49 protein-coding genes and 1 riboswitch (2 of these 50 cut by a window edge) are annotated in these 56,501 nt (G+C 67.5%); of the genes, 28 read left to right on the top strand and 21 right to left on the bottom strand.

All coding sequences use genetic code 11. The features are described 5' to 3' along the window. Both FHD67_RS10640 and FHD67_RS10635 read right to left on the bottom strand, forming a co-directional pair. A protein-coding gene (locus FHD67_RS10640; RefSeq protein ID WP_046000827.1) for a hypothetical protein crosses the window boundary here: on the bottom strand, positions 1–136 show its beginning. It extends 563 nt beyond the left edge of the window; the window shows 136 of its 699 coding nt (coding positions 1–136); the start codon lies at positions 134–136; its stop codon lies off the left edge, out of view. Then, complete coding sequence (locus tag FHD67_RS10635; protein ID WP_052715225.1) at positions 133–1,302, bottom strand: DUF6361 family protein; 1,170 nt, start codon at positions 1,300–1,302, stop codon at positions 133–135. The genes FHD67_RS10640 and FHD67_RS10635 overlap by 4 nt, the downstream gene beginning before the upstream one ends. A 477-nt stretch (positions 1,303–1,779) precedes the next feature. Between FHD67_RS10635 and FHD67_RS10630 the strand changes: the two genes are divergently transcribed. The 4 genes from FHD67_RS10630 to FHD67_RS10615 all read left to right on the top strand — a co-directional run bounded on the left by FHD67_RS10630 (position 1,780) and on the right by FHD67_RS10615 (position 8,408). Beyond that, the gene (locus FHD67_RS10630) at positions 1,780–3,600 is read left to right on the top strand and encodes a sensor histidine kinase (protein WP_218062298.1); all 1,821 of its coding nucleotides are present in this window, start codon (positions 1,780–1,782) and stop codon (positions 3,598–3,600) included. Next, positions 3,597–4,952, top strand: a complete 1,356-nt coding sequence (locus FHD67_RS10625) for a sigma-54-dependent transcriptional regulator (RefSeq protein WP_139598682.1) — start codon at positions 3,597–3,599, stop codon at positions 4,950–4,952. Before FHD67_RS10630 ends, FHD67_RS10625 begins: the two co-directional genes overlap by 4 nt. 193 nt (positions 4,953–5,145) lie before the next feature. Next, positions 5,146–6,120 carry a TAXI family TRAP transporter solute-binding subunit gene (locus FHD67_RS10620; protein WP_045982785.1) on the top strand — a complete coding sequence of 325 codons (975 nt, stop codon included), beginning with the start codon at positions 5,146–5,148 and terminating at the stop codon, positions 6,118–6,120. 107 nt (positions 6,121–6,227) lie between these two features. Next, on the top strand, positions 6,228–8,408 hold the full coding sequence (locus tag FHD67_RS10615) for a TRAP transporter permease (protein WP_139598681.1): 2,181 nt from the start codon (positions 6,228–6,230) through the stop codon (positions 8,406–8,408). A gap of 75 nt (positions 8,409–8,483) precedes the next feature. Here FHD67_RS10615 and ampC read toward each other — a convergent pair whose 3' ends face one another. Then, positions 8,484–9,644: a class C beta-lactamase gene (gene ampC, locus FHD67_RS10610; RefSeq protein WP_139598680.1), complete on the bottom strand. Its 1,161-nt coding sequence runs from the start codon at positions 9,642–9,644 to the stop codon at positions 8,484–8,486. Between the two features lie 130 nt (positions 9,645–9,774). Here ampC and FHD67_RS10605 point away from each other — a divergent pair, with 130 nt between their 5' ends. Further along, positions 9,775–10,662 (top strand): LysR family transcriptional regulator, encoded by an 888-nt coding sequence (locus FHD67_RS10605; protein WP_139598679.1) that lies wholly within the window; start codon positions 9,775–9,777, stop codon positions 10,660–10,662. A gap of 51 nt (positions 10,663–10,713) precedes the next feature. Here the strand turns inward: FHD67_RS10605 and FHD67_RS10600 are convergent, their stop codons facing one another. Next, complete coding sequence (locus tag FHD67_RS10600; RefSeq protein ID WP_176695101.1) at positions 10,714–11,334, bottom strand: GNAT family N-acetyltransferase; 621 nt, start codon at positions 11,332–11,334, stop codon at positions 10,714–10,716. A 304-nt stretch (positions 11,335–11,638) separates the two neighbouring features. Here FHD67_RS10600 and FHD67_RS10595 point away from each other — a divergent pair, with 304 nt between their 5' ends. The 4 genes from FHD67_RS10595 to FHD67_RS10580 all read left to right on the top strand — a co-directional run bounded on the left by FHD67_RS10595 (position 11,639) and on the right by FHD67_RS10580 (position 15,149). After that, the gene (locus FHD67_RS10595) at positions 11,639–11,926 is read left to right on the top strand and encodes a VOC family protein (RefSeq protein ID WP_339819622.1); all 288 of its coding nucleotides are present in this window, start codon (positions 11,639–11,641) and stop codon (positions 11,924–11,926) included. Between the two features lie 645 nt (positions 11,927–12,571). Continuing rightward, on the top strand, positions 12,572–14,011 hold the full coding sequence (locus FHD67_RS10590) for a cytochrome ubiquinol oxidase subunit I (RefSeq protein WP_045982780.1): 1,440 nt from the start codon (positions 12,572–12,574) through the stop codon (positions 14,009–14,011). A 2-nt stretch (positions 14,012–14,013) separates the two neighbouring features. Next, a complete protein-coding gene (gene cydB, locus FHD67_RS10585; RefSeq protein WP_139598677.1) occupies positions 14,014–15,045 on the top strand; it encodes a cytochrome d ubiquinol oxidase subunit II in 1,032 nt (343 codons plus the stop codon). Further along, a complete protein-coding gene (locus FHD67_RS10580) occupies positions 15,045–15,149 on the top strand; it encodes a DUF2474 family protein (protein WP_139598676.1) in 105 nt (34 codons plus the stop codon). The genes cydB and FHD67_RS10580 overlap by 1 nt, the downstream gene beginning before the upstream one ends. Here the strand turns inward: FHD67_RS10580 and FHD67_RS10575 are convergent. Genes FHD67_RS10575 through FHD67_RS10565 form a run of 3 tightly spaced genes read right to left on the bottom strand, consistent with a single transcriptional unit; the run spans position 15,146 to position 18,307 of the window. Then, complete coding sequence (locus FHD67_RS10575) at positions 15,146–15,832, bottom strand: thiamine ABC transporter ATP-binding protein (RefSeq protein ID WP_139598675.1); 687 nt, start codon at positions 15,830–15,832, stop codon at positions 15,146–15,148. The two genes, FHD67_RS10580 and FHD67_RS10575, sit on opposite strands and share 4 nt — an antisense overlap. Next, on the bottom strand, positions 15,822–17,357 hold the full coding sequence (locus FHD67_RS10570) for an ABC transporter permease family protein (RefSeq protein WP_046000449.1): 1,536 nt from the start codon (positions 17,355–17,357) through the stop codon (positions 15,822–15,824). The genes FHD67_RS10575 and FHD67_RS10570 overlap by 11 nt, the downstream gene beginning before the upstream one ends. After that, positions 17,336–18,307: a thiamine ABC transporter substrate-binding protein gene (locus tag FHD67_RS10565; protein WP_139598674.1), complete on the bottom strand. Its 972-nt coding sequence runs from the start codon at positions 18,305–18,307 to the stop codon at positions 17,336–17,338. The genes FHD67_RS10570 and FHD67_RS10565 overlap by 22 nt, the downstream gene beginning before the upstream one ends. A 30-nt stretch (positions 18,308–18,337) precedes the next feature. Further along, a riboswitch (TPP riboswitch) is annotated at positions 18,338–18,437 on the bottom strand. 46 nt (positions 18,438–18,483) lie between these two features. Here FHD67_RS10565 and mutS point away from each other — a divergent pair. Both mutS and aroC read left to right on the top strand, forming a co-directional pair. Further along, positions 18,484–21,117, top strand: coding sequence for a DNA mismatch repair protein MutS (mutS, locus tag FHD67_RS10560; protein ID WP_139598673.1), 2,634 nt, complete (start codon positions 18,484–18,486; stop codon positions 21,115–21,117). After that, positions 21,114–22,214: a chorismate synthase gene (aroC, locus tag FHD67_RS10555; RefSeq protein WP_046000447.1), complete on the top strand. Its 1,101-nt coding sequence runs from the start codon at positions 21,114–21,116 to the stop codon at positions 22,212–22,214. The genes mutS and aroC overlap by 4 nt, the downstream gene beginning before the upstream one ends. Here aroC and FHD67_RS10550 read toward each other — a convergent pair. The 8 genes from FHD67_RS10550 to FHD67_RS10515 all read right to left on the bottom strand — a co-directional run bounded on the left by FHD67_RS10550 (position 22,202) and on the right by FHD67_RS10515 (position 31,073). After that, complete coding sequence (locus FHD67_RS10550) at positions 22,202–23,080, bottom strand: ribokinase (RefSeq protein WP_046000446.1); 879 nt, start codon at positions 23,078–23,080, stop codon at positions 22,202–22,204. The two genes, aroC and FHD67_RS10550, sit on opposite strands and share 13 nt — an antisense overlap. A gap of 113 nt (positions 23,081–23,193) precedes the next feature. Beyond that, positions 23,194–23,985, bottom strand: coding sequence for a cytochrome c1 (locus tag FHD67_RS10545; RefSeq protein WP_046000445.1), 792 nt, complete (start codon positions 23,983–23,985; stop codon positions 23,194–23,196). A 14-nt stretch (positions 23,986–23,999) separates the two neighbouring features. Further along, positions 24,000–25,340, bottom strand: coding sequence for a cytochrome b (gene petB, locus FHD67_RS10540; RefSeq protein WP_045982685.1), 1,341 nt, complete (start codon positions 25,338–25,340; stop codon positions 24,000–24,002). Positions 25,341–25,351: 11 nt separating this feature from the next. Then, positions 25,352–25,915, bottom strand: a complete 564-nt coding sequence (gene petA, locus FHD67_RS10535) for a ubiquinol-cytochrome c reductase iron-sulfur subunit (RefSeq protein ID WP_045982684.1) — start codon at positions 25,913–25,915, stop codon at positions 25,352–25,354. A 178-nt stretch (positions 25,916–26,093) separates the two neighbouring features. Beyond that, on the bottom strand, positions 26,094–26,852 hold the full coding sequence (radC, locus tag FHD67_RS10530; RefSeq protein ID WP_139598672.1) for a RadC family protein: 759 nt from the start codon (positions 26,850–26,852) through the stop codon (positions 26,094–26,096). A gap of 42 nt (positions 26,853–26,894) precedes the next feature. Further along, the gene (gene dnaJ, locus FHD67_RS10525; protein ID WP_139598671.1) at positions 26,895–28,058 is read right to left on the bottom strand and encodes a molecular chaperone DnaJ; all 1,164 of its coding nucleotides are present in this window, start codon (positions 28,056–28,058) and stop codon (positions 26,895–26,897) included. Positions 28,059–28,141: 83 nt separating this feature from the next. Beyond that, positions 28,142–30,058: a molecular chaperone DnaK gene (gene dnaK / locus FHD67_RS10520; RefSeq protein ID WP_045982681.1), complete on the bottom strand. Its 1,917-nt coding sequence runs from the start codon at positions 30,056–30,058 to the stop codon at positions 28,142–28,144. Positions 30,059–30,251: 193 nt separating this feature from the next. Continuing rightward, the gene (locus tag FHD67_RS10515) at positions 30,252–31,073 is read right to left on the bottom strand and encodes an ABC transporter permease (protein WP_045982680.1); all 822 of its coding nucleotides are present in this window, start codon (positions 31,071–31,073) and stop codon (positions 30,252–30,254) included. A 123-nt stretch (positions 31,074–31,196) separates the two neighbouring features. Between FHD67_RS10515 and cysQ the strand changes: the two genes are divergently transcribed. The 8 genes from cysQ (at position 31,197) to FHD67_RS10475 (ending at position 40,090) form a co-directional block, all read left to right on the top strand. After that, positions 31,197–31,994 carry a 3'(2'),5'-bisphosphate nucleotidase CysQ gene (cysQ, locus tag FHD67_RS10510; protein WP_045982679.1) on the top strand — a complete coding sequence of 266 codons (798 nt, stop codon included), beginning with the start codon at positions 31,197–31,199 and terminating at the stop codon, positions 31,992–31,994. A 2-nt stretch (positions 31,995–31,996) separates the two neighbouring features. After that, positions 31,997–32,797 carry a 3-deoxy-manno-octulosonate cytidylyltransferase gene (locus FHD67_RS10505; RefSeq protein WP_127897482.1) on the top strand — a complete coding sequence of 267 codons (801 nt, stop codon included), beginning with the start codon at positions 31,997–31,999 and terminating at the stop codon, positions 32,795–32,797. 176 nt (positions 32,798–32,973) lie between these two features. After that, positions 32,974–33,870: a UTP--glucose-1-phosphate uridylyltransferase gene (locus FHD67_RS10500; RefSeq protein WP_045982677.1), complete on the top strand. Its 897-nt coding sequence runs from the start codon at positions 32,974–32,976 to the stop codon at positions 33,868–33,870. Between the two features lie 3 nt (positions 33,871–33,873). Beyond that, positions 33,874–34,860: a UDP-glucose 4-epimerase GalE gene (gene galE, locus FHD67_RS10495; RefSeq protein WP_046000441.1), complete on the top strand. Its 987-nt coding sequence runs from the start codon at positions 33,874–33,876 to the stop codon at positions 34,858–34,860. Beyond that, complete coding sequence (locus FHD67_RS10490; protein ID WP_232303316.1) at positions 34,857–35,879, top strand: glycosyltransferase family 2 protein; 1,023 nt, start codon at positions 34,857–34,859, stop codon at positions 35,877–35,879. The genes galE and FHD67_RS10490 overlap by 4 nt, the downstream gene beginning before the upstream one ends. A 103-nt stretch (positions 35,880–35,982) precedes the next feature. Next, positions 35,983–37,002: a glycosyltransferase family 2 protein gene (locus tag FHD67_RS10485; RefSeq protein WP_045982691.1), complete on the top strand. Its 1,020-nt coding sequence runs from the start codon at positions 35,983–35,985 to the stop codon at positions 37,000–37,002. Further along, positions 36,999–38,702, top strand: coding sequence for a DUF5927 domain-containing protein (locus FHD67_RS10480; RefSeq protein WP_139598670.1), 1,704 nt, complete (start codon positions 36,999–37,001; stop codon positions 38,700–38,702). The genes FHD67_RS10485 and FHD67_RS10480 overlap by 4 nt, the downstream gene beginning before the upstream one ends. Beyond that, the gene (locus tag FHD67_RS10475; protein ID WP_139598669.1) at positions 38,699–40,090 is read left to right on the top strand and encodes a hypothetical protein; all 1,392 of its coding nucleotides are present in this window, start codon (positions 38,699–38,701) and stop codon (positions 40,088–40,090) included. The genes FHD67_RS10480 and FHD67_RS10475 overlap by 4 nt, the downstream gene beginning before the upstream one ends. Positions 40,091–40,118: 28 nt before the next feature. Here the strand turns inward: FHD67_RS10475 and FHD67_RS10470 are convergent, their stop codons facing one another. Next, positions 40,119–41,507 (bottom strand): phosphohexomutase domain-containing protein, encoded by a 1,389-nt coding sequence (locus FHD67_RS10470; RefSeq protein ID WP_139598668.1) that lies wholly within the window; start codon positions 41,505–41,507, stop codon positions 40,119–40,121. 149 nt (positions 41,508–41,656) lie between these two features. On the opposite strand from FHD67_RS10470, the gene FHD67_RS10465 reads away from it, so the two are divergent. From FHD67_RS10465 to FHD67_RS10440, 6 genes are all read left to right on the top strand, one after another. Further along, on the top strand, positions 41,657–42,058 hold the full coding sequence (locus FHD67_RS10465) for a ketosteroid isomerase-related protein (protein WP_139598667.1): 402 nt from the start codon (positions 41,657–41,659) through the stop codon (positions 42,056–42,058). Beyond that, complete coding sequence (locus FHD67_RS10460) at positions 42,055–42,639, top strand: GNAT family N-acetyltransferase (RefSeq protein WP_139598666.1); 585 nt, start codon at positions 42,055–42,057, stop codon at positions 42,637–42,639. The genes FHD67_RS10465 and FHD67_RS10460 overlap by 4 nt, the downstream gene beginning before the upstream one ends. Next, complete coding sequence (locus FHD67_RS10455) at positions 42,636–43,487, top strand: carbon-nitrogen hydrolase family protein (RefSeq protein WP_127897475.1); 852 nt, start codon at positions 42,636–42,638, stop codon at positions 43,485–43,487. The genes FHD67_RS10460 and FHD67_RS10455 overlap by 4 nt, the downstream gene beginning before the upstream one ends. Positions 43,488–43,562: 75 nt before the next feature. Continuing rightward, positions 43,563–43,982: an alternative ribosome rescue aminoacyl-tRNA hydrolase ArfB gene (arfB, locus tag FHD67_RS10450; protein WP_046000435.1), complete on the top strand. Its 420-nt coding sequence runs from the start codon at positions 43,563–43,565 to the stop codon at positions 43,980–43,982. Further along, positions 43,979–44,434 (top strand): NUDIX hydrolase, encoded by a 456-nt coding sequence (locus FHD67_RS10445; protein WP_045982667.1) that lies wholly within the window; start codon positions 43,979–43,981, stop codon positions 44,432–44,434. Before arfB ends, FHD67_RS10445 begins: the two co-directional genes overlap by 4 nt. A gap of 6 nt (positions 44,435–44,440) precedes the next feature. Beyond that, positions 44,441–45,871, top strand: a complete 1,431-nt coding sequence (locus FHD67_RS10440; protein WP_139598665.1) for an inorganic phosphate transporter — start codon at positions 44,441–44,443, stop codon at positions 45,869–45,871. Here FHD67_RS10440 and pncB read toward each other — a convergent pair. Continuing rightward, positions 45,868–47,160 (bottom strand): nicotinate phosphoribosyltransferase, encoded by a 1,293-nt coding sequence (gene pncB / locus FHD67_RS10435; protein WP_046000433.1) that lies wholly within the window; start codon positions 47,158–47,160, stop codon positions 45,868–45,870. The genes FHD67_RS10440 and pncB overlap by 4 nt on opposite strands. Positions 47,161–47,219: 59 nt before the next feature. Next, entirely contained in the window at positions 47,220–47,816 is a 597-nt protein-coding gene (gene pncA, locus FHD67_RS10430; RefSeq protein ID WP_139598664.1) for a bifunctional nicotinamidase/pyrazinamidase, read from the bottom strand. A gap of 128 nt (positions 47,817–47,944) precedes the next feature. Between pncA and FHD67_RS10425 the strand changes: the two genes are divergently transcribed. Together FHD67_RS10425 and trhO are read left to right on the top strand one after the other, a co-directional pair. After that, the gene (locus tag FHD67_RS10425) at positions 47,945–49,540 is read left to right on the top strand and encodes an SLC13 family permease (protein ID WP_218062297.1); all 1,596 of its coding nucleotides are present in this window, start codon (positions 47,945–47,947) and stop codon (positions 49,538–49,540) included. 53 nt (positions 49,541–49,593) lie between these two features. Next, positions 49,594–50,484, top strand: coding sequence for an oxygen-dependent tRNA uridine(34) hydroxylase TrhO (gene trhO, locus FHD67_RS10420; protein ID WP_046000430.1), 891 nt, complete (start codon positions 49,594–49,596; stop codon positions 50,482–50,484). A 37-nt stretch (positions 50,485–50,521) separates the two neighbouring features. Here trhO and FHD67_RS10415 read toward each other — a convergent pair whose 3' ends face one another. Beyond that, on the bottom strand, positions 50,522–52,798 hold the full coding sequence (locus FHD67_RS10415; RefSeq protein WP_139598663.1) for an NADP-dependent malic enzyme: 2,277 nt from the start codon (positions 52,796–52,798) through the stop codon (positions 50,522–50,524). Positions 52,799–52,891: 93 nt separating this feature from the next. Further along, positions 52,892–53,617 carry a proteasome-type protease gene (locus FHD67_RS10410; protein ID WP_045982660.1) on the bottom strand — a complete coding sequence of 242 codons (726 nt, stop codon included), beginning with the start codon at positions 53,615–53,617 and terminating at the stop codon, positions 52,892–52,894. A 153-nt stretch (positions 53,618–53,770) separates the two neighbouring features. On the opposite strand from FHD67_RS10410, the gene FHD67_RS10405 reads away from it, so the two are divergent. After that, positions 53,771–55,744, top strand: coding sequence for a bifunctional 2',3'-cyclic-nucleotide 2'-phosphodiesterase/3'-nucleotidase (locus FHD67_RS10405; RefSeq protein WP_046000821.1), 1,974 nt, complete (start codon positions 53,771–53,773; stop codon positions 55,742–55,744). A 33-nt stretch (positions 55,745–55,777) separates the two neighbouring features. Here FHD67_RS10405 and FHD67_RS10400 read toward each other — a convergent pair whose 3' ends face one another. Beyond that, positions 55,778–56,501, bottom strand: the 3' portion of a protein-coding gene (locus FHD67_RS10400) for a transglutaminase family protein (protein ID WP_046000428.1). It continues 83 nt past the right edge of the window; only the last 724 of its 807 coding nucleotides appear in the window; the start codon falls outside the window, past its right edge — the gene reads right to left on this strand; the stop codon is at positions 55,778–55,780.

Below are 56,501 nucleotides of genomic sequence, written 5' to 3'. Positions count from 1 at the left end.
TGAGGAGCGCGCCACCCAGTACGATTGGATCGGCTGAATAGGCGGCAAACAGTGCGAATCGCGTACGCGTGAGCTTTGGCGGTCGCAGCAGTTCGAGAAACGCCTGCCCTGGGAAATCTTCTGGTGTCTTCTTCATTCGCCCACGAGATCGCTGAGTAACATCTGCACCCGGTCCCATCGATAGTGGAGCGGCTCGCCGCGCGGGTGATGATCATTGTCCCAGTCGGCCCGCAGGTCGAGGCCGAACTGATTGCGCGACAGCCGCGCACGGCGGCCCTTCCGATGAATTTCTGCATCACGGTACACTGCCTCGAGCCGCATTGGATCGCTATGCCCGGCTCGGATCCACGACAATGTATTTCCCAGCGCTACTGAGACGACAGGCGAGAATTCACTCTTGTCCTGCATGTCATCAAGAAAAGCCGTCCAGTCGAGCCGCTCTGCCTGCGCCCCCCATTGCTTCAGAACCTTCGGCAGCGCGTCGCGTTGGGTCGAGGAGCGCTTGCTACCGTCTAGCGTGTCGCATAGCGTCTGGCCCTGCGCAGCATAGACAGCACGGCCAATTGCAGCCAGCGCGGCAGCTCGCCCCGCGCGTTCGAGCGCTGGCCGCTCGCTTTTGACGAGGTCGCGGATCTGGGGGCTCCATGCGGTCCGGCTCGATGACACGTCTTGCCCGACCAAGAGCGAGAAGATCGACGGTGCCCCCGGGTTCTTTGGCGAAGTGAGGCTCCGCAGCCGCTTCGCCAGGAACTTCTTCTCTTTTGGGGTGAGATCGAAGCTGAGCGTGCCTTCCCCCTCCTGATACCATTCTCCGGGGGGTTCGGGGCACGCAAAAGGCCAAGACATACCGTTCAGCAACGTACCCTCGTCGTCCTTCAGCGGGCCGCTGGCTTTACCAGAGATGATGCGTTCGACCTGATAGCGGCTGAGCGGCCCTGATCCGTCCTGCTCACGCACGATGCCCCAGCGTTGCAGCGCCCCCCAATATACCTGGCTGGGACGCTGCTCGACAGGTGAGGGGTAGTTTCGGATGCCGATGACGCCGAACGGCTCATTCTTCAGCCGCCCAGTAAGCAGATATTCGCGGTGCTTCACACTGTCTTGGGTCTGCTGTCCCTTTGACGGCTTCCCTTGTTCATCTTTGTAGAGCCAAGGCACGAACAGGACGTAGCGCAGCCGGGTGTGCAGGACCGAGGTGCCAGGAAAAAAGCGGTCGGCATAGCGTTGATGGATGATCAAGAAGCCAATTTCGTCACGGACACCTTTTTGATCTGCGTTCATGAACTTGCGCGCCTCGCGCATGGCGTCTGCACGCCCAACCGGCTCGCCAGCTCCGACACGGTCCCCTCGCCTTTCAGCGCCTCAAGTGCCACCTTCGCCTCGAACTCAGGGGCGTGCCGCTTTCGTCTCGACATCGTCGATCTCCTTCGTGATGAAGATCTGCAGACAGCAAAAACAGAGCTTACGTCAGTGCCCAGCTTTCAGGGGGCACCTCAGAAGTCCAGGTCCGCACCGCCGTTATAAACGGCGACGCTGCGCTCGGCATACCCATAACCGAGGCCGTAGGATAAGTCCGTCCGGGAAAAGGGACTCCGACCATAAGCCGATTTGTGTAACAGGGTCGATGGACACTTTCTTCCATATCCTGCGGAACAAGCGGCGAGCAGAGCATTGCTATAGGTCCCTGAGCGGTTGAACCATCAGCTGATTTCATGGTGTGATGGCGGTCGGGACAAGGGGGGCGGGTATCCGATGCGACGGGAGGATGGGCCGCGCTCTGTGATCGGCAGGTCGGGCAATGCACGGCGCATCTGGGTCGTGCTGGTGGTCATGACGCTTTGTCTTGCCGTGGCCATCGGCGGAAACGTCCTTCTGGCGCGATACTATATCGTCGCGACGGTGCCGCAGGGAGAGAACATCCTGCGGCTTGCCGTGTCGGGCCTTCGCGGAGAGCTGGCGCGATACGAGCGGCTGCCCGACCTCATGGACCGGAATCCCGTTCTGGTGCGCGCGCTGGCGCCGGATGCGGATCCGGTGCGGTTGGCCGCGGCGAACCTCTATCTGCGTCATCTGGCACGGCTGATGGGGCTGTCGGATGCCTATGTCATGGCACCTGACGGCATGACCGTGGCCGCCAGCAACTTCGATCAGGCGTTCAGCTTCGTGGGCGAACGGTTCGACTATCGCCCTTATTTCACCGATGCGCTGGCTGGGGGGCAGGGGCGGTTCTCGGCGCTTGGGACGACCTCGGGCAAGCGGGGGTATTACTTTGGCCGGGCGCTCAGGGACCGGGGGCGGATCGTCGGCGTGCTGGTGCTGAAGGTCGACATGGATGCGATCGAGGACAGCTGGCGTGCCGCCGAATACGAGATGATCGTGACCGACGGCGAGGGGATCGTCTTTCTGGCCAGCCGCCGCGACTGGCAGTTCCGCTCGATCGCGCCGCTGACGCCCCGGACGCGGGCGCGCATCGCCGCCACCCGGCGCTATGATGACGAACCGTTGCTGATGCTGCCCCTGCGCGTGGCGGGCGAGGCCGCAGGTCATGACATCCGACGGCTGGAGCTGCCCGAGACGCGGCGCGAGTTCCTGACCGTCTCCGAGGCCATGCCCGAGGCCGACTGGACCGTGCATGTGCTGCTGGACACAGCGCCCGCCCGGCGGCAGGCGCTGATCGGGACGCTGGCGGCGCTGATGATCCTGGGCGTGGGGGTGGCGCTGCTGACCGCCTGGGCGCAGCGCCGGGCACGCCTGCGCGAACGCCTGTCGATCCAAGCCGAGGCCCAGGCCCAGCTGGAAGGGCGCGTTGCCGCCCGCACGGCCGAGTTGGCGCAACTGAACGCCCGCCTTGGCGCCGAGGTCACGGAACGTCGCGCCACCGAGGCCGAGCTGCGCCGCACGCAGCGCCATCTGGTGCAATCGGCCAAGCTGGCCGCCCTGGGGCAGATGTCGGCGGCCCTATCGCATGAGCTGAACCAGCCTTTGGGCGCGGTGCGCAACTTTGCCGCCAATGCAGTGACCTATCTGGACCGCGACCGGGCCGCCGATGCCCGTCTGAACCTGACGCGCATCCTGTCGCTGACCGATCGCATGACCGAGATCGGCCGCACCCTGCGCAACTTTGCCCGCAAGCCCAATGCCCAGCTGTCCGACGTGGACCTGCATGACGTGCTGCGCGACGCGCTGGAGGTGATCGCCTGGCGCATCGACCGCCAGCCCGTCGCGCTGGTCGTGGACATGCCGCCGGGGCCGTTGCGGGTGCGGGCGGGGCCGGTGCGGTTCCAGCAGGTGGTGGTGAACCTGGTCGCCAATGCGCTGGACGCGCTGGACGGCCGGGCCGACAGCGCGATCCGCATTGAGGGGCGGCGGACGGACGGGCGCGTCCTGCTGACCGTCAGCGACAATGGTCCCGGCATCGCACAGGGGGTGGAGGATCGCATCTTCGATCCGTTCTTCTCGACAAAGGGGGTGGGCAGCGGGCTGGGGCTGGGGCTGTCGATCTCTTTCAATATCATCAAGGATTTCGGAGGCGAATTGCGCATCCTTCCCTGCGACCGCGGTGCGGCCTTCCGCATCGACCTGCCCGAGATCGCGCCATGATCGCGGGCCGCATCCTGCTGGTCGATGACGAGCCCGACATGCGCCTGTCCACCGCCCAGGCTCTGGAGCTGGAGGGGTTCGAGGTCGAGGAGGCCTCCGATGCGCAATCCGCGCTGGACCGCGTGGGGTTCGGTTTCGGCGGCATTGTGGTGACCGACATCCGCATGCCGGGCATGGACGGCCTGACCCTGATGAGCCGCATCCGCGAGATCGACGTGGACATCCCGGTGATCCTGGTGACCGGGCATGGCGACATCCAGCTGGCCGTGCGGGCGATGCGCGAGGGGGCCTATGATTTCGTCGAAAAGCCATTCGACAGCACGCAGTTGGCCGAGATCGCGTCCCGCGCGATGGATTACCGCCGGGTCGTGCTGGAGAACCGCGTGCTGCGGGCGGCGGCGGGGCAGGCCGACGACCTGGAGACGCGGCTGGTCGGGCGGTCCAACGTGATGATCGACCTGCGCCGCCGCCTGCGCACGATCGGCCCGACCGAGGCCGACGTGCTGATCGTCGGAGAGACCGGCACCGGCAAGGAGGTCGTGGCGCGTGCCCTGCACGACCTGTCGCCGCGCGCGGGGCGGCCCTTCATCGCCATCGACTGCGCCGCGCTGCCCGCGTCGCTGATCGAATCGGAACTGTTCGGCCATGAGGCGGGCGCCTTTCCCGGCGCCCTGCGCCCGCGTTACGGCAAGTTCGAACATGCCCGCGGTGGCACCATCCTGCTGGACGAGATCGGCTCGATGCCCCTGGACGTGCAGGGCAAGCTGCTGCGCGTGGTCCAGGACCGGGTGATGTTCCCCCTGGGCGCGGATGAGGGGCGGGCGCTGGACGTGCGCTTCATCGCGACCTCGCGCCAGCCGCTGGAGGAGGAGGTCGCGGCGGGGCGGTTCCGCGCCGATCTGCTGTACCGGCTGAACGTGGTGACGCTGACCATGCCGCCGCTGTCCGCGCGGCGCGAGGACATCCAGCTTCTGTTCATCAAGCTGGTGCAGGAGGCAGCCGCCCGCCACCGCCGTGCCGCCGTGGCCGTGCCCCCCGCCCTGCTGGCCGAGATCGCCGAACGCGCCTGGCCCGGCAATGTCCGCGAATTGCGCAACGCCGCCGACCGCCACGCCCTGGGCATCGCCCTACAGCCGGCCGAGGATCGCAGCCCCGAACAGCAGCGCCTGGCCCACCGGGTCGCGGCCTTTGAACGCGACGTGATCGTGGCGACCCTGGCCGCGCATGGCGGGCGGCTGAAGCCGGTCTATGAATCGCTTGGCCTGTCGCGGAAGTCGCTTTACGAAAAGATGCAGAAATACATGATCGACAAGACGCATTACGTCGATGCGGGCGACGATCCCGACCTGTGATGGGGGGATTTCCACCCACGCGATGACGCCGATGTTACCGAATCCACCCATCGCCGCGACTTGGCGGCGCTTTTCCCGCGCGCCCGGCGCATGGCGGCATTGCGTGCACGGCATGGCACGGCCTAGCTGAAGGGGCTTTGTTGGGCCGCCACGCGCAAGACGTGCGGCCCCGGAAAAATCTGGGAGGATTTTCATGCGTTTCATGACCGTCGCCGCGACCGTCGCGGCCACCTTCAGCCTGTCGCCCGCCTTTGCCCAGGATGACCGCGCCGACTGGCCCAGCAGCCTGACCATCGGTACCGCCAGCCAGGGCGGCACCTATTTCATCTATGGCACCGGTCTGGCCGGACTGATCAGCCAGAACCTGGACCTGAACGCCTCGGGCGAGGTCACCGGCGGCCCGGTGCAGAACGCTACCCTGGTCGAGACCGGCGACCACCAGATCGGCCTGGTCACCATGGGCCCCGCCTACGAGGCCTGGACCGGCAACAGCGAACTGGCGCCGGGGGTCGAGCACAAGGCCCTGCGCGCCCTGTTCCCCATGTATCAGACCCCGTTCGAGGCCGTGGCGCTGCAGTCGTCGGGCATCGCGGACGTCACCGACATGGCGGGCAAGCGCGTCTCGGTCGGACCGGCGGGCGGCACCGCCGCCACCTATTGGCCGCGCTTCTTCGAGGTGCTGGGCGTCGACGCGACCATCAGCTATGCCGGGGCCAACGACGCCACGAGCCAGGTCAAGGACGGCCTGATCGACGCCTTCGCCTTTGCGGCCGGCGTGCCGATCAGCGCCTTTGCCCAGATCGCGGCCGAGAACCCGGTCAACATCTTCGGCTTCACCGAAGAGCAGCGCGCGCAGATCCTCGAGGCGATGCCCGAAGTGGCCGCCTTCGAGGTGCCCGGCGGCATGTATCAGGGCTTCCCCGAGGGGCATGGCACGGTCGCCATGTGGAACTTTGCCGTCGCCCATCAGGACATGCCCGAAAGCCTGGCCTATGAGATCACCAAGCTGGTGATGGAAGGCAACGAGGCGATGATGCAGATCCACGCCACCGCCGCCGAGACCCTGCCCGAGAACGTCGACAAGAACACCTTCCTGCCCTACCATCCGGGCGCCGTGCGTTACTTCGACGAGGTCGGGGTCGAAATCCCGGCCGAACTGCGCGGCTGAGCGCATTCTCCGGGGGCTGCGGCCCCCGGATCCCTTTCCCTTTTCCCCCATGATCGGACCGACTGCCCGGACCCCGTCCGCGCGGTCCTTGCCGACGGAGACCCCTCATGTCAGTTGATGCTGCATCTGTGGCAGGGACCGGACCCGTCATCGCGCAGGGCGTCGATGACGAACCGATGGCCCCCAACCAGCGCGACCCCCGCGCCGGAACGGGTGTGCTGATCGCGGTCCTCTGCGCCGCCTATACGTTGTTCCACCTGTTCGTCATGGTCGTCTATCCGCTGGAGACCTGGACCTACCGCATGATGCATGTCTGCGGCGGCCTGATCATCGGCTTCCTGACCTATTCCGCGCTGACGCAGCGCAGCGACACCGCCACCGCCCCCGCACGCCGCGGCATGGCCGAACGGGCCCTGCTGGGCGTGGCGGCCCTGGGCGTGGGCTATGGGCTGGCGGTCATCGCCTATGCCTGGGGCGCCTGGTGGCTGGCCGGGGTGGCGATGCCGCCGGCCTTCGGGTTCCGCACCTATGGCCTGCCGCTGGCCATCGGCACGGGCGCGGCCATCGTCGCGGGCTGGCTCTATTCGTCGCGGGACCGGTCGCGGATCTATCCGGGCGACCTGATCCTGTGCCTGGCCTCGATCGCGGTCCTGGGCTACATCCTGTTCGTCGTGGGCGCGCTGCGCATGCGGGCGGGCACGGCGATGGCGCAGCCGGGCGATCTGTGGGCCGCGGTCACCGGGGTCATGCTGATCCTGGAGCTGACGCGCCGCCTGACGGGCCTCGCGCTGGTGATCATCGTCGCGGTCTTCATCGGCTACAGCTTCCTGGGGCCGTGGCTGCCGGGCTTTCTGAACCATCGCGGCTATACGGCGACGCGGTTCTTCACCTACATCTTCACCGACCAGGGCATCCTGGGCGACCCGATCGCGGTCAGTTCGACCTATATCATCCTGTTCATCGTCTTCGCAGCCTTCCTGCAGGCGTCGAAGGTGGGTGATTACTTCGTGAACTTCGCCTTTGCCTGCGCCGGTCAGGCGCGGGGCGGTCCGGCCAAGGTCGCGGTCTTTGCATCGGGTCTGATGGGCATGATCAACGGCACCTCGGCGGGCAACGTGGTGTCCACCGGCTCGCTGACCATCCCGCTAATGAAAAAGGTCGGCTATTCGCCGAAATCCTCGGCCGCGATCGAGGCCACGGCCTCCTCGGGCGGGCAGATCCTGCCGCCGATCATGGGCGCGGGCGCCTTCATCATGGCCGAGGTCACGGGCATCCCCTATACCGACATCGTCATCGCCGCGATCATCCCGGCGCTGCTGTATTTCGTGTCGGTCTACTTCATGGTCGACCTCCAGGCGCTCAAGCTGGACATGAAGGGCCTGCCCCGGTCCGAACTACCGCAGTTCAAGGTGCTGATCCGCCAGGTCTATCTGTTCCTGCCGATCATCATCCTGATCTATACGCTGTTCGCGGGCTATTCCGTGATCCGGGCGGGCGCGATGGGCATGGCCGCGGCGGCGATGGTCAGCTGGCTGACGCCGCACCGCATGGGCCCGCGCCAGATTTTCAACGCGCTGGACATGGGCGCCAAGATGACCATCCAGATGGTCGCGGTCTGCGCCGCGGCGGGCATCATCGTGGGCGTCATCGCGCTGACCGGGGTGGGGGCGCGGTTCTCATCGCTGCTTCTGTCGATCGCGGATCAGAACCAGTATCTGGCGATGTTCTTTGCGATGTGCATCTCGATCATCCTGGGGATGGGCATGCCCACCACCGCCGCCTATGCGGTCGCCGCCGCCGTCGTGGCGCCGGGGCTGATCGCCCTTGGGGTGCCGGTGCTGGTGGCGCATTTCTTCGTCTTCTACTATGCGGTGATGTCGGCCATCACGCCGCCGGTGGCTCTGGCCGCCTATGCGGGGGCGGCCCTGTCCGGGTCCGACCCGATGAAGACCAGCGTCGAGGCCTTCCGCCTGGGCCTTGCGGCCTTCATCGTGCCCTTCATGTTCTTCGGCTCTCACGAGCTGCTGATGCAGGGCGAATGGATCGACATCATCCATGCGACCGCGACTGCGCTGCTGGGCATGTTCCTGCTGTCGGCGGGGGTGATCGGCTACTACTTCGGGCACGCGTCGATGGTGGTGCGTCTGGTGCTGATCGGGGCCGCGCTGTCGATGATCGCCGTGGGCTGGGTGACCGACCTCCTCGGCCTGTCCGTGGCCGCCGCGCTGTTCCTCTGGCAGCGCCGGATGGTGACGCCCACGACCCTGACGCATGGCCGCGCCGACTGAAACAAGGCTGCGGCCCCCGGATCGGGGCCGCAGCGGTCATGGTGGCCAGGTCACCTGTGCGTCCAGCACTGCCGTTCACTCTCTGGCGCGCGCCAGCAGTTGCACGATCAGCTCTCGCGTCGCTTCCGCACGGACCGGGTTGGGATAGTTGCGGTTCGCCAGGACCACGACGCCGATCCGTTCGGACGGCACCATCGCGACGTAAGAGCCAAAGCCGTTGGTCGCCCCCGTCTTGTTCAGATAGACGTCCCCCTCCAACTGGCGCGCGTCGACCTTGGTCATGGGTTGCGGCGACATCGCCATGTCCGGCGAATTTCCGGCCGCCAGCGCAGCTGCATCCACGGGCCAAGGATACCCTTCCCAGATCATGGCCTGCGCGTAATGGGCTGTGTCGTAGTCCGACCGGCGCGTCCGCGCCAGCGCTGCCGTGATCTCGCCCTCCAGGGTAAGATTGCGCAGATGGGCGTCCAGGAAACGGGTCATGTCGGTCACCGACGACTTGATGCCATAGGCCTCGGCATCCAGCATGCCGGGGTTGACGCGGATCGGGCTGTCGTCCGTTCTGGAATAACCGAAGGCATAGCGCGCCATCTCGGCGTCGGGGACATCGACGAAGGTGCTGCCCAGACCCAGTCCGGGAAGAAGGTCACGGGCCAGCGCATCCGTGTAGGTCGTCCCGAACTGCTCTCCCGCGATCAGCCCCAAAAGGCCGATGCTGACATTGGAATAGGCGCGCCGCGTGCCGGCCCCGCCCTGCGGCGTCCAAGCGTTCAGATAGGTCATCAGGCCGTCCATGTCCGTGACCGCGTCGGGCACCTGCAGGGGCAGGCCACCCGTGGCATGGGCGGCAAGATCGGCCAGCGTCACCGCATCGAAGGCGCTGCCCGCCAGCGCAGGCATCCGGGATGACACCGGGTCCTGCAGGGACAAAAAGCCGCGCTGTTCCGCAAGGGCCGCCAGGGCCACGGTGAACAGCTTGCTGTTCGATCCCAGCTCGAACAGCGTGTCGCGGTCGACGGGGCGCGATGCCGCGCGATCGGCCAATCCATCGGTGAAGAAGAACTGCTGTCCGTCCATCGTCACGCCGATGGCGATGCCGGGAATGTCGAACTCCTCGATGACGGGGCGAAAGACGCTTTCGCTGATCTGCTGGAATGCCTGCTCGGTCAGCCCTTGGGCATGGGCGGGGGTCGTCAGCAGCACGGCTGCGACAGCCACGGTTCGGATGATGGTCATGGGATTCCCTCTGGCGTCGCGACGGCGCCGCGACATGAATTAATTTTGCCAGCCAGAGCTATTGTGATCGTGCATGGGCATCAAATCATGGTTTCTTGCCCTATCGTTGAGAAATTCTAATGGATGCGTGATGGATCGGCCCAACATCCCCCTGAATGCGCTGCGGGCCTTCGAAGCCGCGGCCCGGCACCTGACGCTGTCGAAGGCCGCGATCGAACTGTGCGTGACGCAGGCGGCGCTCAGCCACCAGATCCGCAACCTCGAGGAACGCCTTGGCGTGGCCCTGTTCCGGCGTGTGCCCCGAGGGCTGGTACTGACCGACGAGGGTGCGGCCCTGGCCCCGGTCCTGACCGGATCGCTGGACCTGATCGGCGCGACGCTGGACCGGTTCTCGAGCGGGCGCTATCACGAGGCGCTGCATGTGGGCGTGGTCGGAACCTTTGCGACGGGCTGGCTGATCCCGCGCCTGGCCGGGTTCGAGGCGGCGCATCCCGAGGTGGACCTGCGCATCTTCGCCAACAACAACCGCGTCAGCATTCCGGGCGAAGGGCTTGACCTGGCCATCCGCTTTGGCGACGGGTCGTGGCATGGGCTGCAGGCCACCCGCATCATGGACGCACCCCTGGCCCCCATGTGCGCCCCGGACCGCGCCAGGACCATGTCCGGCCCCCAGGCGATGCTGGAGCAACCGCTGCTGCGATCCTATCGGACAGGCGAATGGGAACGGTGGTTCGCAGGGCTGGGCCTGGCCTGCCCGCCCCTGCGGGGGCCGATGCTGGACAGCTCCATCGCCCTGGCGGACATGGCGGCGGAGGGGCACGGGATCGCGCTGCTGCCGCCTGCGCTTTTCGGCCACTGGACGGATCGCGGCCGTCTTGTGACCCTGTTCGATCATTCCATTGCCGCAGGCGCCTATTGGCTGACCCGCCTGCAATCCAGGCCGGAAACCAGCGGAATGCGCAGCTTTCGAGAGTGGCTGTGCCGGGAGGTAACGGATCAGCCGCCCGCGACGGGCTGACCGCCCGCCCCTGCACGACCGATCAGGTGCGGGGCAAAACCGTCGTGTCAGTCAGGCCCATGCGACCTTCAGGGGTGGCAGGACGGCAATGTCTTCGATGGCATAGGCGATGCCGTCCACCAGCAGGCCGTCGGGCATCTCGTACCGAAGCGGCTGGCATGCGATCTGCCTGAAGCCCAGCGTCCGTGCCAGACCTGCGCTGGCCGTGTTGGGCGCGGCATGACCGGTCGTCACCAGACGTGCGTCCAAGGCCCCAAAGGCGGCCCGTATCATCGCGTTCACCGCCTGAGCCCCATATCCCTGGCGGCAGGCTGAGGACCGCACCCAGTAGGACAGTCGGAACTGGCCCCGCCGCCACTGCGGGATCAGATCGACCGCGCCGACACAGACGCCCGAGGCCCATGCAAGATAGGACAGCCGCTCGCGTCGTTGTGCAGCCTCCACCGCTTCCGCTAGCCGCTCTGATTGCCACCGGGCATCCCGTTCGTGTCCAGGGTTCCCCATCGTCCCGTGAAACCACGGCACCAATTCTGCATGGCTTTCGCCCCTGGCCTGCGCCACCGCGGCGGCGTCATCAACGCTCGCGGGGCAAAGATCCAGCCGGGATGTCCGAACGATCCGCGGCGGGACATATGACGCGGGATCCTTCAGGCGCGCGTAGGGCGGGGGCATGCGCTTCTCCATGGTCTGCGAGCATGATTATCGCCCGGATCGACAGCCATGGGAATAAGACTGCCGTGCGCCGAACACGTGCCTGCATTCCCGCCCAGATCGCGAAATGCCACGGGCGGGCTAGTCGCGGACCGGGCTGTGCCCCAGAAACGCGTCGCGACCGTCCCGATGGAAAGCACAATGTCATGCCCGCCCGCATCGCCCACCTGTCCCTGCTGGTCCCGGACTGCGACGCCGCGCTCGACTTCTTTTGCCGGATCGGTTTCGAGTGCCGGGAGGATACCGAACTGGGCGATGGCAAGCGATGGGTGCGGATTGCGCGGGTGGCGATACCGAGATCCTGCTTGCCCGGGCCGTCGGAGACCGCCAGACCGCGACGATCGGAGAGCAGGGCGGCGGGCGGGTCTGGCTTTTCCTTGAGACGGACGATTTCGCGCGCGACTATCAGCGCCTCCAGGCCGCGGGCGTGACGTTCGAGACGCTTCCGCGCGACGAGCCTTACGGGCGTGTCGTCGTCTGGAGGGATCCCTGGGGAAATCGTTGGGACCTGATCGAACATGCCCGTTCCAACCGCGACGGAACGGGCAGCTGAAGTCCGCGTCGCGCCGGTATCCTCGATATGGATCGCGGGTCTCAGGACGGCGGTACCCGCGACGCGATCCTCGACGCACCCATCCGCCGCGCCCTCCGCTACGGCCGATGATGTCGCATCTACTGCCTTTCCCCCTCCGGCCATCACGGATCGTGCCCATCCGCGGCTGCGGCACGCCCGCGACCGCCGCCTGATGGATCGTGCGCGTGATGCGCACAGGGAATACCTTGGACAGCACCCGTGCCACGCGGTCCGTCCTCAAGTGACAGCGTCGAGGCCACCAGGGCGGGCATAGCATAATTGCCGGTGCCTCCCGCCGCATGGCGCCAAATTCATTGCTCGGAAAGCACAACCGCGTCCGGGGGGCCGGCAGTGCAGCAACCAGACCCCACCGACCGTCGATACAGGACCACGCGGCGGTGCCTCACCCCCTGTGCACCCCTGACATCGGCCCAAGGTGCCACCCGTGACGCAGATGCGCCACAGGGCGGCGGGCGCGACATCGATGCCCTTGCGCGGCCGCGACCAGTAGGAGCACTATGATTCCAGACGACGATGGGTCCGGTCATGTGCCCGTGGTGCAGGCGGTGGCCGGTCCGAAACCGACATGCCCGCGGGGCGTGCCCCTGCCGTGAAAGGCCCCCGATGTTCGACAATGCAGATGCCATCCTGCTGGCCCGGATCCAGTTCGCCTTCACGGTCAGCTTCCACTTCCTGTTCCCCGCCTTCACGATCGGGCTGGCCAGCTTTCTGGCGGTCCTGAACGGGCTGTGGCTGTGGACAAAGGACCACAAGTACCTGGATCTGTTCCGATACTGGGTCAAGATCTTTGCCCTGGCCTTTGCCATGGGCGTCGTGTCGGGCATCGTGATGTCCTATCAGTTCGGCACGAACTGGTCGGCCTTTTCCGACAAGGCGGGGCCGGTCATCGGCGCGCCGATGGCCTATGAGGTCCTGTCGGCCTTCTTCCTGGAGGCCGGGTTCCTGGGGATCATGCTGTTCGGGCGCGACCGCGTCGGGCCCACGCTGCACATGATCGCCTGCGCCGCGGTGGCGTTGGGCACGGCGTTCTCGGCCTTCTGGATCCTGTCGGTCAACAGCTGGATGCACACCCCAGCGGGCTTCGAGATCGACCCCGAGACGGGGCAGTTCCTGCCCACCGACTTCTGGCAGGTGATCTTCAACCCGTCCTTTCCGTTCCGGCTGATGCACACGGTGACCGCGGCCTATCTGACCACGGCCTTCATCGTGGGGGGCGTGGCGGCCCTGCACCTGCTGCGCCACCGGCACCGCCGCGACAAGGTCAGCCCGGCCACGCGGACCATGTTCAGCATGGCGATGTGGATGGCGGCGATCTTTGCCCCGGTCCAGATCGTGCTGGGCGATTTCCACGGCATCAACACGCTGGAGCACCAGCCGGCCAAGGTCATGGCGATGGAGGGCCATTTCGAGAGCCATGACGAAGGCGCGCCGCTATACCTGTTCGGCATCCCGAACCAGGACGAACAGCGCCTGGACTATGCCATCGGCATCCCCAAGCTGTCGTCCCTGATCCTGAAGCACGACCTGAACGCGCCGCTTGCGGGCCTGGACACCATCCCGCGCGAGGATCAGCCCCCCGTGGCCATCGTCTTCTGGTCGTTCCGCATCATGGTCGCGCTTGGCTTTGCCATGCTGGGGATCGGGGTCTGGTCGCTGTGGGCGCGCTGGCGGGGGATGCTGTTCGACAGCCCCATGCTGCACCGCGCCGCCCTTGTGATGTCGCCCGCGGGGCTGATCGCCGTGCTGGCCGGATGGGTCACGACCGAGGTCGGGCGGCAGCCCTTCACCGTCTATGGTCACCTGCGCACGGTGGACAGCGCCGCACCCCTGGACGCGGCCGCGGTGGGGGCATCGCTGGTGGCCTTCATCATCGTCTATTTTGCGGTCTTTGGGGCGGGGACATACTATATCCTGCGTCTGATGAGCCGCTCTCCGGCAAATAACGAACCGCGGCTGAAGGACGTGACCAACAGCCCGACGCGCACGGCGGGCACCACGCCCGCCCAGCAGCACCCGACCCGCAACGTCCAACCCGGAGAGTGACCATGCCCCTCGCAGAAGGCGTTTCGCTGGATCTGACCGTCATCTGGGCCTTCGTCATCGCCTTTGCGGTGCTGGTCTATGTCGTGCTGGACGGGTTCGACCTGGGCCTGGGCATGCTGTTCGCGGTCGAACCCGAGGGCGAGGACCGCGACATCATGATGAACTCGGTCGCGCCGGTCTGGGACGGGAACGAAACCTGGCTCGTCTTCGGCGGGGGCGGGCTGTTCGCGGCCTTTCCGCTGGCCTATGCGCTGATCCTGCCGGCGCTGTATGCGCCGATCATGGCGATGCTGCTGGCGCTGATCTTCCGCGGCGTCGCGTTCGAGTTCCGCTGGCGTACCAAGCGCTGGCGCAAGGTCTGGGACGTGGCCTTCATCGGCGGATCGGCGGTGGCCGCACTGGCGCAGGGCATCACCCTGGGTGGGCTGCTGCAGGGCATCGACATCGACAAGGCCGCGCGCGAATATTCCGGCGGCTGGTGGGACTGGCTGACGCCCTTCACGCTGATGGTCGGCGTCGCGGTAATGGTCGGATACGCCCTTCTGGGTGCGACGTGGCTGGTGATGAAGACCGCCGGCCCCCTGCAGGAGCGCATGCGCAAGCGGGCCTGGGTGCTGGGTGTCGGCACGGTGATCTTCATGGGCGTGGTCAGCCTGTGGACGCCGTTCCTGCAGGACGGCTATTACAGCCGCTGGTTCGGCGGCTGGAACATCGTTCTGGCGGCGGGGGTGGGTGCCGCCGTGCTGGGCCTGGCCTTCGGCATGTTCACCTCGCTGATGGTGCGTCATCACGACTACTGGCCGTTCCTCTGCGCGCTGGGGATGTTCATCTTGGGCTTCGTCGGGTTGGGGATCTCGATGTTCCCCTACATCGTCCCGGTCGAGGTCACGATCTGGGAGGCCGCCGCCCCCCGCAACAGCCAGATCTTCATGCTGGTCGGTGCGGCCGTGCTGATCCCGGTGATCCTGACCTATACCGCCTATTCCTATTGGGTGTTCCGCGGAAAGATGGACCCCAAGGAGGGGTACCACTGATGCCGCAATCCCTGCGGCGGCTGGCGTGGTTCGTGGCGATATGGCTGGCCAGCGTGGCGGTGATCGGCACCGTCGCCTGGATCATCCGCCTGTGGATCGCCTAGCCCAGATAGGCGCGCAGTCCCGGCGGCGGATCGTCCAGCAGCGGCCCGGTGGGGCGGGGGGCGTGCACCGCGCCATCCTCGACCAGCAGGGTGTCGGGCGCAAAGGCCCGCGCATCGGCCGGATCATGGGTCACCATCAGCACCGTTGTGTCGGACGCCACCTGCGCCAGCAGGGTCAGCATCTCCGACTTCAGCGCCGGACCTAGCGCCGCGAAGGGTTCGTCCAAAAGAAGCAGGGGCCGCGCCCGCAGCAGCACCCGGGCCAGCGCGACGCGGCTTTGCTGACCACCCGACAGGGCTGCGGGGCGGCGATCCTGCGTGCCGGACAGGCCGACATGGTCCAGCACCTGCATCACGCGGCGCTGCTGATCCCGGTCCAGACGCAGGTTCGGGCGCAGGCCCATCCCTACATTTTGTTTCACGGTTAGATGAGGAAACAAATTGTGGTGTTGAAACAGGATCGACACTGGTCGTTGGCCGGGCGTCATGTCGGTGATATCCTGGCCGTCCCAGATCAGCCGGCCCTTTGTCGGGGCCAGAAACCCCGCCACCAAGGCCAGCAGGGTCGACTTGCCCGACCCCGAGGCGCCGATCACCGCATGGCGACCCTGCGGCACGGTCAGGTCCGCGGTCAGCTGGAAGTCGTCCTGTCGCAGCAGGATGTCGCGGAATTCAAGCGTCACGTCGGCCTCCCCTGTCGAACATCCAGAACAGCCCCAGGCTGAGCCCCATCAACAGCAGGGCGCAAGCCGCGGCATCGGCCATGCGATAGCCGTTCATCAGCTGGTACAGCATCAGCGGCAGGGTCGGGCGATCCCCTGCGAACAGGGTGATGACGCCAAGATCGCCCATGGCCAGCGCCGCCGCCAGCCCGGCACCAAAGCCCAATGGGCGCGCCAGACGGGGCAGCACCAGAAGGCGCAGCCGTGCCCAGCCCCGCAGGTCCAGCGATGCGGCAAGTTGGCCGTAATCCTGTTCCAGCGCCCGCGCCGCCGGGATCAGCGCGCGCAGCGCGAAGGGCAGGGCCATCGCCGCGTTGATCAGCGCCGTGACCGGCAGGGCCATCTGCTGGGGCGTGACCGTACCGCGCAGCAGGATGAACAGCCCCGTCCCCAGCACCAGCGGCGAGGCGATCAGCGGCAGCATGCCCGCCGCCTCGACCCACCGGGCCGCGCCCCGCGCCACCGTCAGGGCCAGCGCCAAGGCCGCCCCCGCGCAGAGCAGCGCCGAGATCACGGCCATCAGCACCGACCGGCGCGTGGCCTGCCAGACCTCGGGCGGCAGGGCGGTCAGGCGCGGCAGGCCCGTCGCCGCGACCGAGATCAGCGGCGCCAGCAGAAAGGCCGCTGCCGCCGCGATCACCGCTGCGTCCGTCAGCCGCCGCCAGCCGCCCGGCGCGGGCGGCCCGCCCAAAGCATCCAGCCCCGCGCCGAAGCCTGCGGGCACCGTGATCCGCGCGGCCAGCGCCGCCGCCGCGATGCAGATCGCGATCTGAACCATCCCCAGGGCCGCCGCCCGCCCCAGGTCGAAATCGAATCGGAAGGCCTGATAGATGGCCAGTTCCACCGTCGTGGCCCGCGGCCCCCCGCCCAGGGCCAGCGCCACCGTGAAAGAGGTCAGGCAGACCAGGAACACCGCCAGCCAGACGCCGGGCAGCACGCCGCGCAGCATCGGGCGCTCCAGATGGCGGGCGATGTCGCGGGGGGCGAAATCCAGGGACGCGGCCAGCCGGAAGCGTTCCGCGGGAATCGCCTGCCAGCCCTGCAGGATCAGCCGCACCGACAGCGGCAGGTTGAAGAAGACATGCGCCAGGATCACCCCCTGCCAGCCATAGATGCCGATGGCGGGCAGGCCCAGGGCCTCCAGCGCGCCGTTCAGCGCACCGTTGCGCCCGAAGATCGCGATCAGGCCCAGCACCGCCACGATCACCGGCAGGATGAAGGGCGCGCCCAGCAGCGTGACCAGCAGCCCGCGCCCCCGGAACCGCCGCCGGGCCAGCGCGCGCGCCACCGGCACGGCCAGCGCGGCCGACAGGGTCGCGGACAGCGCCGCCTGCCACAGGGTGAACCAGACCGCGCGCAGGTCCCATTCGGTCAGGCTCGACAGCCCGCCCGCGACCCAGGCCACCGCCGCCAGCGTGCCCAGGATCAGCGCGGCAAGTGCGCCCGCGATGGCGTGGCCGATGCTCAGCGGAAGGCCCGCTGCCATTCGTCCAGGGCGGGGGCGCGCAGGGACTCTGCCTCGTCCTCGGACAGGAACAGGGTCTTGTCGGGCCGGGGCAGGTCGCGCATCACCTGCGGCCAGTCGGCCTCAGGCAGTTTTGCGGGCAGGGACCAGTTGGCCAGCGGGATCGTCGCCTGGAAATCGGGGGTCAGCACCCAGTCCATGAAGGCTTGCGCCAGTTCGGGCTGATCGGTGCCCGCGACCTGGGCCACCAGTTCGGCCATGAAGTAATGCCCCTCGGGGAAGATGGCGGCGCGCTTGGTGTCGTCTTCCTCGGCGGCGATGTGATAGGCGGGCGAGGTGGTGTAGGACAGGACCATGTCCGCCTCTCCGTCGGTGAACAGGCCATAGGATTCGGACCAGCCGCGGGTGACGGTCAGCACCTTGGGGGCGAGCTTGGCCCAGGCCTCGCCCGCCTGATCGCCATAGACCGACTTGACCCACAGCAGCATCGCCAGACCCGACACCGAACTGCGCGGGTCCTGGATGACGATGCTGATATCCTCGGCCTCCAGCAGCTCGGCAAAGCTGGCGGGCGGGTTCTCCAGCCGGGTGCTGTCATAGACGAAGGCCGTCTCGCCCCAGTTGTAGGGCAGGAAGATGTCGTCCTCCCATGCGATGGGCAGCGACAGGTCGGACGTGTCCTGCCCATGCGGCGCGAACAGACCCGATGCGCGGGCGCGCGCGGTCATGTCGGTGTTCAGGCCGAAGACGATGTCGGCCTGGGTGCCCGCCCCCTCCATCAAGATGCGGGGCAGCACGTCGCCGGTCACGAATTGCAGGTCGCAGTCGCAGATCGCCTCGAACCCCTCCTCGATGGCGGGGCCGGGGCCCCATTCGCTGGTGACGCTGTCGCCCGCATAGACGGTCAGGACGCGATCCTGGGCCAGGGCGGGGGTGGCCAGCAGCAAGGCGGGGATCAGGACGGATTTCATCGGCAGCCTCTCTTGTCGGAATGTCGAAAAGAAGGGGGTGCGCACCTTCCCTCCGCCGGTGTGAGCCGGATCAGGTTCAACGGGTCCGCTGTCGCGTCTCAGCCCGCATGGGGCACCCCGAGGTGCCCCTGAATGTAGAGGTTTCGCGCGCCCGCGCAAGCGGATAGAAACCGCCCATGACCAGGGACACGACCGACCAGCCCACGCCGATGATGGCGCAATATCTTGCAATCCGGGAGGCCAATCCCGGCGCGCTGCTGTTCTATCGCATGGGCGATTTCTACGAGATGTTCTTCGACGACGCGGTCGCCGCCGCCGCCGCGCTGGACATCGCGCTGACGAAGCGCGGCACGCATCTGGGCGAACCCATCCCGATGTGCGGCGTGCCGGTCCATGCGGCCGAGGGCTATCTGCTGACGCTGATCCGCAAGGGTTTCCGTGTGGCCATTGCCGAACAGATGGAGGACCCTGCGGAAGCCAAGAAGCGCGGGTCGAAATCGGTCGTGGCCCGCGACGTGGTGCGGCTGGTGACGCCCGGCACGCTGACCGAGGAATCGCTGCTGGAGGCGCGGCGGCACAATTACCTGGCGGCCTTCGTGGTGGTCCGCGAGGAGGGCGCGCTGGCTTGGGTCGACATCTCGACCGGCGCGTTTTCGGTGATGGATTGCCCCCTGCCGCGTCTGGCCCCCGAACTGGCGCGGCTGGCCCCGCGCGAGGTGCTGGCCTGCGACACGGGGCTGGAGGAGTTGATCGGCGATGCAGGTGCGGTGATGACCGACCTGCATGCCAGCGCCTTCGACAGCAATGCGGGCACGCGGCGGCTGTGTGCGCTCTATGGGGTCGAGACGCTGGACGGCTTCGGCAGCTTCACCCGCGCCGAACTGGCCGCGATGGGCGCCATCGTCGATTATCTGGACATGACGCAGAAGGGCCGCCTGCCGCTGCTGCGCCCGCCGGTGCGCGAACGCGCGGGCGGCGCGATGCAGATCGACGCGGCGACCCGGCGCAATCTGGAACTGACCCAGGCCCTGTCGGGCGGGCGCGACGGATCGCTGCTGGCGGCCATCGATCGCACCGTGACCGCGCCGGGCGCGCGCCTGCTGGAGCGACGGATCAGCGCGCCGTCGCGCGATTTGGGCCTGATCGCGGCGCGCCATGATGCGGTGGCGGCGCTGGCCGCCGATGCGCGGTTGCTCTCGGATCTGCGCGGCGCGCTGGCGCGGGTGCCGGACATGGACCGGGCACTGTCGCGGCTGGCGCTGGACCGGGGCGGTCCGCGCGATCTGGCCGCGATCCGAGCCGGGCTGACGCAGGGCGCGGCCATCGCTTTGCGCCTGCCCGGCGACGCGCCGCCCGTGCTGCGCGATGCGGCGGGCGATCTGGTCGGGCATGAGGCGCTGGTCGATCTGCTGGATGATGCGCTGGTGGCCGAACCGCCTTTGCTGGCGCGCGATGGCGGCTTCGTGGCCGAGGGGCATGACGCCGATCTGGACCAGACCCGTCGCCTGCGCGACGAGGGGCGCGGCGTCATTGCGGGCATGCAGGCCGATTACGCGGCCCTGGCCGGGGTCGGCAGCCTGAAGATCAAGCACAACAACGTCCTGGGCTATTTCATCGAGACGACGACCACCCATGCCGAGCGCATGATGGCCGCGCCCTTGAACCAGACCTTCATCCACCGCCAGACCACCGCGAACCAGATCCGATTCACCACGGTGGAACTGTCCGAACTGGAGACCCGCATCCTGAACGCCCGCGACCGCGCGCTGGAGATCGAGCGGGGCATCTTCGATCGCCTGCGGTCGGCGATCCTGGATCAGGCGGCGCGGATCGGGCAGGCGGCCCGTGCGCTGGCCGAGATCGACCTGGCCTGCGCCTTCGCGGATCTCGCCTCGGGCGAGGGCTGGGTCCGGCCGCGCGTCGATGACAGCCGCGCCTTCGTCATCGAAGGCAGCCGCCATCCGGTCGTGGAACGCGCACTGCGCCGCAAGGCGGAAAGCTTCGTCGCCAATGATTGCGACCTGACCACCGGGGCCACGCCCGCGATCTGGCTGCTGACCGGGCCGAACATGGCGGGCAAGTCGACCTTCCTGCGGCAGAACGCGCTGATCGCGGTGCTGGCGCAGGCCGGGGCCTTTGTTCCAGCGCGCGCGGCGCATATCGGGCTGGTCAGCCAGCTGTTCAGTCGCGTGGGCGCCGCCGACGACCTGGCGCGGGGACGCTCGACCTTCATGGTCGAGATGGTCGAGACGGCGGCGATCCTGAACCAGGCCGATGATCGCGCGCTGGTGATCCTGGACGAGATCGGGCGCGGCACCTCGACCTGGGACGGGCTGTCGATTGCCTGGGCGGTGATGGAGCATCTGCATGCCGCCAACCGCTGCCGGGCGCTGTTCGCCACGCATTATCATGAGATGACGGCGCTGTCGGCCAAGCTGGAGGGGGTCGAGAACGCCACCGTCACGGTGCGCGAGTGGCAGGGCGAGGTGATCTTTCTGCACGAGGTCAGGAAGGGCGCGGCCGACCGCAGCTATGGCGTGCAGGTCGCGCGGCTGGCGGGTCTGCCCGCCTCCGTCGTGGAACGCGCCCGCACCGTGCTGACCGCGCTGGAAAGCGGAGAGCGTCAGTCGGCGCGCCCGGTGGCGCTGATTGACGATCTGCCGCTGTTCCGCGCCGCCCCGCCGCCCGCGCCCAAGGCCCGCCCGCTGGACGACCGGCTGAAGGCGGTCCATCCCGACGCCCTGTCCCCGCGCGAGGCGCTGGACCTGATCTATGAATTGAAAGCCCTGTCCGAGGAGACGCGCCCATGAGCTACAACACCTTCGGCCGCGAGTTCCGCTTTACCACCTGGGGCGAAAGCCACGGCCCCGCCCTGGGCGCGACGGTGGACGGCGTGCCGCCCGGCGTGCCCCTGACCGAAGAATACATCCAGCGCTTCATGGACCGCCGCCGCCCCGGGACGTCGAAACACACCACGCAGCGGCGCGAACCCGACCAGGTCCGCATCCTGTCCGGTGTCTTCGAGGGTGTCACCACCGGCACCGCGATCCAGCTGATGATCGAGAATACCGACCAGCGGTCCAAGGATTACGGCGACATCGCCACCAGCTTTCGCCCCGGCCATGCCGACATCACCTATCACCTGAAATATGGGGTGCGCGATTATCGCGGCGGGGGCCGGTCTTCGGCGCGCGAGACGGCGGCGCGGGTTGCGGCCGGAGCGGTCGCGCAGGCGGTTCTGGGCGCGTTTGTGCCCGATCTGCGGATCACCGGCTACATGGTGCAGATGGGCGCGATGCATCTGGACCGTGACCGGCTGGACCTGGGCGCGGTGAACGACAATCCGTTCTTCCTGCCCGATGCGGGCGCGGTGCAGGCCTGGTCCGATTACCTGGACGAAATCCGCAAGGATCAGAACAGCGTCGGCGCGGCCATCGAGGTCTGCGTTCAGGGCTGCCCGCCGGGCATCGGCGCGCCGGTCTATGCAAAGCTGGACACCGATCTGGCCGCCGCGATGATGTCGATCAACGCCGTGAAGGCCGTCGAGATCGGCGAGGGCATGGCCTCGGCCGCGCTGACCGGGGTGGCGAACGCGGACGAGATCCGCATGGGGCCGGACGGGCCGGAGTTCCTGTCGAACCATGCGGGCGGGATTCTGGGCGGCATCTCGACCGGACAGGACATCGTCGTGCGTTTCGCGATCAAGCCGACCAGCTCGATCACCACGCCCCGCCGATCGATCAACTCACGCGGAGAGGAGATCGACGTGATCACCAAGGGCCGCCACGACCCCTGCGTGGGCATCCGTGCCGTGCCAGTGGCCGAGGCGATGGCCGCCTGCGTGATCCTGGATCACCTGCTGATGGACCGAGCGCAGACCGGCGGGGTGCGTGGTCAGATCGGCTGATCGGACAGAAACGCGTCTACTTCGGTACGGGTGGGGATGGCATCGCCCGCCCCCGCCCGCGTGACCTTGACCGCCGCCGCGGCCGAGGCCAACCTTAGGGCGGCAGGAATATCCGCCCCGCCGTCCAACGCCGCCGCGAAATAGCCCGCGAAGGTGTCGCCCGCGCCGGTCGTGTCCACCGGCGTCACGCGGAACGAGGGCTGCTCATGCACCTGGCCCGTGGTCAGGTCGCGATATTCGGCACCCTCCGCGCCGCGGGTGATCAGCAGGCCCTGCACGGGCAGGTCGCCGGGGTCACCCGCGAACAGCTGCTCCGCCTCTCCGGCGTTCATCGCCAGGATCGACACATGGGGCAGGACCGCGCGCACCGCGTCCAGATCGAAAGGGGCGGCGGAATAGATCACGCGTGCGCCCTGCGCCTGCGCCGCGCGGGCGGCGGCGACTTGGCCGTTCGTCTCGTTCTGGATCAGCAGCGTATCAGCGGGGGTCAGGGCGGAGAGGGCCTGCGTCAGGGCATCCTCGTCGATGGCGCGGTTAGCGCCGGGGTGGATGACGATGGCGTTTTCCGCATCGGCATCCAGCAGGATGATCGCGTGGCCCGTCGCCTGATCCGCAAGGCGGGCGACATGCCCCATGTCCACGCCCGCCTGCGCCAGCCGGTCGCGCACCCAGTCATCGCCCGTGCCCATCGCCCCCAGGTGATGCGTGACCGCGCCCGCGCGCGCCGCGGCGACCGACTGGTTCGCGCCCTTGCCGCCCAGACCCTGCGCATAACCGCGCGAGGCCAGCGTCTCTCCGGGCTTGGGCAGGCTCTCCAGCGGATAGACGTGGTCGATGTTGATCGAGCCCAGGTTCCAGATTGCCATGCACGCCTCCGCCGTTTGGCGGCCATGTGACCGGGCGGGCCGGGCCTTGTCCAGATGTGAAAAGACGCGCCCGTTGCGGGGCGCGTCCTGTCATGTCGACCTGTCGTGCAGGATCAGGCGGGCAGCTTGCCCTTGTGGGGCGCCCACAGCCGCTTGTTCACGACATAGAGCAGCGCGCTGAGCAGCACCAGGAACAGCACCGCGACCAGGCCCACGGACTTGCGGTCCATCATCTTGGGCTCGGCGGTCCACATCAGGAAGGCCGCGATGTCCATCGCCATCTGGTCGACGGTCGCCTCGGTGCCGTCCTCGTAGGTGACCTGACCGTCGGACAGCGGAGCCGCCATGCTGATCCAGCCGCCGGGGAAGGCGGTGTTGCCGTGCAGCAGCGTGCCGGCCTGTTCCTGGTCCTCGCCGGTATAGCTGGTCAGCAGGGCGTGGATGTATTCCGGACCGCCCATGCCGTTGACCAGCTGGCTGAGGCCGGTGCCGAAGGGGCCGTGAAAGCCCGCGCGGGCCTTGGCCATCAGCGACAGATCCGGGCCCATGCCGTCACCCGAGGTTGCCGGGAAGTGATCGGTGATGGTGCGCGGACGCTCCTCTCCGATCGCGTCGTCGAAGACCGGCAGCAGTTCGGCCGCATAGGCGCGAACCTGATCCTCGGGCAGGCCGGGGCCGCCTTCATCCGCCAGGGTGCGGATGGCGACGTATTTCAGGCCGTGGCAGGCCGAGCAGACCTCGGTATAGACCTGCAACCCGCGCTGCAGCTGGAACTGGTCGTATGCGCCGAACGGACCCTCGTGCGGGAAGGCGACATCCTCGATGTGCCCGCCTTCGCCTGCGGCCATCGCCGGTCCGGACAGGCCAAGGGCCGTGACGGCGGCGATCGCTAGTGCTTTCAGCATGATCCTTGGTCCTCTCATTCGGCCGGCTGCGTCAGGCTGGTTCCACCAACCTTGGGCGCGTAGTGTTCGTTGAAGTCTTCCTCGATCGTGGCGGGCATGGGCTCCGGCTTCTCGATCACGCCCAGCAGCGGCAGGATCACCAGGAAGTAGCCGAACCAGTAGGCCGCGGCAGCCAGCGCGATGTAGGGATAGGGCCCCTCGGTGGGCATGGCGCCGACCCAGGTTAGGACGACGAAGTCGACCGCCAGCAGCCAGAACCACCACTTGAACTGCGGACGATAGCGGCCCGAGCGCACGCGGCTGGTGTCCAGCCAGGGCGCCAGGCCCATCACCACGATGGCGCCGAACATCGCCAGCACGCCGAAGAACTTGGCGTCGACGATGCCGAAGGTCACGAACTGGACCAGCTGGACCAGCCACACCTCGGCGTCGAAGGCGCGCAGGATCGCGTAGAAGGGCAGGAAGTACCATTCGGGCACGATATGCGCGGGCGTGGCCAGCGCGTTGGCCTCGATGTAGTTGTCCGGGTGGCCCAGGTAGTTGGGCATGAAGCCCACGATCGCGAAGAACACGGCCAGGATGACGGCCAGCGCGAACAGGTCCTTGATGACGAAGTAGGGCCAGAAGGGCAGGGTGTCCTTGGCGGCCTCCTCCTTGCTGGTGCGACGCACCTCGATGCCGGTCGGGTTGTTGTTGCCCGTGGTGTGGAAGGCCCACACGTGGACGATGACCAGGCCCGCGATGATGAAGGGCAGCAGGTAGTGCAGCGAGAAGAAGCGGTTCAGCGTCGCGTTGCCGACCGCGGGTCCGCCCAGCAGCCAAGTCTGCAGCGTTTCACCCACGCCCGGAATGGCGCCGAACAGGCCTGTGATCACGGTCGCGCCCCAGAAGGACATCTGACCCCAGGGCAGCACGTAGCCCATGAAGGCGGTGGCCATCATCAGCAGGTAGATCAGCATGCCGATGATCCAGGTGACCTCGCGCGGGGCCTTGTAGCTGCCGTAGTAGAGGCCGCGGAAGATGTGCAGGTATACGGCCACGAAGAACAGCGACGCGCCGTTCATGTGGATGTAGCGCAGCATGTAGCCGCCGTTGACGTTGCGCATGATGTGCTCGACGCTGGCGAAGGCCATGTCGACATGCGGGGTATAGTGCATCACCAGGACGATGCCCGTGACGATCTGCAGCACCAGGCAGAAGACCAGCACGATCCCCCAGATCCACATCCAGTTCAGGTTCTTGGGCGTGGGGATCATCAGCGTGTCGTAAAGCACGCCGGCGACGGGCAGGCGGCGGTGAAGCCAGCGTTCGAAGCCCGACTTGGGCTCGTAATGGTCGTGCGGAATTCCGGCCATGATAACCCTCCTTAACCCAGCTGAATGGTGGTGTCGTTCACGAACGACGCCAGCGGAATATGCATGTTCTGCGGCGCGGGCCCGCGACGGATGCGGCCTGCGGTGTCGTAATGGCTGCCGTGGCAGGGGCAGAACCAGCCGCCGAAATCGCCCGCGCCGTCACCGATGGGCACGCAGCCCAGATGGGTGCAGACGCCGATCTGGACCAGCCATTCGCCGGTCTCGTCCAGCGCGCGGTTCGCGTCGGTTGCGGGCGATCCGTCGGCCAGGTTGGGGTTTTGGGCGTTCTGGTCGGGCAGCTCGCTCAGCTCGACCGCACGTCCGGCCTCGATCTCCTCGGGGGTCCGGCGGCGGATGAACACGGGCTTGCCCAGGAACAGCACGGTGATCTGCGACCCGGCGGCGACGCCGCTGACATCGACCTGGATCGAGGCCAGCGCCTGCACGTCGGCCGAGGGGTTCATCTGATTCACAAGGGTCCAGGCGGCGGCACCGGCGGCCACCGTGCCTGCGCCCGCCGTGGCATAATAGAGGAAATCCCTCCGGGTGCCTACGTGGTCATCTGCGTGGGACACGGGTCATACTCCAATTCGGGCCGTCAATGCAGGCCGATACGACATTCCGGGCCGCGTCCGAAACGCAGCCTTCGCGGGGCGGTTCTAGCCCTCAATTCCTCGTCAGTCCAGATGATAAGCCGTCGCGGCCCGTTGCAATTCGACGCATCGGGCACAAATGCTGCACCCCCCGCGGGGATCAGAGCAGGCCCTCGGACCGGAACGACAGCTCGCGCGACTTGCCGATGATCAGGTGGTCGTGGATGGTGATTCCCATGCTTTCCGCGGCCTGCCCGATGCGTGCCGTCATGGCGATGTCGCTGTCCGAGGGCGTCGGATCGCCCGAGGGATGGTTGTGCACCAGGATCAGCGCCGAGGCGTTCAACTCCAGCGCGCGGCGGATGATCTCGCGGGGATAGACGGGGACGTGGTCCACCGTGCCGCGCGACTGCTCCTCGTCCGCGATCAGGACGTTCTTGCGGTCCAGGTACAGCACGCGGAACTGCTCGATCTCGCGATGCGCCATCGTGGTGTGGCAGTAATCCAGCAGCGACTGCCAGCTGGACAGGACCGGGCGGTGCATGATGCGGGCGCGGGCCATGCGCTGCGCCGCGGCCTCGACGATCTTCAGTTCGGTGACGACGGCGGGTCCAACACCGTCGACCGCCTGCAGGCGGGCGGGCGGCGCGGTGACCACGCGGTTGAAATCGCCGAAGGTCTCGATCAGGCGGCGGGCCAGCGGTTTGACGTCCTGGCGCGGGATGGCGCGGAACAGCACCAGCTCCAAAAGCTCGTAATCGGGCATCGCGGTCGCGCCGCCCTGCAGGAACCGTTCGCGCAGCCTTGCCCGATGATCGGCCAGATAGGAGGGTGCAGCCTTGCCGGCCGGCAACACGTCATCCGCGGCCGGGCTGAACAAAGGCAGGGGCATTTCGCCAAAGGAACGATTCGGGTCCATGTGCGGAACATGAACCCGAATCGGTAAAGGAACGGTTAACCCTTAACGGGTCATCCCTTCCCAGAACCCCTTTACCTTGTCGAAGAAGCTGTCCGATTGCGGGCTGTTGTCGGCCTTCTCGGCCTCGAACTCTCGCAGCAGCTCCCGCTGGCGGGGCGTCAGGTTGACCGGCGTCTCGACGGTCAGCTCGATCAGCATGTCGCCGAAATCGCCCTGCGCGCCGGGGCCGTGGCGCAGGGGCGGCATGCCCTTGCCGCGCAGGCGCATCTGCCGACCCGTCTGGCTGCCGGCGGCGACCTTGACGCGGGCGCGCCCGCCGTCGATGGTCGGCACCTCGACGTCGCCGCCCAAGGCGGCGGTGGCCATGCTGACCGGCACCTGGCAGGCCAGCGTCTTGCCGTCGCGCAGGAAGATCGCGTGGTCTTGGACCTCGATGAAGATGTACAGATCCCCGGCTGGACCGCCACGCAGCCCCGCCTCTCCCTCTCCGGCCAGCCGGATGCGGGTGCCGGTCTCGACACCGGCGGGAATGTTCACCGACAGCGCGCGGTCGCGTTCCATCCGGCCCGCACCGTGGCAGGCCTTGCACGGGTTCTTGACGATCTGGCCCGCGCCGCCGCAGGTCGGGCAGGTGCGCTCGACGGTGAAGAAGCCCTGCTGGGCCCGGACCTTGCCCATGCCTGCGCAGGTCGGACAGGCGGCGGGCTGGGACGCGCCCTCGGCCCCGGTGCCGTCGCATTCGCCGCAGGCGACCGAGCCGCGCACGGTGATCGGCTTTTGCACGCCGACATAGGCGTCCTCAAGGCTGACGCGCAGGTTGTAGCGCAGGTCCTGCCCACGCTGCGCCCGGGCACGCCCGCCACCGCCGCCGCCGCGACGGCCCATCATGTCGCCGAACAGATCCTCGAACACGTCGGCGAACGCCGCGCCGAAATCGCCCGGATGCTGGCCACGGCCACCGCCGCCGCCGCCCATGCCACCCTCGAAGGCGGCATGGCCGAAGCGGTCATAGGCGGCCTTCTTGGTGTCGTCCTTCAGGCAGTCATAGGCCTCGTTCGCTTCCTTGAAGCGGGCCTCGGCTGTCGCATCGTCCTGGTTGCGGTCGGGATGCAGCTCTTTGGCCTTGGTGCGGTAGGCCTTCTTGATCTCGTCGGTCGAGGCCCCGCGCGTGACCCCGAGCACTTCGTAGTAACAACGCTTGCTCATGTGTCGTCCTGTTCAGCTGTCCCCATGAAACAGGCCGGCCCGCGGGAAAGGCGGGCCGGCCCGGTCAGGGGATGCGGCCCCGATCAGCCGCGCTTCTTGTCGTCGCCCAGATCTTCGAAATCGGCGTCCACGATGTCGTCGTCGACATCACGCGGGGCGTCGCGGTCCGACGGATCGGAGTCCTCGGCGCTCTGCTGGTTCTTGTAGATCGCCTCGCCCAGGCGCATGGACGCGTCCATGACGTTCTGGATGCCCGACCGGATCTTGCCCGGGTCCTCGGACTTCAGCGATTCCTCCAGCGCGCCGATGGCCAGCTCGATCGCCTCGACGGTCGATGCGTCGACCTTGTCGCCGTGCTCGGACAGCGACTTGTTGGTCGAGTGGATCAGGCTCTCGGCCTGGTTCTTGGCCTCGACCAGCTCGCGGCGGGTCTTGTCGGATTCGGCGTTCGCCTCGGCATCCTTGACCATCCGCTCGATGTCCTCGTCGGACAGACCGCCCGAGGCCGCGATGGTGATGGTCTGCTCCTTGCCGGTGCCCTTGTCCTTGGCGGCCACCGACACGATGCCGTTGGCGTCGATGTCGAAGGTCACCTCGATCTGCGGCATGCCGCGCGGCGCGGGCGGGATGTGCTCCAGGTTGAACTGGCCCAGCATCTTGTTGTCCGCGGCCATCTCGCGCTCACCCTGGAACACGCGGATCGTCACGGCGCCCTGGTTGTCCTCGGCGGTCGAGAAGATCTGGCTCTTCTTGGTCGGGATGGTCGTGTTGCGATCGATCAGGCGGGTGAACACGCCACCCAGGGTCTCGATGCCCAGCGACAGCGGCGTCACGTCCAGCAGCACGACGTCCTTGACGTCACCCTGCAGCACGCCGGCCTGGATGGCGGCGCCAAGGGCCACGACCTCGTCGGGGTTCACGCCCTTGTGGGGCTCCTTGCCGAAGAACTCGGTGACCTCGGCCACGACCTTGGGCATGCGGGTCATGCCGCCGACCAGGACGACCTCGTCGATGTCGCCCTTGGAGCAACCGGCATCCTTCAGCGCGTCCTGGACGGGCTTCATGGTGCGCTTGATCAGGTCAGCGACCAGGCTTTCCAGCTTGGAACGGGTCAGCTTCACGACCAGGTGCAGCGGGGTGCCGCTGTTCTTGTCCATCGAGATGAACGGCTGGTTGATCTCGGTCTGGCTGGAGGAGGACAGCTCGATCTTGGCCTTTTCCGCGGCTTCCTTCAGGCGCTGCAGGGCCATCTTGTCCTTGGACAGATCGACGCCGTGTTCCTTTTTGAACTCGTCGGCCAGATAGTTCACGATCCGCATGTCGAAGTCTTCGCCACCCAGGAAGGTGTCGCCGTTCGTGGACTTCACCTCGAACAGGCCGTCGTCGATCTCCAGGATGGTGATGTCGAAGGTACCGCCGCCGAGGTCATAGACCGCGATCGTCTTGGTTTCCTTCTTATCCAGACCATAGGCCAGCGCGGCCGCGGTCGGCTCGTTGATGATGCGCAGCACTTCCAAGCCGGCGATCTTGCCGGCGTCCTTGGTGGCCTGGCGCTGGGCGTCGTTGAAATAGGCCGGAACGGTGATCACGGCCTGGGTCACGGTTTCGCCCAGATAGGATTCGGCGGTTTCCTTCATCTTCTGCAGGATCATCGCGCTGACCTGCGCGGGGGAGTACTTCTCACCCTGCACCTCGACCCAGGCGTCGCCGTTACCACCATCCGCGATGGTGTAGGGGACCATCTTGCGGTCCTTCTCGACAGCCTCGTCGCCCATGCGGCGCCCGATCAGGCGTTTCACGGCAAAGACGGTGTTGGTCGGGTTGGTCACGGCCTGGCGCTTGGCGGGCTGGCCGACCAGGCGTTCACCGTCCTTGAAACCCACGATCGAAGGCGTGGTGCGCGCGCCTTCGCTGTTCTCGATGACCTTCGGCTGGCTGCCGTCCATGATGGCGACGCAGCTGTTGGTGGTGCCGAGGTCGATGCCGATGACTTTTGACATATGTGTTTAACCTTCTCTTGCGGCGATATCTTGGACTGCGGGTCCGTTGCGGCCCCCGAGGCCCGATCCCTTGACGAACGGGCCGGAACCTCCGGACCGCTTCGTGGGTGTATATAGGGATGCAATTCAGCCCCGCAAGCACTGCCGCAGCGCAAAATCGGTGGTTTGGGCCCGCGAAACCGGGGCCATGACGCTACTGCGCGGCGCTCCAGCTGATGGATTCGTACTTGCGGGTCGTGAAGTTGATCAGCAGCCCTACCATCAGCGCCGCGATCGCGAACCACAGGGGGTAGAACAGCATCGTGCGATGGGGCGAATAGTTGATGAACAGGAAGCCGCGTTCCTGGTCGATCAGGTGGAACAGCGGGTTCCACGCGAACCATGGCAGGATGAAGCTGGGGATCATGTTGGCGACGAAGAACTTGCCCGATGCGAACATGTTCACGCGCTGATAGACCATCGTCAGCACCTTGCAGGCCTGCGGGGACCAGGGGCGGATTCCCAGGAAGATCAGCCCGATCGCGCAGCCGGTGAACCAGGACACCACGAACAGCGACCCGGCGCCGACAGGGTCCTCGATCGTGATCGGCTGGAAGACCATGTGGTAGACCGACAGGATCACCAGGCAGCTGATCGTCTGGCGGTACAGCACCGCCAGCGCCGCCCCCGAGATCAGCACCGCCGCGTTCAGAGGTTCGTGCTTGATGATGCCCGACGACACCGAATGGCTGCCCGCGACCGCGCCCACGGCCTGCACGTGCAGCATGAAGATGAAGATCCCCGACATGATGTAGAGCAGGAAATCCCCGCGGATCTGCGACCCGCCGATGCCGATCAGCGTGTACATGCCCAGAAACACCACGACGAAGACGACGCTTTGCATCATGGTCATGACCAGGCCCAGCACCGCGTTGCGGTGTTCGGTGCGCAGGTTGTACACCGTCTGGTGATAGATCAGCGCGAAGGTGGTGAAGGCGGCCTGGAACAGGTTCCGGTTCTGGCGCTGCTTGAACAAGGGCGGTGCTCCGTCACTGGCGGCCCGGCGCTTGCCGATGGACCCGCCGCACATCATAAGAGGCGCAGCACCCCCGCACAATCGGGCAGCGGCCGCAGGCCTCTGGCAGGGAAAGGAAAGTGAATGCAATTCGACCGACTGATCACCGAAATGCGGCGCCTGGCCCTGCAGGCCGGCGACCGGATCATGCAGATCTACGAGGCCGACGATTTCGATGTCCGCGCCAAGTCCGATGATTCGCCCGTCACCGCCGCGGACGAGGCCGCCGATGCGCTGATCTCGGCCGGGCTGCGCGAGGCGTTCCCGGACACGCCCCTGGTGACCGAGGAGCAGGCCGACACCCACGGCCAGAGCCTGCGCACCTTCCTGATCGTGGACCCGCTGGACGGGACCAAGGAGTTCGTCCAGCGCCGCGGCGATTTCACCGTCAACATCGCCTATGTCCAGGACGGCGTGCCGGTCCGCGGCATCGTCTACGCCCCCGCCAAGGGGCGGCTGTTCTACACCACCGCCGACGGGCGGTCCGTCGAGGAGACGGGCCCCTTCGGGGACGCGCCCGGAGAGACCCGCCCGATCGGCGTGAACCCGATGCCCGACAACCGCGGCCTGATGGTCGTCGCCTCCAAGTCGCATCGCGACGCGGCGACCGACGCCTATATCGACCGCTACGGCGTGCGCGACATGACCAGCGCGGGCAGTTCGCTGAAATTCTGCCTGGTCGCCACGGGCGAGGCTGACCTGTATCCGCGCCTGGGTCGGACGATGGAATGGGACACCGCCGCGGGCGACGCCGTCCTGCGCGGCGCCGGCGGAGAGGTCGTGCGGTTCGACGACCACAGCCCCCTGGCCTATGGCAAGCCGGGGTTCGAGAACCCGTTCTTCATCGCCTATGCGCCGGGCGTCCTGCTGGTGAAGGAGTGACCATGTCGGTCGTCATCGTCATTCCCGCCCGTTTCGCCTCGACCCGCTATCCGGGCAAGCCGCTGGTCGAACTGCGCGGCGCGGGGGGACAGGCGCGCAGCCTGATCCGACGCAGCTGGGACGCGGCCGTCGGCGTGCGCGGGATCGACCGCGTGATCGTGGCCACCGACGACGACCGCATCCGCGACCACGCCCTGGCCTTCGGCGCTGAGGTGGCGATGACCAGCCCCGACTGCCGCAACGGCACCGAACGCTGCGCCGAGGCGGTGGCGACCCTGGGCCTGACCCCCGAGATCGTGGTGAACCTGCAGGGCGACGCGCCGCTTACGCCTGCCTGGTTCGTCGAGGATCTGGTCGCCGGCCTGCGCGCCGATCCCGACGCGCAGGTGGCGACGCCTGTCCTGCGCTGTACCGGGGCGATGCGGGCCGACCTGATCGCCGACCGCCATGCGGGGCGCGTGGGCGGGACGACGGCGGTTTTCGGCCATGAGGGCCGTGCGCTGTACTTTTCCAAGGAGGTCATCCCCTTTGTTCCGGGCGACGTGGCGCCCGACGCGCCCAGCCCGGTCTTTCATCACGTGGGCGTCTATGCCTATCGCCCGGCGGCGCTGGCCGAATACGCCACCTGGCCCGAAGGCGCCCTGGAACGGCTGGAGGGACTGGAGCAGCTGCGTTTTCTGGAACGCGGCCGCCATGTGCGTTGCGTCGAGGTCGAGGCACGCGGTCGGCAATTCTGGGAACTAAACAACCCTCAGGATGTTCCGCGTCTGGAGCAGATGATGCAGGACATGGCGATGATGTGATCGCCTGCCCCGCAGCGTTTGATCTTTGTGAATTTGCAGCGAATTCTCGACATTTGCTTGGCGACAAGCTGCCGAGAGCCTAACCTGCCCATTGAAGTCAATGTCGCTGCTGCACTAGGCATCGACGCCATTGCGGCGGGGACTGGTCCCGCCGAGCCATACAAAAGGTATCCGTCATGGGTCGCAAGGTTACAAAAGCCATCTTTCCGGTCGCCGGACTGGGAACACGATTCCTGCCCACCACCAAGAGCATCCCCAAGGAAATGCTGTCGCTGGTCGACAAGCCGCTGATTCAATACGCCATCGACGAGGCGCGCGCGGCAGGCATCAAGGAATTCATCTTCGTGACCTCGCGCGGCAAGGGCTCGCTTGAGGACTATTTCGACCACGCGCACGAGCTGGAATCCAGCCTGAAGAAGGCCGGCAAGACCGAGCTGCTGGAGATTCTGCGCGCGACCAACATGGATTCGGGTGCCATCGCCTATATCCGCCAGCACAAGGCCCTGGGCCTGGGCCATGCGGTCTGGTGCGCCCGTCGCCTGCTGTCGGATGACGAGCCCTTTGCGGTCGTGCTGACCGACGACGTCATCCAGGGCGAGCCCCCCTGCCTGCAGCAGATGATCGAGGCTTATGGCGAGACCGGCGGCAGCATGGTCGCCACAATGGAGGTCGCGCCCGAAAAGGCCAAGGCCTATGGCGTTCTGGACGTGGCCGAGGACATGGGCGCGATCGTGCGCGCCAAGGGCATGGTCGAAAAGCCCGCCACCGGCACGCAGCCGTCGAACCTGGCGGTGATCGGCCGCTATATCCTGGCGCCGACGGTCATGAAGAACCTCAACAAGCTGAAGCAGGGCGCCGGTGGCGAGATCCAGCTGACCGACGCCATTGCCGAGGAGATCCAGGCGGGCCGCGACGTGTTCGGCCTGCGCTTCCGTGGCCAGCGTTTCGATTGTGGTTCCAAGGCAGGCTTCCTGCAGGCCACCGTGGCCTTTGGCCTGGAGCGCGACGAGCTGAAGGACGAGTTCGCCGAGTACCTGCACGAGGTGATGTCCATGCGCCGGGCGGCCGAATAATCCATGTCGGATACGGTTCTGGTGACGGGCGGCGCGGGCTATATCGGCTCGCACGCCTGCAAGGCACTGGCGGCGGCGGGGTTCACCCCCGTCACGCTGGACAATTTCTCCACCGGCTGGCGCGATGCGGTCAAGTTCGGTCCGGTGGTCGAGGCCGACCTGATGGACCGTGCCGCCCTTGACGCGGCCTTCGCCGAACATCGGCCCGTGGCAGTGCTGCATTTCGCGGCCCTGTCCCAGGTCGGAGAGGCGATGGCCGAACCCGGCCTCTACTGGCGCAACAACGTCGCGGGATCGCTGAACCTGATTGAGGCCGCAGTGGCCGCGGGCTGTCTGGATTTCGTCTTCAGCTCGACCTGCGCGACCTATGGTGACCGCGACGGCGAGATCCTGGACGAGGACACCCCGCAGGCGCCATTGAATGCCTATGGCGCCTCCAAGCGCGCGATCGAGGACATGCTGACGGATTTCGGCGCGGCCCACGGCCTGCGTTCTGTGATCTTCCGGTATTTCAACGTCGCGGGCGCCGATCCCGACGGGCAGGTCGGCGAATTCCACCGCCCCGAAACGCATCTGATCCCGCTGATCCTGGATGCGGTCGATGGCAAGCGCGCGGCGCTGACCATCCACGGCACTGACTATCCCACCGCCGACGGCACCTGCATCCGCGACTATGTCCATGTGATGGACCTGGTCGATGCGCATGTGAAGGGTCTGGAATGGCTGCAGGCGGGACGCGCAAGCCGGGTCTTCTGCCTGGGCACCGGAGACGGATTCTCGGTCCGCGAGGTGGTGGACGCGACGCGCTCGATCACCAACCGCGAAGTGCCGATGCTGGACGGCCCGCGCCGGGGCGGCGACGCGGTCAAGCTGGTCTGCGGCAGCACGCGTGCCAAGGCCGAACTGGGCTGGTCGCCCGACCGATCGACCATGCCCCAGATGATCGCGGATGCCTGGCGCTGGCATCAGACGGGCGATTACAGGCAGTGACACCGCGCGCGGCGTTGCAGGCCTATCGCCTGCGCTGGAAACGCCGCGAACTGATCTGGCGCGCCCTCAGGGCGCGCCATCTGCTGCAGCCGGTCGCCGACCGTACCGCCGCCATCCGCCCCGCCGACATCCTGGCCGTGACCACCCTGCGCAACGAGATCGCGCATCTGCCGGGGTTTCTGGACCATTATCGCCGCTTGGGCGTCGCGCATTTCCTGATCGTCGACAATGCCGGCACGGACGGGTCGGACCGGTTTCTGGCCGTCCAGCCCGACGTGTCGCTGTGGCGTTGCGACGCCAGCTATCGCGAAGCGCGGTTCGGGCTGGATTGGGCCTGCGCGCTGCTGTGGCGGTTCGGGCGGGGGCATTGGTGCGCGACCGTCGATGCCGATGAGCTGCTGGTCTATCCCCATCACGACACCCGGCCGCTGCCCGATCTGACGGCCCATCTGGACCGGATCGGGCAGCCGGGGCTGGGGGCGGTGATGCTGGACCTGTATCCGTCGGGGCCGCTGGGCACCGCCGATGCGCCGCCGGAGGCGCCGCTGACACGGCGCCTGCCCTGGTTCGACGCGGGGCCGTGGCGGTCCAGCCGGGCGATGCCGCGCCAAAACCTGTGGTTGCAGGGCGGTGTCCGCGACCGTGTTTTCTTTGCCGATGCCCCGCGGCGCGCGCCGACGATGAATAAGCTGCCGCTGATGCGCTGGACCGGGCGGGCCGTCTATGTCAACTCGACCCATTCGATCCTGCCGCCCCGGCTGAACCTGATCTATGACGGGCCGGGCGATGAACGGCTGTCGGGCGCGCTGCTGCACGGCAAGTTCCTGCCCGACATCGTCGCCAAGTCGCATGAGGAACTGGGCCGGCGCCAGCATTTTGCGGACCCCGATGCCTATGCCGCCTATCACCGCGCGGTGGCGGCCGGGCCGCGGCTGCACGGGCCGGAATCGGTGCGATTCACGGGGTGGCGGCAGCTTGTCGACTTTGGCCTGATGGGCACAGGCGACTGGCCGCGTTGACCAAAGCGCTGAATGGGCTTGCCAAAACGGGGTGTCCTGCACATTGCTAGGGCATGACGTCGCGCCGCACATCTTCTGCCGATCGCCGGTCCGCGTGATGCGCATGGGCCGGTTCCCGATCCCCGACCGCCTACGGCGCAGGGCCGAACGGCAGTACCTGATCGCGCGCGCGTTCAACCGGCGGCGGGCCCTGCGGCCCGTGGTCAACCGCACCGCCCAGATCCGCAAGAACGACATCCTCGCCCTGGTGACGATGCGCAACGAACGGGTGCGGCTGCCGTTCTTTCTGAACTATTACCGCAACCTGGGCGTGAATCACTTTCTGTTCGTGAACAACGACAGCGACGACGGCAGCGGCAATTATCTGGCAGAACAGCCCGACGTGTCGCTGTGGTGGACCAATGCCGGCTACAAGCGGTCGCGGTTCGGGATGGACTGGATCAACCGGCTTCTGGCGAAGTACGGCCACGGGCATTGGTGCCTGACTGTCGATCCGGACGAGTTCCTGATCTATCCGCATTGCGATTCGCGCCCGCTGCCCGCCCTGACCGACTGGCTGGAGGCCTCGGGGCGGCGCAGCTTTCCGGCCATGCTGCTGGACATGTACCCCCGCGGCCATATCGAGGACGAACCTTATGCCGAGGGGACGGACCCGTTCACCATCGCCCGATGGTTCGATCCGGCGAACTACACGATCAGCAAGAACCCCTATTACGGCAACCTGTGGATCCAGGGCGGTCCGCGCACGCGCAAGTTCTTCACCGCCGAACCCCTGTCCGGCCCGGCGCTGAACAAGACCCCGCTGGTCAGGTGGGACTGGCGCTATGCCTATGTCAGTTCGACCCACATGCTGCTGCCCCGCCATCTGAACATGGTCTATGACGAGGCCGGCGGAGAGATGGCATCGGGCTGCCTGCTGCACGCCAAGTTCCTGTCCACCTTCGCCGACAAGTCCGCCGAGGAGCTGGACCGTCGCCAGCATTATGCCAACAGCAAGGAATACAAGGCGTATCACGCCGGGCTGCGCGGCGGCACCGACCTGTGGTGCAGCGAATCGCGCGAATACGCCGACTGGCGCCAGCTGGAGGATCTGGGGCTGATCTCCCGGGGGAACTGGGCATGACAGGCCCGGTGGAGGTGCGCCGCGTCAGGCTGGGAGTGGTGCTTCTGTGCCATGCGCGCCTGGACGTGGCGGCCCACATGGCGCGGATCTGGGTCCAGGGCGGCGCACGGGTGGCGATCCATGTCGATGCCAAGGCCTCGGCCCGGTCGGTGGCGCGGATGCAGGTCGAACTGTCCGACCTTCCCGGCATCGTCTGGTCGCGGCGCCACACCTGCGACTGGGGCCGCTTCAGCCTGGTGCGCGCCACCCAGGATGCGGCGCGGCTGCTGCTGGACAGCTTTTCCGACGTCACCCATGTCTATCTGGCATCCGGGGCCTGCCTGCCGCTGCGCCCGGTGCGCGACCTGACGGCGTTCCTGGCGCAGGACCCCGACCGCGACCATATCGAAAGCGTCAGTGCGCTGGACGTCGGCTGGACCGTCGGCGGGCTGAACGAGGAACGCTTTACCCTGTTCTATCCGCTGGACTGGCGCAGGCGGCGCTGGCTGTTCGACCGCCTGACCGAGTGGCAGCGCCGTCTGGGCATCCGCCGCAGGCTGCCCAAGGGGCTGACCCCGCATCTGGGCGCGCAATGGTGGTGCCTGACGGTGACGACGCTGCGCGCGATCCTGGACGATCCGCGCCGGGCCGAGTTCGACCGCTATTTCCGCATGGTCTGGATCCCGGACGAAAGCTATTTCCAGACGCTGGCGCGGCGCCACGCGACCCGCATCGAAAGCCATTCGCTGACCCTGGCCAAGTTCGACCACGACGGCAGGCCCTATCAGCTCTACGACGACCACGCCCTGATGCTGGAGGAGTCGCGCTGCTTCGTGGCGCGCAAGGTCTGGCCCGAGGCCGCGCATCTTCTGGCGCATTTCCCGCGTCCGGCCGGTGCCCGCCCCGATCTGTCCGCGCCCCAGCCCCAACGGATCGAACGCCTGATCAACCGGACGGTGCGCCGCCGCCTGCTGGGGCGGCCCGGCCTCTACATGCAGTCGCGCTTTCCGCGCAAGGATGCCGAGAACGGCAAGACTTCGGCCCCCTATGCGATGTTCCAGGGCTTTTCCGACATCTTTCCCGGCTTCGAGGGGTGGCTGTCCGCGCAGGTCGATGCCGATGTCCACGGCCACCTGCTGGGGCCCGAGACGGTGGAATTCGGCGGCCGCCCGCAGATCGGGCCAGGGGCGATCTCGTCCAGCACGCTGATCCGTGACCGCGACCCGCACGGGTTCCTGACCGCGCTGATCCGCATCACCACGCGGATGCAGGTGTTCCAGTTCAGCCCGCGCGACAACCAAGCGCTGAACTGGTTCATCGCCACGGACCCGAACGCCCATATCCATGTGGTCACCGGGGCCTGGATGCTGCCGCTGCTGCGATCGGACATGCCGTTCGACGACATCCGCCGGGTCACGGCCCTGCTGCAGCGGGCCGAGATCGCGCAGATGGATGTGCTGAATTCGGTCTGGGTCAAGGCGCGCGTGCATGTCCATGAACTGTCCGATTTCCTGGCCCGCCCCCAGGAGATGCTGTTCCAGTCGCTGGCCCAGCTGCCACGCCTGGCGGACGCGCCCACCGACATGCCGCAGATGCGCGACCTGCACGGGCTGCCCGAGCTGCTGCGGCGGCTGCGCAATTCCGGGCTGCGTCCGCGCATGTTCGGCGACGGCCTGCCCATGCCGGATATCCCCCTTCCCGAAAGGACCGCCGCCGAATGACCGTTCCGTTCCGCCGCTTCGTCATCTTCGCCGAGATGCGCACGGGCTCGAACCTGCTGGAGGCGACGCTGAACGCGCTGCGGGGCGTCACCTGCTTTGGCGAGGCGTTCAACCCCTATATGATGGGCTGGCCCGACAAGGACGAGTTGCAGGGCGTCACCCGCGCCCAGCGCGAGGCCGACCCGATGGTCCTGTTGGACAGGCTGTTTGACCGGCCCGGACACCTGCCGGGCTTCCGCTATTTCCACGATCACGATCCGCGGGTCTTCGACGCGATCATGCATGACCCCGAATGCGCCAAGATCGTGCTGACCCGCAACCCGCTGGACAGCTATGTCTCGACCCAGCTTGCGCGCGAGACGAACCAGTGGAAGCTGAACGAGACGGAGACTCCGATCCCCGCCGCGATCACCTATGACGGGCCAGAGTTCCGCGACACCATCGCGGCTGTCGAACGGTTCCAGCTGCGCGTGATGCACCGGTTGCAGGTGACCGGGCAGACCGCCTTCTGGCTGGGATACGAGGACCTGCGCGACCCCGAGGTGATGACCGGGCTGGTCCACTGGCTGGGTCGCACCGACATCGCACGGGTCGAACCCGCCAGCGACCAGGTGCCCCAGAATCCCCGCGAACTGGCCGACAAGGTCCGCAATTTCGACGAGATGCAGGCGGACCTGGCGCAGATCGACCCGTTCATGCTGCGCCGCATCCCGAATTTCGAACCGCGTCGTGGCCCCTCCGTGCCCAGCTTTTCCGCGGTCGAGGCGGGGCAGGGGCTGATCTTCATGCCGGTCCGCTGCGGGCCGGGGGATGCGGTGCGCGACTGGATGGCGACACTGGGCGCGGTGTCGGGCGATTTCACCCAGACCAGCCTGCGCCAGTGGAAACGCCAGCATCCCGGCCATCGCAGCTTTGCGGTGCTGCGCCACCCGCTGCACCGGGCCTGGACGGCGTTCCGGCAGCTGCTGACCGACAGCCGGCCCGAACTGCGTCAGCTGATGCGCGACGTCCATCGGGTGGCGCTGCCGCCGGACGCGGCATTGGCGGGGATGGATCGTCAGGCGCAGCTGGAGCTGTTCGCACAGTTCCTGGCCTTCCTGAAACGCAACCTGAACGGCCAGACCACGCTGCCCACCCATGCCGGTTGGGCCAGCCAGTCCGAGGTGATCGCCGGGTTCAGCCGGGTGGCCAGCCCCGACATGCTGATCCGCGAGGACCGCATCGCCGACGAACTGCCCACGCTGGCGCGCGCGGCAGGGATCGACGAGGCGCGCCTGGCGGGGCTGAAGATTCAGCCGATGCCCGATTTCCTGCGCGACAAGGCCCTGCTGCAGGCCGCGCGTCAGGCATATCTGCGCGACTACATCGCCTTCGGGTTTTCGGACTAGGGGGCGGGCCTTTCGGCCCGCCTGCCCGTCACGCTTTGAGCAGCGCTGCCAGTTCGGCCTGCTTTTCGCGCACCAGCGCCGCGTCGCCGTCGGATTCGACGTTCAGGCGCACCACCGGTTCGGTGTTCGACTTGCGCAGGTTGAACCGCCACTTGCCAAAGTTCAGCGACACCCCGTCCAGGTCGTCCCGGCTGTCGGCCTGCGGCTCGTAGGTTTCGATCAGACGCGCGATGGCCGCATCTGGGTCCGAGATGGTGTAGTTCGTCTCTCCGGACGACGGATACAGGCGCATCCGCTCTTCCAGCATCTCGGCCAGGGTCATGCCCTTGCGCGACAGCAGTTCGATCATCAGCAGCCACGGGATCATGCCGCTGTCGCAATAGTAGAAGTCGCGGAAATAGTGATGCGCCGACATCTCTCCGCCATAGATCGCGCTGACATCGCGCATCTTGCGCTTGATGAAGGCGTGGCCGGTCTTGGACACCACGGCCTCGCCGCCGGCCTCTTCGATCATGGCACGGGTGTTCATGATCACGCGGGGGTCATGAACGATCTTCTCGCCGGGCGACTTCTCCAGGAATGCCGCGCCCAGCAGGCCCACGATGTATTCCCCGGGAATGAAGCGCCCGTTCTCGTCGAAGAAGAAGCAGCGGTCGAAATCGCCGTCCCAGGCCACGCCCAGGTCGGCCTTTTCTTCCTTCATCCGCGCGACGGTGGGGGGCTGGTTCTCGTCCAGCAGGGGGTTGGGAATGCCGTTGGGAAAGCTGCTGTCGACGTTGTGGTGCATCCGCACGAAGGTCAGCGGTGCGCCCCGACGCTCCAGCTCCTCGGCGATCGCGTCGAAGGTCGGGCCTGCGGTGCCGTTGCCGGCATTCACAACGATCTTCATCGGGCGCAGCGCGGCGACGTCGACGAAATCGGCCATGCGCGATGCGTATTCGGCGCGGGCATGGCTGAGATCGGTGACGCTGCCCTTGGTGGTGGGGGCGAATTCGCCGTTGGTGGCCAGATCGACGATGGGCGGCAGTTCGGTCGCCGGGTCCAGCGGCGCCGAGCCGCGACCCACGATCTTCATGCCGTTGTAATTGATCGGGTTATGCGAGGCCGTGACCTCGATGCCGCCATCGGTGTCCTGGTTGCCGGTGTGGAAATACACTTCCTCGGTGCCGGCCAAGCCCAGGTCCAGCACGTCGGCGCCGCCATCGGTCAGGCCCTCGATCAGCGCCGCGGCCAGTTCGGGCGAGGATTCGCGGCTGTCGCGACCCACGACGACGCGCTTGGCACCGCGCGCCTGCGCAAAGGCGCGACCGATGCGATAGGCGACGTCCGCATCCAGGTTCTTGCCCAGCTCTCCGCGCACGTCATACGCCTTGAAGCAGGTGATCTCGCGCTTGCCCAGCTGATCGCGATTGTCCATGAAGTCCTCCGGTTCCTGTTTGCATCAGCGCTAACAGGTTCAAACCGTTTTTCAAGGCCGCCGGGGCCGGATTGGTTCCCTCGGACCTTGGGATCAGGTGACGGCGCGCGTTCGGCACGCTAGCCTTGCGCAAAAGCAAGGAGACCCCGATGGATGCCAAGGCCCTGATCGCCGCCTATTACGAAGCCTTCAACGCGGGGCGCACCGACGACATGCTGGCGCTGCTGCATGACGACGTCGAGCATCACGTGAACGAGGGCAAGATCCGCCGCGGCCGCGCGCTGTTCGCGGAATTCAACGCCCACATGACCGAAAGCTATCGGGAAAACCTGACCGACATGGTCATCATGGCCAACGAGGCGGGCGACCGCGCGGCGGCGGAATTCGTCGTGAACGGGACCTATCTGAAGACCGATCCCGGCCTGCCCGAGGCCCGCGGCCAGACCTATCGCCTGCCTGCGGGCGCGTTCTTCACCATCCGCGACGGCCGCATCGCGCGGGTGACCACCTATTACAACCTGGCCGACTGGATGGCCCAGGTCGGCGCATGAGCGTCGCGGTCCGCGTCCTGACCGGCGATGCGCTGGCCGACGCGCTGCCCGACGTGGCGCGCCTGCGGATCGACGTGTTCCGCGACTGGCCGTACCTGTATGACGGCGATGCCGATTACGAACGCGACTATCTGCGCTCCTACCAGTCGCCCGGCGCGGTCGTGGTCGCCGCGATGGACGGGGACCGGATCGTGGGGGCGGCCACGGGCGCGCCGATGTCGGATCACGCCACCGATTTCGGCGCGGCATTCGCGGATCGTCCCGAACCGCTGTCCGACATCTTCTACTGCGCCGAATCGGTACTGCTGCGGGCCTATCGCGGGCACGGGCTGGGCCATGCGTTCTTCGATGCGCGCGAGGATCACGCCCGCGCCCTGGGCGCGCGTTGGTCGGCCTTCTGCAGCGTGATCCGTCCCGCGGATCACCCGATGCGTCCGGCCGAGTACTGGCCGCTGGATGCGTTCTGGCGCAAGCGCGGCTATGCGCCCCTGCCGGGTGTCGTCGCGCAGTTCGCCTGGAAGGACCTGGGCCAGGCCACCGAGACCGAAAAGACCCTGCAATTCTGGATGAAACCGCTGTGAAAATCGCCGCCGCCGCCTATCCGATCGACTGGTTCGACAGCTTCGACGCCTATGCCGCCAAGCTGGCACGGTGGGTCTCAGACGCTGATGCCGATCTGTTGGTCTTTCCCGAATACGGCGCGATGGAGCTGGCATCCCTGTCCGGGCGCGCGGTCGCCGGCGATCTGGAAGCCAGCCTGCATGCCGTGGCGGCGCTGGACCCGCAGGTCCGGGCGCTGCATGCGGACCTTGCGGCGCGGCACGGCTGTCACATCCTGGGCGCGTCGGGGCCGGCCTTCGACGGCGCGCGCCCGGTCAACCGTGCGGTGCTGTATGGCCCCGACGGGGTGATCGGCCACCAGGACAAGCAGATCATGACCCGGTTCGAACGCGAGGAATGGCATGTCACCGGCGCGCCCGGCCTGCGGATCTTCGACACGACCCTGGGGCGGATCGGCATCCTCATCTGCTATGACAGCGAATTTCCGTTGCTGGGACGGGTACTGGCGCAGGCCGGGGCGCAGCTCCTGCTGGTGCCCAGCTGCACCGACACGGTCGCGGGGTTCAGCCGGGTGCGCATCGGCGCGATGGCCCGCGCGCTGGAAAGCCAGTGCGTCGTGGTCCAGGCGCCTACCGTCGGCCCCTGCGACTGGATGCCCGCGCTGGACGAGAACCGGGGCCGCGCCGCGATCTATGGCCCGCCCGACGGTTTCTGGCCCGAGACCGGGATCATCGCCGAAGGAGAGATGGACGCACCGGGATGGGTGCGCGCGACCGTCGATCTGTCCCGCGTCGATGTCAGCCGCAGGGATGGCGCGGTCCTGCCCTTCGCGCATTGGCCGGAACAGGAACCCTGTCGCCTGATCTGAGGACAGCCGGAATTTACACTGTATTAACCGGTTTGCGCTTTAACTGACCCCGGATCGCGCCATATCCTGAAGGTCATGCTGCATGTCACCGAAACCATCGCCATCCAGGAATGGGAACTGTCCGAACAGTTCACCCGGTCTCAGGGACCGGGCGGGCAGAACGTGAACAAGGTCGAGACCGCGGTCGAGTTGCGGTTCGAGGCCGCGACATCCCCCAGCCTGCCCGACCCGGTCAAGCGGCGGCTGCAGCGGCTGGCCGGACGGCGCTGGACGCAGGACGGGGCCGTCCTGATCCTGTCCCAGGAAACCCGCAGCCAGGCCCGCAACCGCGAACTGGCCCGCGAACGGCTGGCCGACCTGATCCGCCAGGCCCTGGTCGCGCCCAAGCGGCGCATCGCCACCCGCCCCACCCTGGGCAGCCAGCGCCGCCGCCTGAAGGCCAAGTCCGTGCGCGGAGAGGTCAAGTCCCTGCGCGGCAAGGTGGAGGACGAATGAGCGTCTGGCGCCGGACCCTCGATCTGCTGCTGGGGCGGCGGCCGGTGCTGATGCAGGTCGGCGCGATCTGCCGCGACCCGGCCAGCGGCAATGTCCTGCTGATCACCAGCCGCGACACGGGCCGTTGGGTCATTCCCAAGGGCTGGCCGATGGAGGGGCGCACCCTTCCCGGCGCCGCAGCCCAGGAGGCCTGGGAGGAGGCCGGCGTGCGCGGGCGCATCCGCCCGGCCGAACTGGGCCGCTTCCGGTACAGAAAGCAGCAGGACCAAGGCTATGCCGTTCCGGTCGAGATGCGGGTCTATCTGCTGTCCGTGGACAGCGTGTCAGACCGGTTTCCCGAGGACCGGCAGCGCAAGCGTCGCTGGTTCGCCCCGGTCGAGGCCGCCCGCATGGTGGTCGAACCGGGGCTCAAGCAGATCCTGGCCGGTCTGGACCGCCCCGATGCCGCCTGAGCCGGCATGACGCACCGCCCCGGCTTTCGCGCGCTGGACAAGGATCTGGGCCGCATCGGCCATGCCGAGGTCGCACAGATGCATGCCTTCCGCCCCGTCTGGCGGCTGGGGCTGGCGGTGCTGGCGCTGGTGGGCGGGTTGCTGATGGTCATGGCGCTGTCGGGGGCCGCGCCCGGCATGCTGGCCATCGGAGCGGGGCTGGTGGTCGCGGCCTGGCTGGGCGTGGCGATCGGGGCGAACGACGTCGCGAATTCCTTGGGTCCGGCGGTCGGGGCGGGGGCCATCGGACTGCTGCCCGGGCTGGCGCTGGTCGCCGTCGCGGGTGTGGCGGGGGCGGTGCTGGCCGGGGGCGCGGTGTCGGCCCGTCTGGCGGGCGGCATCGTCCAGCTGGCACCCCTGGCCGAGGGCGGGCGCGCCCCGATGATGATGGTCGCCGCGCTGATCGGGGCGGCAGTCTGGATCACCCTGGCCACGGGCATCGGCCTGCCGGTCAGCACGTCGCATTCCATCGTGGGTGGCATCGCGGGGGCGGGGGCGGTGGCCTTGGGCCTGTCGGCGGTGGCCTGGGGGACGCTGGCGATCATCGCATCTGTCTGGATGGTGACGCCGGTGGTGGCGGGAGGTTTGGCCGGCGGTCTGCTGATCCTGCTGCGCCTGAAGGTGGTCGAGGCGCCGGACCGCGCCGGGGCGGCGCTTTTGTGGCTGCCGCTGCTGGTCGGCCTGATGGCGGCGCTGTTTTCGGCCTATGTCGTGGTGCTGCTGGACCTGGGACCGCTGGCCGCCTGTGCGGCGGCCGCGCCGACCGGGGCGGCCGCGCTGTGGCTGACGCGGCGCAGCGTGCTGCGCGAACTGGCACGCCATCCGCGTAAACCAAGCACCAAGTCGCTGCTGCGCCCCGCGCTGGTGATGTCCGTGCTGATCCTGGGCTTTGCCCATGGCGCCAACGACGTGGGCAACATCGCGGGACCGCTGTCGGTGGTCCTGCGTGGACAGGGGATGTCGACCGCGATCGGCGTGGTCCCGGTGCTGGTGCTGGCGGGCGGAGGGCTTGCCATCGCCACCGGCACGCTGCTGTTCGGGCGCCGCCTGGTCCACATGGTGGGCAGCGGCATCACCAAGCTGAACGCGGGGCGCGCCTTCTGCGTGTCGCTGGCCACCGCCGTGACGGTGCTGGGCGCATCGGCCCTGGGCCTGCCGGTATCGACCACCCATGTGGCGGTCGGCGGCATCTTCGGCGTAGGCTTTGCGCGCGAATGGCTGGACCGCCGCCGCGGCAGCCGGTCCGAGGCCCTGCCCGCGGACGAGACGCGCCGCCGCATCCTGGTGCGGCGCAGCCATGTCGTGACCATCACCGCCGCCTGGCTGGTGACACTGCCGATCACGGCATCGCTCGGGGCGCTGGCCTGTCTGCTGGTGCTGTGGGTGACCGGGGTCTAGACCGTGACCGACAGCGCCTGCTGGACGCCCACCCCGAAGACGCGCTTGTAGCGTTCGATCTCGGCCGCGGGACCGGTGGCCTTGGCGGGGTTGTCCGACAGCTTGACGGTCGGGCGCCCATCGGCCGCCACCGCCTTGCAGACCAGGCTGAACGGCGCCAGCCCGTCGCCCGGCACCAGCCCGCGAAAATCGTTCGTCAGCAGCGTGCCCCAACCAAAGCTGACCTTGACCCGGCCGTGGAACTGCCGATGCAGGGCCAGGATCTTGTCCACGTCCAGCCCGTCGGAAAAGATGATCAGCTTGCCGCGCGGGTCCTCGCCGCGCGACTGCCACCAGCGGATCGCGGTCTCGGCGCCCGTGGCCGGGTCGCCGCTGTCGATGCGGATGCCGGTCCAGCCCGCCAGCCAGTCCGGCGCGCCCGCCAGGAACCCTTCCGTGCCGTAGGTGTCGGGCAGGATGATGCGCAGGTTGCCGTCATGCTCCTCGTGCCAGTCGGCCAGCACGTCATAGGGCGCCTGGCGCAGGGCCGCGTCGCCATCGGCCAGGGCCGCGCGCACCATCGGCAGCTCATGCGCATTGGTGCCGATCGCCTCGATGTCGCGGCGCTGCGCGATCAGGCAGTTCGAGGTGCCGGTGAAGCGGTCGCCCAACCCCTCGATCATGGCCTGCACGGCCCAGTCCTGCCACAGGAAGCTGTGCCGCCGGCGGGTGCCGAAATCGGCGATGCGCAGGTCGGGCAGGGCGCGCATGGCCTGGATCTTCTCCCACAGGCGGGTCATGGCACGGGCGTACAGGACCTGCAGCTCGAACCGGCCCATGTCCTTCAGCACCGCGCGGGACCGCAGCTCCATCAGGATCGACAAAGCCGGGATCTCCCACAGCATCACCTGGGGCCAGGGGCCCTCGAAGGTCAGCTCGTACTGCCCGTCGCGCTTGTCCAGGTGATAGGCGGGCAGGCGCAGCCCCTCCAGGAACTCCATGAAATCAGGGCGGAACATCTGCCGCTTGCCATAGAAGGTGTTGCCGCGCAGCCAGGTGCTCTCTCCGCGGGTCAGGGACAGCGACCGCACATGGTCCAGCTGCTCGCGCAGCTCGCCCTCGTCGATCAGGTCGGCCAGGCGCACGTCCTTGCTGCGGTTGATCAGGCTGAAGGTGACGGTCGTGTCCGGGCTGTTGCGGAACACCGACTGGCACATCAGCAGCTTGTAGAAGTCGGTGTCGATCAGCGACCGGACGATCGGGTCGATCTTCCATTTGTGATTGTAGACCCGCGTGGCGATATCGGCCATGACGCTGTTTCCTTGACCATTTCGCCCTTGGTGCCTTGATCCGCGCGGGGGCGCAACCCTCAGGCCAGCGTGACGCCCGCCTGGCGCATCGCCGCGCGCGCGGCGGCCAGGCTGCCATCCAGGTCGATCGCACGGCACACATCCTCCGCCACGCGGGCGGCAAAGCCAAGGCGGGCGGCGTCCATCGCGCTCCACGCGACGCAGAAATCATGGGCCAGCCCGACAAGGGTCAGGTCGGTGATGCCGCGGTCGCGCAGATAGCCGGCAAGACCGGTGGCGGTCGTGCGGTCGTTCTCGAAGAACGCGGAATAGCTGTCGATGCCGGCGCGGAACCCCTTGCGCAGCACCAGATCGGCCCGGTCCACCTGCAGGTCGGGGTGGAACTCCGCCCCCGGCGTGCCGATCACGCAATGGGCGGGCCACAGCGCCTGCGGGCCATAGGGCATCTGCGTCATCGAAAAGGCGGCGGCGCCCGGGTGGTTGTCGGCAAAGCTGGCATGGTCGGCCGGATGCCAGTCCTGCGTCAGGATCACCGCGTCGAAATCGGCCATCATCGCGTTGATCGGCGCCACGATCTGGTCGCCCCCCGCCACGGCCAGCCGACCGCCGGGGCAGAAGTCGCGCTGCATGTCGATCACGATCAGGGCCTGGGTCATCCGGTCCGCCTTGGCTTCGGTGCGGCGCCACTAGACCGCCGGGCGGGGCCGGTCGTCAAGGGTGGTCGCGGACCCGGTTTTGCCATACCCTGACCGCAAGAAGATGTCGCACGAAAAGGGAGGACACGATGGGGATACAGGACGATCTGCACCACCCCGGTGAATATGACGAGAACGAGGTCCCGACCCGCTCTGCGCAGATGATCTGGGTGCTGCGGGCGCTTGGGGTGGTGATGGCCGGCATCGTCTGGCTGCTGCTGGGCGGACAGGAGGGGCTGTCCGAGGATGCACGCATCGTCGCGGCCGTCGGCACGCTGATGGCCATCTGGTGGATGACCGAGGCGATCCCGCTGTCGGCCACCGCGCTTCTGCCGATCGTGCTGATCCCGGCGCTGACGGAAACGACCGTCGGCCAGGCGACGCAGCCCTATGCGTCGTCGATCGTGTTCCTGTTCCTGGGCGGCTTCCTGATCGCCATCGCGATGGAGAAATGGCACCTGCACACGCGCATCGCGCTGCTGACGCTGCGCAAGGTGGGTGTGGCGCCCCGGCGGATCGTCCTGGGCATGATGCTAGCAACCGGCTTTCTGTCGATGTGGGTGTCCAACACCGCCACCACGCTGATGATGCTGCCCATCGGCCTGTCCGTCCTGTCCCTGGTGGTCGAACGCGGATCGCGCCAGGACGGCGCCGCGGCCGAGGATGCGATGAAGGCCGGCGGCACCATCACCGACGTCGTCAAGGACCCAAATATCAGCGCCTTCGGCGTCTGCCTGGTGCTGTCGATCGCCTGGGCCGCGTCGATGGGGGGCCTGGGCACGCTGCTGGGCAGCCCGCCCAATGCCATCGTCGCGGGCTATGCCTCGGACGAGCTGGGCCGCAACATCGGCTTTCTGGAATGGATGGTCCTGGGCACGCCGCTGGCCTTCATTTTCATCTTCATCGCCTGGTTCCTGATGACCCGCGTCCTGTACCGGTTCGACCTGCCCGAGATCCCCGGCGGCAAGCAGATGATCGAGGAGCAGGTCCGCGACCTGGGCGCGCTCAGCCAGGGAGAGAAGATGGTCCTGGCCGTGTTCCTGGGCGCGGCGTTCCTGTGGATCGTGCCGGGCCTTCTGACCTCGATCCCGGCGATCGAGGCCGCGGCACCCTGGCTGGGCAACCTGGATGACACGGCCATCGCCATCGGCGCGGGCCTGGCCATGTTCCTGCTGCCCGGCAAGGGCCGCGACAAGATGGTCCTGGACTGGAAGGATGCCGAGGCCGGGCTGCCCTGGGGCGTCCTTCTTCTGTTCGGTGGCGGGCTGTCGCTGGCCTCCGCGGTGGCGTCGTCCGGGCTGGACAGCTGGTTCGGCCAGCAGGTCACAGGCCTGGGCTCGCTGCCGACGATCCTGCTGGTCGCGGCCGTGGTCACGATCATCCTGTTCCTGACCGAGATCACGTCGAACACCGCCACCGCCGCGACCTTCATCCCGATCCTGGGCGGTGTCGCCCTGGGCATCGGGGCCGATGCGATGACGCTGCTGATCCCCGCGGCGCTGGCCGCGACCTGCGCCTTCATGCTGCCGGTGGGCACGCCGCCCAACGCCATCGTGTTCGGCACCGGGACCGTCACCATCGCCCAGATGGCCAGGGGTGGGTTCGTGCTGAACGTCGTGGGCATCCTGCTGATCACCGGCCTGACCTATCTGCTGGGCGGTCTGGCCTTAGGCCTGACCTTCTAGGGTCTGCGTTCTGATCTTGCGCCAAGGGGCGTGGCCGCGATAAGGCCACGCCCATGCTGCCCAAAACTCCCCTGACCGTCGCCGCACTTTATCACTTTGCCCGTCTGGCCGATCCGGCGGCCCGGCAGGGACCGTTGCTGGACCTGTGCCGCGCGCAGGGCCTGTGCGGCACGCTGCTGCTGGCGCCCGAGGGCGTGAACGGCACCATCGCGGGCCCGCGCGCGGGCATCCTGGCGGTCCTGGACCACATTCGCGCCTGGCCCGGTTTCGCGGGTCTGGACTGGAAGGAAAGCGCCGCCGACGCGCCCCCCTTTGCCCGCATGAAGGTCCGGCTCAAGGCCGAGATCGTGACCATGGGCCAGCCCGACATGGACCCGGCCACCACCACCGGCCATTACGTGGCACCGCGCGACTGGAACGCGCTGATCGCCGCGCCCGACGTGGTCGTGATCGACACCCGCAACGATTACGAGGTCCAGATCGGCACCTTCCAAGGCGCCATCGACCCCGGCACGAAAAGCTTCCGCGACTTTCCGGCGTGGTGGACCGACAACGCGCATCGGTTTCAGGGCAAGCGCATCGCGATGTTCTGCACCGGCGGCATCCGCTGCGAAAAGTCGACCAACTACCTGATCTCGCAGGGCGTCGATCAGGTCTACCACCTGCAGGGCGGCATCCTGAAATATCTGGAGGACGTCCCCCAAAAGGACAGCACCTGGCAGGGCGAATGCTTCGTCTTCGATCAGCGGGTCAGCCTGACGCATGGGCTGGCGCAGGGGCGGCACGGTCTGTGCCATGCCTGCCGCCGCCCCCTGGCACCCGAGGACCGTGACCGCCCGGAATTTGAGGATGGCGTCAGCTGCCACCGCTGCGCCGACGAATATTCCGACGCCGACCGCGCCCGGTTCCGGGAGCGGCAGCGCCAGTTCGACCGCGACGCCTGAACGTCTCCTTTGCCCCAATACCCCCTTCGGCGCGCCCTCAGCCCTGCGCGCCGACCCCGCCCGCGGCGATGGCGGCCATGTTCAGGATGTCGCTGACGGTCGAGTTGGTCGAACAGATCTGGATCGGGCGCGCCACGCCCGTCAGGATCGGACCGATGACGGTCGCGCCCGCCATCTCCTGCATCAGCTTGACCGAGATCGAGGCCGAATGCCGCGCCGGCACCACCAGCACATTCGCGGGCGCGGTCAGGCGGCTGAAGGGATAGCGCGCGGCCGCGTCCATGTTCAGCGCCACGTCCACGGTCATCTCGCCCTCGTATTCGAAATCGGCGCCGCGGTGGTCCAGGACGGTGGCGGCCAGGGCCATCTTGATGGCGCGTTCGCTGACCGGATAGCCGAAGTTCGAAAACGACAGGAAGGCCACGCGCGGCTCCAGCCCCAGGTTGCGGGCCACCGCGGCGCCGCGGGCGGCGATGTCGGCCAGATCCTCGGGTTCGGGCCATTCATGGACCAGCGTGTCGCCGATCAGCACGATCCGGCCCCGGTGCAACACGGCGGTGATGCCCACCGCCCCGTCCTGCGGGCGCACGTCGAAGACATGGCCGATCTGCGCCAGCACTGGCGCGTTCTTGCGCGTCGCCCCGGTCACCAACCCGTCGCCATGCCCATGCGCCAGCATCAGGGCCGCAAAGATGTGGCGGTCGCGGTTGGCCAGCTTGAACGCGTCCTCGCGGTCGACGCCCTTCCGTTGCAGGCGCTGGTACAGGAACTCGTGATAGCTGTCCAAATGCCGGGTGTTGGCGGCGTTCACGACGCTGATCTCGCGGAAGGCGTCGCCCATGCCCAGGGCCTCCAGCTCGGCCTTGACCTCGGCCTCGCGGCCCACGACCAGCGACTGGCCCATGCCGGTGCGCTGCCAGGCGACGGCGGCGCGCAGCACGCGCGGATCGTCGCCCTCGGCAAAGATCATCCGGGCCTGGGCCTGACGCGCGCGGGCGTGGATGCCCTGCAGGATCGCGGCCGTCGGGTCCATCCGGTTCTTCAGCGTCTGGACATAGCCCTCCATGTCGATGATCGGGCGCCGCGCGACGCCCGTGTCCATCCCGGCCTTCGCCACGGCGGGCGGGATCACGTGGATCAGCCGCGGATCGAAGGGGGTCGGGATGATGTAGTCGCGCCCGAACTGCAGCTTGCGGCCATAGGCGACGGCGACCTCGTCAGGGACATCCTCGCGCGCCAGGCGGGCCAGGGCCTCGGCGCAGGCGATCTTCATCTCGTCGTTGATGGCGCGGGCGTGGATGTCCAGCGCGCCGCGGAACAGGTAGGGAAAGCCCAGGACGTTGTTCACCTGGTTCGGATAATCGCTGCGGCCCGTGGCCACGATCGCGTCGGGGCGGACGGCGTGGGCATCCTCGGGCGTGATCTCGGGGTCGGGATTCGCCATGGCGAAGATCACCGGGTTGTCGGCCATGCTGACGACCATGTCCTGGGTCACGGCGCCCTTGGCGCTGACGCCCAGGAAGACGTCGGCGCCCTTCATCGCCTCCTCCAGCGTGCGGGCGGTGGTGACGACCGCATGGGCCGATTTCCACTGGTTCATGCCCTCGGTGCGGCCCTGCCAGATGACGCCCTTGGTGTCGCACATGATGCAGTTCTCGTGCCGCGCGCCCATGGATTTCAGCAGTTCCAGACAGGCGATGCCCGCCGCACCCGCGCCGTTCAGCACGATCCGCACATCCTCGATCTTCTTGCCCGACAGCTCCAGCGCGTTCAGCAGGCCCGCGGCGCAGATGACGGCGGTGCCGTGCTGGTCGTCATGGAACACCGGAATGTCCATCAGCTCCTTCAGGCGCTGTTCGATGATGAAGCATTCCGGCGCCTTGATGTCCTCCAGGTTGATGCCCCCGAAGGTCGGGCCCATCAGCTTGACGGCATTGATGAATTCGTCCGCGTCCTCGGTGTTCAGCTCCAGGTCGATGGCGTTCACGTCGGCAAAGCGCTTGAACAGCACCGCCTTGCCCTCCATCACCGGCTTGGAGGCCAGCGCGCCCAGGTTCCCCATCCCCAGGATCGCCGTCCCGTTCGAGATCACCGCGACCATGTTGCCCTTGGTGGTATAGTCGTAGGCGGTTTCGGGGCGGTCGGCGATGGCCTGGACCGGCACCGCGACGCCCGGCGAATAGGCCAGCGACAGGTCGCGCTGCGTGGTCATGGGGGTCGAGGGCGTGATGTCGTATTTGCCCGGCCGCGGCTCCAGGTGATAGGCCAGCGCCTCTTCGGGGGTGATGCGGCTGCGGCTGGTCTTGTCGGTCATGATGTCCCCCGAAGATGATGCTGGGGACTGCTTAACGGCTTGGCAGGACTGCTTCAACGCGGATGCGGTCCGGCTTGCGCTAACAGCTGCGGGTCAGATGCTGACCTTGACGAAGCTGTCGCGCAGCGCCGCGGACCAGGCCGCGCTCATCTGCATGAAGTCCGGATCGCCGTCCAGGATGCGGCGGCGCGTGGTGACCGCACAGGCATCGGCGCCGATCACCGCCAGGTCCAGCGGCATCCCCACCGACAGGTTCGACCGCAGCGTCGAATCCATCGACAAGAGAACCGCCTTTTGCGCGTCGGCCAGGCTGGTCGCGGGGGTGACCACCCGGTCCAGGATCGGCTTGCCGTACTTGTGCTCTCCGATCTGCAGGAAGGGCGTGTCCTCGGTCGCCTCGATGAAGTTGCCTTCGGGATAGATCAGGAACAGGCGCATGTCGCCGCCCTTGCGCTGTCCCGCGACGATCATGCTAGCGGATGCCTGCTGCTTGAGGTCGCGGCACTGTTCGGCGATCTCGCGCCGGGTGCGGCACAGCGTGTCGCCGATGATCGTGGCCACGCGCAGCATGGTCGGCGCCTTGAGGATCGAGGTCGTGTCGTCTGCCAGCTCATCCTCGATCGCCTCCTCCAGGCGGGCGATGGTGGTCTGGGTCACGGACAGCGACCCGGCGGTCATGATCGCGATGATGCGTTCGCCCGGCGCCTCGAAGAAGAACATCTTGCGATAGCACGAGATATTGTCCAGCCCGGCATTCGTGCGGGTATCCGACAGCAGCACAAGCCCGGCATCCAGTTTCAGTCCGACGCAATAGGTCACCGGCACATCTTTCCGTTGCATTCCGCAGGGCAGACTAGGACCGGGGGGCGTGGGCTGCAATCGCTCGTTTGCGGGTCGCGTCATGAAACTTTGGGTCGCCTTGGCGCGCCGAATCGCACATCGTGCAGGTTCCACCACCCAAGGACGAACATGATGACCCATCCTCTTGCCCTCAGCCGCCGCGGTTTCCTGACATCGGGGGTGGCCGGCCTGGCGCTGGTCGCGCTGCATCCCTATTCCGCACGGGCCGAGGCGGGGCAGGCGCATCTGCGCATCATGGAGACGACGGACCTGCACGCGCATGTCTGGCCCTACGACTATTACGCGGACACGGCGACCGACACCCTGGGCCTGGCGCGGACCGCGGCCCTGGTCGGTGCCGTGCGGGCCGAGGCCACGAACGCGCTGCTGTTCGACAACGGCGATTTCCTGCAGGGCAACCCGATGGGCGATTTCATTGCCTATGAGCGTGGCATGGACGGGGACGCGACCCACCCGGTGATCCAGGGGATGAACGCCCTGGGCTATGACGGCGGGACCCTTGGCAACCACGAATTCAACTATGGGCTGGAGTTCCTGGGCGCCAGCCTGGCGGGCGCGGGCTATCCCGTCGTCTGCGCCAACGTGGTGACCGAGGCCGGCGCCACCCCGGACCAGGACCGGACCCTGGTGCCGCCCTATGCGGTGATCGACCGGGACCTGACCGACGGGGCGGGCGCCACCCATCCGATCCGTATCGGCATCATCGGCTTCGTGCCGCCGCAGATCATGCAATGGGACCGCGCGCATCTGGAGGGGCAGGTCACCGTCCGCGACATCGTCGAGGCGGCCCAGGCCTGGGTGCCCAAGCTGCGTGCCGAGGGGGTGGACCTGGTCGTGGCGCTGGCCCATTGCGGCATCGGCGGGCAGACCGCCGAACCGGGGATGGAGAACGCGGCCATTCCGCTGGCGGCCATCGACGGCATCGACGTCATCCTGACCGGGCATTCGCATTCGGTCTTTCCCGGCCCCGACTACGACGGCGTGGCTGGGGTGGATGCCGCGGCCGGCACCATCGGCGGCAAGCCCGCGGTGATGGCCGGGTTCTGGGGGTCGCATATGGGTCTGGTCGATCTGCTGCTGGAGCGGCAGGGCGACGGCTGGACCATCGTCAGTCACCAAGTCGAGGCGCGCCCGATCTATCAGCGCGACGACGAGGGCGTGGTGATCCCCCTGGTCGAGAGCGTACCCGCCATCGAGGAGGCGACCGCCACCGAACACCAGCAGACGCTGGATTATGTCCGCCGACCCGTTGGCCAGACCAGCGCCGCGCTCTACAGCTATTTCGCGATGGTGGCGGATGATCCGTCGGTCCAGATCGTGTCGAACGCGCAAAGCTGGTACATCGCGCAGATGCTGGCCGGGACCGAGCACGAGGGCCTGCCCATCCTGTCGGCGGCGGCGCCCTTCAAGGCCGGCGGGCGGGGCGGGCCGGATTACTTCACCGACGTGCCGCCGGGCGACATCGCCATCCGCAACGTGGCCGACCTGTATCTGTATCCCAACACCATCCGCGCCGTGCGCGTGACCGGCGCGCAGGTCAAGGACTGGCTGGAGCGCAGCGCCGGGGCCTTCAACCGGATCGAACCGGGGCAGGCGGACCAGATGCTGCTGAACCCCGACTTCCGCAGCTACAACTTCGACGTGATCGACGGGGTGACCTATCGGATCGACCTGTCGCAGCCCTCGCGGTTCGACGCCGACGGGGCGCTGGCCGACGCGGAGGCGAACCGCATCGTCGATCTGGCCATCGACGGGCAGCCGGTCGATCCGGCGGCCGAGTTCATCATCGCCACCAACAACTATCGCGCCACCGGCGGAGGGTCGTTCCCCGGCGCGGATGGCTCGACCGTGGTGTTCGAGGGGCCCGACACCAACCGCGACGTGATCGTGCGCTATATCCTGGACCAGGGGACGATCAACCCGTCGGCGGACGGCAACTGGTCGTTCGCGGCGCTGGACGGGGCGACGGTGCTGTTCGACACGGGGCCGGGGGCCGCGGCCTATCTGCAGGACGTGACCACCCTGGCCATCGAACCGGCGGGCGACGCGCCCGAAGGCTTTGCCCGCTATCGCATCACCCTGTAACGACAGCTGGACCGGGGGTGCTGCCCCCGGTTCCTACTGGGCCATCTCTTCGACCCGGACGCTGACATCCATGTCCTCGGATCCGGTGCCCAGGGCCACGCCCCGGATCGGGGCCGCGTCCGCCGCGTCCAGGCCCGACCCCAGACGGACATAGCGTTCGTCCGGGCAGCAGCGGTTGGCGGCGTCGAAGCCGACCCATCCCAACCCCTCGACATGGATCTCGGCCCAGGCATGGGCCGCGTCATGGGCCTGCCCGTCGATGGTCGAATGCAGATAGCCCGACACATAGCGCGCCGGCAGGCCGCACAGGCGGGCGATGGCGGTCAGGGCGTGGGTGTGGTCCTGGCAGACGCCCTCTCCCAGGGCCAGGGCCTCGGATGCGGTGGTGCCGGTATGGGTCACGCCGGGGCGGAACGCGATCCGGTCGCTGACCGACATCGACAGCTGATGCGCCAGGTCCAGCCGGTCGGTGCCCTCGACCGACTGCGCCAGATCGCGCAGCGCATCGTCGGGACGCGTGGCGGGACTGTCGCGCAGATAGGTCAGCGGGTGGATCATCTCGCGGTGGCCGCGCAGGACGCCTGCCGTATCGCGGGTGTCGATGCGTCCGCTGATGCGCACGGTCACATGATCGACCGGACCGCGCACGGTCCAGCCCTCGATCCAGTCGCCGGCACCGTCGCGGAACCCCGGCCCCTTGACGCCGCCCGACACGTCGATCTGCCATTCATGGGTCTTCTGCCCCTCGAACACCGAC

It is taken from the genome of Paracoccus haeundaensis, from assembly GCF_006239215.1.
GTDB lineage: Bacteria > Pseudomonadota > Alphaproteobacteria > Rhodobacterales > Rhodobacteraceae > Paracoccus > Paracoccus marcusii.
The sequence above is the reverse complement of the archived record's forward strand: the minus strand, read 5'-3'. Positions and strand labels throughout refer to the sequence as shown.

Excerpts from the sequence above, each read along its gene's own strand:
- FHD67_RS10505 (WP_127897482.1), top strand. The coding sequence starts at position 31,997 with ATGTCGGTCGTCATCGTCATTCCCGCCCGTTTCGCCTCGACCCGCTAT.
- FHD67_RS10445 (WP_045982667.1), top strand. The coding sequence starts at position 43,979 with ATGAGCGTCTGGCGCCGGACCCTCGATCTGCTGCTGGGGCGGCGGCCG.
- radC (WP_139598672.1), bottom strand. The coding sequence starts at position 26,852 with ATGGACCCGAATCGTTCCTTTGGCGAAATGCCCCTGCCTTTGTTCAGC.
- FHD67_RS10605 (WP_139598679.1), top strand. The coding sequence starts at position 9,775 with ATGGATCGGCCCAACATCCCCCTGAATGCGCTGCGGGCCTTCGAAGCC.
- FHD67_RS10465 (WP_139598667.1), top strand. The coding sequence starts at position 41,657 with ATGGATGCCAAGGCCCTGATCGCCGCCTATTACGAAGCCTTCAACGCG.
- FHD67_RS10635 (WP_052715225.1), bottom strand. The coding sequence starts at position 1,302 with ATGCGCGAGGCGCGCAAGTTCATGAACGCAGATCAAAAAGGTGTCCGT.
- FHD67_RS10470 (WP_139598668.1), bottom strand. The coding sequence starts at position 41,507 with ATGGACAATCGCGATCAGCTGGGCAAGCGCGAGATCACCTGCTTCAAG.
- pncA (WP_139598664.1), bottom strand. The coding sequence starts at position 47,816 with ATGACCCAGGCCCTGATCGTGATCGACATGCAGCGCGACTTCTGCCCC.
- FHD67_RS10460 (WP_139598666.1), top strand. The coding sequence starts at position 42,055 with ATGAGCGTCGCGGTCCGCGTCCTGACCGGCGATGCGCTGGCCGACGCG.
- FHD67_RS10405 (WP_046000821.1), top strand. The coding sequence starts at position 53,771 with ATGACCCATCCTCTTGCCCTCAGCCGCCGCGGTTTCCTGACATCGGGG.
- FHD67_RS10600 (WP_176695101.1), bottom strand. The coding sequence starts at position 11,334 with ATGCCCCCGCCCTACGCGCGCCTGAAGGATCCCGCGTCATATGTCCCG.
- FHD67_RS10425 (WP_218062297.1), top strand. The coding sequence starts at position 47,945 with ATGGGGATACAGGACGATCTGCACCACCCCGGTGAATATGACGAGAAC.
- galE (WP_046000441.1), top strand. The coding sequence starts at position 33,874 with ATGTCGGATACGGTTCTGGTGACGGGCGGCGCGGGCTATATCGGCTCG.
- trhO (WP_046000430.1), top strand. The coding sequence starts at position 49,594 with ATGCTGCCCAAAACTCCCCTGACCGTCGCCGCACTTTATCACTTTGCC.
- mutS (WP_139598673.1), top strand. The coding sequence starts at position 18,484 with ATGACCAGGGACACGACCGACCAGCCCACGCCGATGATGGCGCAATAT.
- arfB (WP_046000435.1), top strand. The coding sequence starts at position 43,563 with ATGCTGCATGTCACCGAAACCATCGCCATCCAGGAATGGGAACTGTCC.
- aroC (WP_046000447.1), top strand. The coding sequence starts at position 21,114 with ATGAGCTACAACACCTTCGGCCGCGAGTTCCGCTTTACCACCTGGGGC.
- cydB (WP_139598677.1), top strand. The coding sequence starts at position 14,014 with ATGCCCCTCGCAGAAGGCGTTTCGCTGGATCTGACCGTCATCTGGGCC.
- dnaJ (WP_139598671.1), bottom strand. The coding sequence starts at position 28,058 with ATGAGCAAGCGTTGTTACTACGAAGTGCTCGGGGTCACGCGCGGGGCC.
- FHD67_RS10570 (WP_046000449.1), bottom strand. The coding sequence starts at position 17,357 with ATGGCAGCGGGCCTTCCGCTGAGCATCGGCCACGCCATCGCGGGCGCA.
- FHD67_RS10545 (WP_046000445.1), bottom strand. The coding sequence starts at position 23,985 with ATGCTGAAAGCACTAGCGATCGCCGCCGTCACGGCCCTTGGCCTGTCC.
- FHD67_RS10595 (WP_339819622.1), top strand. The coding sequence starts at position 11,639 with ATGGGTGCGGATTGCGCGGGTGGCGATACCGAGATCCTGCTTGCCCGG.
- FHD67_RS10565 (WP_139598674.1), bottom strand. The coding sequence starts at position 18,307 with ATGAAATCCGTCCTGATCCCCGCCTTGCTGCTGGCCACCCCCGCCCTG.
- ampC (WP_139598680.1), bottom strand. The coding sequence starts at position 9,644 with ATGACCATCATCCGAACCGTGGCTGTCGCAGCCGTGCTGCTGACGACC.
- cysQ (WP_045982679.1), top strand. The coding sequence starts at position 31,197 with ATGCAATTCGACCGACTGATCACCGAAATGCGGCGCCTGGCCCTGCAG.
- FHD67_RS10485 (WP_045982691.1), top strand. The coding sequence starts at position 35,983 with ATGGGCCGGTTCCCGATCCCCGACCGCCTACGGCGCAGGGCCGAACGG.
- FHD67_RS10415 (WP_139598663.1), bottom strand. The coding sequence starts at position 52,798 with ATGACCGACAAGACCAGCCGCAGCCGCATCACCCCCGAAGAGGCGCTG.
- FHD67_RS10440 (WP_139598665.1), top strand. The coding sequence starts at position 44,441 with ATGACGCACCGCCCCGGCTTTCGCGCGCTGGACAAGGATCTGGGCCGC.
- FHD67_RS10550 (WP_046000446.1), bottom strand. The coding sequence starts at position 23,080 with ATGGCAATCTGGAACCTGGGCTCGATCAACATCGACCACGTCTATCCG.
- FHD67_RS10615 (WP_139598681.1), top strand. The coding sequence starts at position 6,228 with ATGTCAGTTGATGCTGCATCTGTGGCAGGGACCGGACCCGTCATCGCG.
- FHD67_RS10480 (WP_139598670.1), top strand. The coding sequence starts at position 36,999 with ATGACAGGCCCGGTGGAGGTGCGCCGCGTCAGGCTGGGAGTGGTGCTT.
- FHD67_RS10620 (WP_045982785.1), top strand. The coding sequence starts at position 5,146 with ATGCGTTTCATGACCGTCGCCGCGACCGTCGCGGCCACCTTCAGCCTG.
- dnaK (WP_045982681.1), bottom strand. The coding sequence starts at position 30,058 with ATGTCAAAAGTCATCGGCATCGACCTCGGCACCACCAACAGCTGCGTC.
- FHD67_RS10625 (WP_139598682.1), top strand. The coding sequence starts at position 3,597 with ATGATCGCGGGCCGCATCCTGCTGGTCGATGACGAGCCCGACATGCGC.
- FHD67_RS10580 (WP_139598676.1), top strand. The coding sequence starts at position 15,045 with ATGCCGCAATCCCTGCGGCGGCTGGCGTGGTTCGTGGCGATATGGCTG.
- petB (WP_045982685.1), bottom strand. The coding sequence starts at position 25,340 with ATGGCCGGAATTCCGCACGACCATTACGAGCCCAAGTCGGGCTTCGAA.
- FHD67_RS10475 (WP_139598669.1), top strand. The coding sequence starts at position 38,699 with ATGACCGTTCCGTTCCGCCGCTTCGTCATCTTCGCCGAGATGCGCACG.
- pncB (WP_046000433.1), bottom strand. The coding sequence starts at position 47,160 with ATGGCCGATATCGCCACGCGGGTCTACAATCACAAATGGAAGATCGAC.
- FHD67_RS10500 (WP_045982677.1), top strand. The coding sequence starts at position 32,974 with ATGGGTCGCAAGGTTACAAAAGCCATCTTTCCGGTCGCCGGACTGGGA.
- FHD67_RS10590 (WP_045982780.1), top strand. The coding sequence starts at position 12,572 with ATGTTCGACAATGCAGATGCCATCCTGCTGGCCCGGATCCAGTTCGCC.